Origin of the sequence: Achromobacter sp. Root565 (genome assembly GCF_001427425.1) — a bacterium.
Lineage (GTDB): Bacteria > Pseudomonadota > Gammaproteobacteria > Burkholderiales > Burkholderiaceae_B > Achromobacter > Achromobacter spanius_D.
Map to the genome: position 1 here is coordinate 2428257 of NZ_LMGO01000001.1, position 57251 is coordinate 2485507.

Below are 57251 nucleotides of genomic sequence, written 5' to 3' on the forward strand. Positions count from 1 at the left end.
AGTCTTCGTCGCATCGATGCGCCGCAGCCACCCCGTCTGGATCAACCTGGAATACCTGAGCGCCGAAGCGTGGGTCGAAAGCTGCCACGGGCTGCCGTCGCAGCGGCCCGACGGCCTGGTGAAGCACTTTTTCTTCCCGGGCTTCACGCCAGCCACGGGCGGCCTGCTGCGCGAACCGGCCCTGACCGCGGAGCGCGAGGCGCTGCAGGGCTCGGCAGACATGCAGGACGCCTTCCTGCGCTCGGCCGGCGTGCCGGACGATGCGCTGGCGCTGCGGCGCGCCGGCGCCCGTACCGTGTCCCTGTTTTGCTATCCGTCGGCCCCGGTGGCGGAACTGGCGCAGGCACTGGCGGCCGATGTGCGCCCTACCCTGCTTCTGGTGCCGCAGGGCGTGGCGCCCGGGCTGGAAGCGGCCTACCAGGGCGCCAACGCGCCCCGTATCGTCCGGCTGCCCTTTCTGGCTCAGCCCGACTACGACCGACTGCTGTGGTGCGCGGACCTCAATTTCGTGCGCGGCGAAGATTCCTTCGTGCGCGCCGCCTGGGCCGCCCGCCCACTGGTCTGGCAGATCTACCCGCAAGACGAAAACATCCACCTCGAAAAGCTGGAGGCCTGGCTGGCGCGCTATCCGGCCCCGGAAACGGCTCACGCGCTGATCCGCGCGTGGAATGGGCCGGAGTCTGGCCGCACGGCCCCGGCCGTTGCCGCTGCGCTGGCGCCCGACGCCTGGCTGGCGTGGTCCTATGCCGCGCGCGAATGGAATGCCAGCCAGTCCGCCCTGCCGGGTTTGGCCGAAAATCTGGCGGCGTTTTGCGCAGAGTTGGCCAAGAAACGCTAGAATAGAGAGTTTTCTGAGTCGCCCTGAATCTGTCGGGCCTCAACTATGACGCCTCCCGGGGTGTGCAAAGCCTCACGCGGCTTATGCAAGCACGGCGAGTGCACCCATCACCCCCGGAGTTTTATCGATGAAAACCGCTCAGGAATTGCGAGTCGGCAACGTGGTCATGGTCGGCAAGGATCCCCTCGTGGTCCAGAAGGCCGAATACAACAAGTCGGGCCGTAACGCCGCCGTCGTCAAGCTGAAGTTCAAGAACCTGCTGACCGCCTCGGCCAGCGAATCGGTCTACAAGGCAGACGAAAAGTTCGAAGTTGTTCAGCTGGATCGCAAGGAATGCACCTATTCCTACTTCGGCGACCCGATGTACGTCTTCATGGACGAAGAGTACAACCAGTACGAAATCGAAGCCGAAAGCATGGGCGACGCCCTGAACTACCTGGAAGAAGCGATGCCCGTGGAAGTGGTCTTCTACGACGGCCGCGCCATCTCGGTTGAACTGCCCACCACGCTCGTGCGCGAAATCACCTACACCGAACCCGCCGTCCGTGGCGATACCTCGGGCAAGGTGACCAAGCCGGCCAAGATCAACACCGGTTACGAACTGAACGTGCCGCTGTTCTGCGCCATCGGCGACAAGATCGAAATCGACACCCGCACCAACGAATACCGCAGCCGCGTCAACAACTGATCCGGCCCAGCGCAAAAAAAGCCAGACCTTTCGGTCTGGCTTTTTTTTGGCGCTGAGCAGGTCAGCGCCCTATTGCAGCCGCTCGTCGTCCAGAAAATCCGGCACGGCCATCACGTCTATGCCGTCTTCGGCCAGGGCTTCGCGTTCTTCTACCGTGGCGGTGCCGCGGATGGGGCGGTCGTCGGCGTCGCCCTCGTGGATGCGGCGCGCTTCTTCGGCGAAGCGGGGGCCGACGTTTTCGGTGCTGCGAACCAGCGCGCGCACCTGGCGCATGACGGCGGCCTGCAGGGCCGCCATCTTTTCAGCGTCGGACGCGCCGGCCGGCACGAGCGGCTGGGCCGCGGGCGCGTGCAGGTGGGCGACATTCAGACGGGGCGCGGAAAGGCGCTTGGTGATGGTGGCCGACCCGCAGACCGGACACGTGACGAGGCCACGCGCTTGCTGCGCGTCGTAGTCATCGTGCGACCCGAACCACCCTTCAAAGATGTGGTCGTGGTCGCACTGGAGGTCAAAAACTTTCAGAGCCATGGCGTCTATATGGGGTGCAACGCCCAGAGTACAAGAAGGCGCGCTACTTGGCCCGGGTTTGCGCCGCAGGGCTGCCGACCTGCGCCTGTTGCGCCTGCAGGGCGTCGATCTGGCGCTGCAGATCGCGCAGTTGCTGGCGAACGTCCTTTTGCTGGCCGGCCAGCGCCGTGGCTTCCTCGCGCGATTGCTGCTGACGGGCCGCGACCTGCTCTTCCTGTTGCAGACGCACGGTGCGGTCAGCCTGCAGCGCGCTCAGCTCGGCGCTGCGGCTGGCCAGCAGCTTTTCGGCGTGCGCGTTTTCGGCCTGCATCTTGATGCGCTTGATGTCCACCTCGGCCAGCTCGGCGGATTGGGTGACGAACGCGCGGTACGTGGCTTCGGCCTGCTTGTCGGACTTGGTCTTGACCACGCGCCAGAAATCCTTCTGCTGGAACAGCGCGACGTAGTAAGTCAGATCGTCCGGCTTGAACAGCAGGCTGGCGCCATAGGTGCCGTTATAGGCCGTGCGCAGTTCCGACACCTGGCGGTTCTGGATCAGGCCTTGCAGCTCTGACACCGTGGAGGCCGGACGCGCGGCCGGCTGCGGCGCCGGGGGAGTCACGGGCGTCGATGCCGCCTGCGTGTCCTCGACCTGTTTAACCGTGGGCCGGGGCGGTTCCGGCTGCGCGCTGGCGCAAGCGGCCAGAGCCGACAGGGCCGAGCCCAACAACGCCATGCGGGCGGCGCCACGGATAAATTGGACGTTCATGTTTACCCCAGAAAAATGGTTGCGGAACTATATCAATTTATTTCTGCCGACAGCGGAACTCTCGTCTGATTCGGCTTCGAAACTGTGGCCGCATACGGGCCATTCCCTATTGCGGGTTCATATCGTCTCGGCAAGGCCGTCGGCGGATTCGTTCTGGCCAGCGCCCAGGTGCAGCTTGCGCATTTTTTCCCATAGCACCTTGCGGCTGATGCCCAGCGTGTGCGCGGTGTCCTGCCGGCGCCAGCCATTGGCGTCCAGCGCCGCCAGCACGCGTTCGCGTTCGGCGCGCTCGGCATCGGTGAAGTTGGCAGGATCGAACCGCGCGGCCGCCGTGCCGGATGGCCGCAGCGGCTCGCCCAATTGATCGAAGATGCGCCCGATGCGCGGCTGGTCCCAGCCCTGGAACTGCCGCCGCACGATGGCCACGCGCTCGGCCACGTTGGACAGTTCGCGCACGTTGCCCTCGTAGCGCGTGCGCGCCACCCGGTCCAGCAGCCACGGCGGCGGCTCGTCCTGCACGCCCTGGCTTAGCAGCAAGGCGCGAAAGATCGCCGCCTTCTCGTGCGGACCGCGCTGCTCCAGATTGGGGATGCGCAGCTCGATGACCGCCAGCCGGTAATACAGATCCGCGCGGAATTCGCCCTGCCCCACCAGCATCCGCAGATCCTTGTTGGTGGCGGCGACCAGACGGAAGTCCACCGGCACTTCCGCCGTCGAACCCAGCCGCGTCACCGTGTTCTGCTCCAACACCCGCAGCAGCTTGACCTGCTGGTACAGCGGCAGATCGCCGATCTCGTCCAGGAACAGCGTGCCGCCGTGGGCCTGCTCGAAATAGCCTTTGTGCGCCCCGATCGCACCGGTGAACGCGCCCTTCGCGTGGCCGAAGAAATGGGCTTCGAAGAGCCCTTCGGGGATGGCGCCGCAATTGACCGCCACGAACGGACCCACGCTCCACGCGGCCTCGTCATGCAGCAGACGCGCAATGCGCTCCTTGCCCACGCCGGTTTCTCCATGGATCAGCACGTTGCTGCGGCAGTCTGCGTAAACCTCGGCTTCCGCCAGCAGGTCCTGCATGGCCTCGGACACGGCGATCAGCGGCTGCTCGCGCCGGGGCGCCGCGCGGTCCAGCTGGTTCAGCGTGCCCAGCAGTTCCATCAGCAGCTTGCGCAGGTCCGCGCTGGTGAAGGACAGCGGCAGCGTGTAGGAGTATTCCGGCGGGTAAAAGCGCGGATCGCGTCCGCGCGCTTCTGCAGCCACCCAGATGACGGGCATGCCTTGCGCCGCCAGCCAGTCGTAGCCGCCGAAGCGCTTGTCGCCCATCACGGACACGGACACCAGCGCCACCGCGCGCCGGGACGCATCGCGCGGCGGCGGGAACGCCGTGCCGGCATCAGCCCGCACCAGCGACACGTCCATGCCCGCCAGGCAGCGCTCGGCGCGGCTGGCGATGTCGGAGGCGCCCTCCCAGACGTACACGTCGAACTCTTCGCGCGCGAAATTCTCGCTCATCGCTTGGCCCTCGCGGGAGGGAAGGAAAAGGAAGTCAGGAGCGTTGTCATCAGTACACCAGGCGGGGCTTGCCGCAATCCACGGATATCAGGGCGACGTCGGTCTGGCCCACGCTCAGGCCCAGCACGTCGAGCAATTGCTGCAGCACCACGGACAGCGAACTGAGCAAGGGGTCCAGCAGCACCATGACGACAGATAGCACGCCGCCGACCTGGCCGCTGCCGTTCAGGGCAAGCGTGCCGACGGCGTTCACCCGGCACTGCCGGATCGCATCCGGCACCAGCGCCAGGGAGCAGGTCACGTCGCTGAGCGGGGCCAGCAGCAGCGAGTTCAGGATGCCGCCCACCAATTGCAGCGTCCCGCCGAGCACCCCGGTCAGGCCGCCGGTGGTCAAGCGCGCACCCAGCTGGTCCATCGCTGTCTTGGACCACTGCATGTCGTTGACCACTTTGGAGATCGTCTTGCCCGCGTTGTTCTTGTCGCCTCCCACCAACTGGGTCGCCAGGTCCTTGCGCTGCGTCTCGGTCAATGGCGTGCCGCTGTTGAAGAGGTCGCCCAGGATGCCGCCGATCAGCGCGTCCGTGAGGTTGGCGGCCAGCTTGGACAGGTTCACGCTGGTGGCATTGACGGTGGCCGTGGCGTTGGGCGACGGCGGCTCGGTCAGCGTGACCGGAACGGGCGCCGCCGAGCTGAACACCGGCAGCGTCACGCGCGCCGTCAGCGGCAGGATGCCCAACACGTTCAAGACCTGATGGCGCCCGATTGCCGCGAACGCGCCGGGTCCGCAGCGATTGGTGAGCGACTGGAAGTTTGCCGCGCTGCTGTCGGTGGCTGACGTCATGCCGGGAAAGCGTCCCAGGCAGACACTGGCCGCGGCCGACGTCACATCGATCACCGCCTGGTTCTCCTGCAGCGGCGCCTCGCACAGCTTGCGCAGCGTGCCTGTCGATTGCGCCACGTCGATGATGATGGGCAGGTCCACCTTGGTGTTCAGCGTGTTGGCCAGCAAGGGGCCGACCAGCGGGATGTTGGTGGTGTTGACGCGCAGATAGACGCGGATGCCGGCGCTGATCGCCTGCGTGCCCACGCCGCCCACGCCTACGGAAGGCGGCTCGACGATGCGCACGCGCGCGTCCAGGCCCAGCAGCGGCACGCTCAATCCCAGGTTGATCAGGTTGCTGCCGTTGGCGATGACGAGCGCGGTTTCAAGAATGTTCAGCGCATTCACGTCGGCCTGCAATGCGGCGCTGGCGTCGCCGCCCCCGACGTGCAGATCCAGCACGCCGCCGTCGCCCAGCAGTTTCACGGGCAGATTCAGCGGCATCACGGCAAGGACGGTGTTGATGGCGTTGCGCAGCAGCGCCACGTCGGCGCTGGCCGTGGCCTGCTTGTCGATCACGCTGAGCGTCGCATTCAGCAACTGGCCCAGCGTCAGGGTATTGAGCGCGGCCAGTTGCTCGGGCGTGCCGACGCCGGCGGCGGCCGACAGCGGCAGGCCCAGCGCTTCCAGCAGGCCGGCCGGCGTGATGTTGACGCTGGCCAGCCCCGCGGCATCCAGCACATCCAACTGCGACGGCGAGGCGCCCGCCGAGGCGAGCAGTTGCGACAGCAGGCCACCGCGCTCCAGCCGCAGAAGGCGCGATCCCACCGTGAAGGCGGCCACCGGCGGGGTTCGCGTCGCCACCGCCGCGGCCGACGCCGTGACGCCGCCCACACCGGGGACCAGATTGGCCAGCTGCTTGCGCACCGCGACCCGCACTGCGTTGTACGCCTGCCCGCCCGCCGCGTCGAACACGTGCATGCCGCTGGCGTCGGACCGCGCCGGATCCCACACCTTGCATTCCACCGTCAGGTCGGCGGCCGTGAAGGTGTCCAGAATGTTCGGCAGATTGGCCAGCGCGGACGCGCGGCCCGCGGCGGCGGCACGCGTGCAGTCCGCGCTGGCGCCCAGATTCAGCACCTGCACCGCCGACAGCGCCGCCAGATCCGCCGCCTTCTGCATCTCGCGCTTCATGTAAGCGCCGTAACCCAGCTGCAGCACGCCCAGCAACACGGCCGCCACCAGCACCGCGAACACGGCGGCAACGGTCATGCTGCCGTGTTGCCGCGGCGGCGGGATGGGACGAGGATGGCCGGCTGACATGCGCTTGCGACTCCGTCTTGGCATGCGGCGGGAGCGACCCGCGCGGGAAACCTATTGGACGTTGGGGATTTCCACGTTCCGGTCGAACCACACGGGAATGGGCTGCTTGAAACTCTCCACATAACGATTCCACGCGGCCGTGGAGACCTGGCCCAACACCGGCAAGGCATTGCCCGCCCGGCGGCCGTCAGCCTGCGCGGCGAGCAGCCCCCGGGTCACATCGCCGAAGGCCTCCGGCGTGGCGGGGGCCGACGACGCCGCGGGTGCTGTCGTTGCCGCCGGCGCCGCCGGCAGCGGCGTCTGCACCTGCTGCACCACCGGCCGGTTCGGCATGGCGGCCGGCGCGGCGGACATGCCGCCCGTCAGCGGCGCGTTCGTTTGTGCGTGTCCAGCGGTAGGCGCCATCGCGGCGCAGGCCAGAATCAAAAGTGCGTGCGATATGGGACGGGTCATGACGGATTTCCAGAACATTGGGTTAACGCACGATGGGACCATTGCCCAGCCCTTCCATCAGCGGGCTCATCCTCGGCAACACAACCTGCTCGCCGCTGGAGACCCGGGTGGCTGATGCGGCAGACGCACCCGGCGCCGGCGCCAACTGGCCGCGAATCTCGGCGGCCAGGCGCAGCACCTGTCCGCGCGCTTCCTCGCCCAGTTGCGCGCGCTCCATTACCTGCTGCGCGCGCACCGCATCGCCCTCCACCAACAGCAGCACCGCCAGGTTCGCCAGCACCTTGCCGCTATCCGGCGTCAATTCTGCCGCCTGCCCCAGAGGCACCCGCGCGCCCGCCGGATCGCCCGCGCGCAGCCGCGCATAGCCCAGGTCGCCAAGAATCCGCGCGTCCATGGGCGACTGCCGGGCCGCCCGCCCCAGGTAATCTGCCGCCTGATCGAACTGCCCGCGCGCGCCGGCGATGAGGCCCAGGCCATGCCAGCCCTCGGCCGCCTGATCGGTGGTGGTCAGCGCGCGATAGGCCGCTTCGCTCAACGCGGTCTGTCCGGTCTGGCGCAGGGCTTCGGCGCGCAGGACGGCCACGCGCGGATCATTGCCGAACTTCTGTTGAAAGCCGTCGATGTACGCCAGCGAGGCGAAATACCGGTCCTGACGTTGCGCCTCGACGATCAGGGACAGCATCAGCTCCGGCTCCTTGGGCCGCCGCTTGTTCTCGGCCTCGTCCTCCTGCTGCCGCATCAGCGCCTGTTCCTGCTGCTGTTGCTGGATCAGTTGCCAGGCGGATTCGGCCTTGTTGGTCTGGCATCCGGCAAGGCCCGCGGCGATCACCAGTACCGTGACCGCAAGCCCGCAGCGCGCCGCGCCCGACCGTCTTTCGATTCTGCCGTCCATCACATCCCTCCCATGCGCGACAAGCCGCGCAACACCGCGATAAACCCCGCGCCGCCCGTCACGATCAACAGGGCGGGCAGCAGCGTCACGATCATGACGCCGGTCATCTTGACCGTGGTCTTGCCCACCTTCTCCTTCAACTCCAGGCGCCGCTTGTCCCGCAGGCGTTCGCCAAAGCGGTTCAGCGGCTCTTGCACAGCGCCCCCGTGCTGATCCACCTGCGCGATCAGTCGGCAGATCGCGGACAGGTCGTCGTTGTCAAAGCCCGTGGCCATGCGGGCCAGCGATTGTTCGCGCGTGCGGCCGCGCACATACAGTTCCGACGCCAGCCGCAACTCCGAAGCCAGCACGGGCAGCACCTGGCCGAACTCCTTGATCAACACCTGCAAGCTCTGGTCGATCGACAAACCCACGCCCTGCAAGAGACGCAGCAGATCGATCAGCAAGGGCAGCTCGTCGGCGGCCTGACGGCGGCGGCGCGCCAGGCGGCGCTGCACGATCCACTTGGGCAGCATGTAGCCGATGGCAAACGCCACGAATCCCGCGACAAACGCACGCAGCGGCATCTGCGGCAACTGCTTGTGCCAGTCCAGCAGGACCACGGCCACGGGCAGGCTCAGCGCCAGGCCGAACCGGATCAGGACGAAGCGCGAACGCGCGGTGCCGGGCTGCGCGTAGCCGGCCATGTCGACCAGCTTGCGGTCTTCGGCGGCCAGCAGCGCATCGGCAAGCCGGCCCTCGCTCAGGCGCTTGCCGAACGTGTCCGCCATCCGCGCGGCCGCGGCCAGCCGGCCGCGTCTTTCTTCGCCCGGCGCCACCGATGCTGCCGCACCTTCCCGCGCGGCCAGCGCCTGATCCACCACCTGGCGGCTGCGGTCCTGGCTGCGCAGGCGCCGCGCCATGCCCAGTCCCAGCACCACCAGGCCTGCCGCCACCAGCATCAGCGCCATCGCCAGCACGGTGGACGCGTTCCAGGATTGCAGGGTGTCCATGCGGCGCCTCCCCTCAGATGGCCTTGGCCATGCGATACAGCCAATAGCAGCCGCCGATCTGCAGGCAGACGGCAGTCAGCAGCATCTTGAAGCCCTGCGGGTCTTCCCACAGGCCCATGAACAGGTTGTTGTTGGCCACGATGATGAAGCCCGCCACGCCCACGGGCAGCAGCGCCAGGATCCAGGCGGACAGCCGGACCTCGGCCGAGCTTGCCGTCAGCTCGTTGCGCGCCTGGGCGACATCGCGCATGAAGGCCGCCATGCGTTCCAGCACCTGATCGCTACGGCCGCCAAAGCGCATCGCTAGCGAAACAACCGCCGCCACCATGTACAGCTCCTTCAGGCCATACATGCGGGACACGTGCGCCAGCGCCGCGTCCAGTTCCTTTGAGTTGCTGAGGCTGGCGGCGGTCTCCACCACTTCGCGCAACGGCTCGTCGGTGGCCGCGGCCGCCGTCCGGAACGCCGCGGCGATGCTGTTGCCGATGGTCAGCAGGCGCACGATGTTGTCCAGAAAGGCCGGCAGTTGCGAGATCATGCGGCGCTGGCGCTTGTCTGCCCGCAGCCATAGCAGGAAGTACGCAAACACGGCCAGCAGCAGGAACGTCACCGCGCCCGACAGCGGCCCCAGAAAGGTCCAGGCGAGCGCCCCGCCCGCGACGACAGGCAGTGCGATGCGCAGGTAAAGGCCAACGCTTTGCCGAAGGCCGGCCAGGCGCAAGAGACGGTCCCAGCCGGCATGGCCGCTGCGGAACTCGCGCGCGTTCTCGGCGAACGGCGCGTCGCCCGCCGCCTCCTCGCGGCCGCGCGCCAGTTGGCTGTCCAGAAACGCGGAGCTGGCGGCCCGGCGCGCGCTGCGGTCGGCGTGGCGCCACAGCAGCACCGCCCCCACGGCCAGCACCGCGGCCAGGCTCAACAGCGCCATCACGTCCTGCATCAGCGCCTCCTGCTCCAGAAGCCACCGCCGCCATCGCGGTCGTCCGGCGCGTTGTCGTTGGCGCGCGCCTCGTTGCGCAGCTTGGCCAGCTTGGGCGTGTGGGGATGAATGCCCAGCCAGTTCCAGCGATCCCGTTCCTCGCCGTCCGGCGTCGCAAACGGGTCGTGGCGGTATAGCTCCTGCGTGGAGATGACGTTGTCGCCCATGCCGGTGATCTCGGTCACGGACAGCACGCGGCGCTTGCCGTTGGACAGGCGGCCGATCTGCACGATGAAGTCCAGCGCGCTGGCGATCTGCCGGCGCAGGCTGTCCTCGCTGCCCTGAAAGCCGGCAAAGCCGGCCAGCATCTCGATCCGGTACAGGCATTCGCGCGGCGAGTTCGCATGGATGGTCGCCATCGACCCTTCGTGACCGGTGTTCATGGCCTGCAGCATGTCCATGACCTCGGCGCCGCGCACCTCGCCCACCACCACGCGGTCCGGCCGCATCCGTAGGCTGTTGCGGATGAGTTCGCGGATGGTGACTGCGCCGCTGCCGTCAAAGCCGCCCTGGCGCGATTCCAGCCGCACCACGTGCGGATGGTTGAGCGACAGCTCCGCCGTGTCCTCGACCGTCACCACGCGCTCGTTCTCAGGGATGAAAAACGCCAGCGCGTTCAGCAGCGACGTCTTGCCCGAGCTGGTGCCGCCGGACACCAGGATGTTGCAGCGATTCTTCACGGCCTCGTTCAGCAGGCGGTAGATCGCTTCGTCAAAAGTGCCCAGCGTCAGCAGGTCCGCCGGTTTCAGCGGGTCCTGCCGGAACTTGCGGATCGACACCATGGGACCGTCCACCGCCAGCGGCTCGATCACCACGTTCAGGCGGCCGCCGTCGGGCAGGCGCGCGTCGACCATCGGGCTGGACTCGTCCAGCCTGCGGCCGATGGGCGCCAGGATGCGGCGCACGATGCGCAGCACGTGCTGGTTGTCGGTAAAGCGCAGCGACTCGCGGGCCAGCACGCCGCGGCGCGAGACGAAGACGTTGTCGTAGCCGTTGATCAGGATGTCTTCGACGGCCGGATCGGCCAGCAGATCTTCCAGCGGGCCGAGCCCGGCCAGTTCCTTGGTCAGGGCTTCGGCGATGGCGCGCATTTCGCTTTCGTTGATCGCGACCCGGCGCAGCCGCACGAAGCTGGCGACCTCGATGTCCACGAATTCCTGGATCGCCGAGCGCGCCCAGCGGCCGAATTCCGCGCCCAGTTCCTCGATGCGGGACAGCAGGTGCTCGTAGGCCGCCGTCTTCACTTCCTGGTAGCGGTCCGACGCCGAGAACCCTTTGTCGCCGTCGCCGCCGAACTCTATCGTCGCTGTCATGATCATGTCGGATCCTGTAACCGTGCGTCTGTTAATCCGTCAGCCGATGTGGTCCGTCAGCCGATCACCATGCGGCGGTGCACGCCGGGCAGCCAGGTAGCCAGCCAGCTTGCGTGCCCGCCGGGCGCGGCTTCCTCGGTGCACAGGCGTTCCGCCAGCGTCTGCACCGCGCGCACGTAGACGTCGCGCTCGGCCTCTTCGTGCAGCAGATGGCCGCGGTTGGTGCACACCATCAGCGGCAGCGTGCGGTCCGGCAGCGTGCCGACGAGTTCCAGGCTGAAGCGTTCGGCGATCTGCTTGGCCGTCATGCCGTAGCGCTCGTCATAGCGATTCACGATGAGGCCTAACGTGGAACGGTCCACGTGCAGATGCTCCAGTTCCTGCAGCAGCCCAGCCAGCGAAACCAGCGCGCCCACGCTCTGGTCGGTCACGATCCAGTTCAGTTGCGAGTTGCGCGCCAGGCCCGACACGAACTCGGCATTGGTGAAACCGCCCGCGTCGGCCACAACGACGGAGAAGTGCTGACGCATCCGTTCAAACACCAGCAGCGAATCCGACTGCGACACCTCGCGCATCTGCCCCAGATCGCGCGGCAACGACAGCACGCTCAGGCCGTTGGCGGTGTGCGCCATCGCCGATCCGAGCAGCGTGGAATCGAGGCGGCGCAGATTGCGCGCCGCCTCGGCAAAATCGAAGTCGCCGCCGATGTTCAGGTAGAGCTGGCAATCGCCCACCGGCCAGCCCAGGTCCATGAGGGCCACGCGGCTGGACAACGGCAGCGGCTCGCCCGGCGGTTGAGACGCCTTGGCGGCGCGCTGGTTGTACGTCAGCTTGAGGCGGTCCTGCACCATGCCTGCCAGATGCACGGCCAGCGTGCTGGTGCCCACGCCGGGACGCGCGCCCAGCAGCACGACGCTGCGGCGCGTGCCGTCCATGCGCCCGCCCGACGGCCGGTCGAGCACGCGCAGCACCACCTCCCGGACCTCCTGCGGCGCCACGGACGGATCGACGAAATCAACCGCTCCCGCACGCAGGGCGGCGATCGCCCCCTCGGGCTGGCTTACGTAGCCGACCGCCACGCGCGGCAGGGTCGGCGCGATGCGCGCCAAGAGCCGCGCCAGTTCAGCGGACTTGAACAATTTGCCGGGTTCGTCGTCGCTCAACGAGAAATCCAGGAACACCACCTGCGGCGCAAGCTCCGTCAGTCGCCGCGCCAGTTCCTCGATGCGCGGCGACTCCTGGGTCAGCACGCCCAGGTCGCCCAACGCCATCCCCAACTGCGAGGCAATCGCACTACCCTGAGAACAAAACAGGAACCGCGTGCCGTTCTGCAGGCCCACTCCTTCGCTGGCATGTGTCTTCATATTGGTCACCGTGAGAATCCCGGCATCTGCTGGCCGCTTGCCGGGCCGGTCAGGTAATAACCCCAGGCGTTGAACGCCGAGTCCGTTTGCTCCTGCCGGGCGCCCGGCAGCGGCAAGGCCACGCCGCGCGCGATCGGGCGCACCAGGCGCGGCGTCACGACGATGACCAGCTCGGTGTCTTCCTGGGAATAATCGACGCTGCGAAAAAACGCGCCGATGATCGGCAGGTCGCCCAGCATGGGCACCTTGTTGACCAACGCCTTCGTCTGGCGCGACACCAGGCCGCTGATGACGAAACTTTCGCCATCGCCCAGTTCGACCATCGTGTCGGCGCGACGCGTGCGCAGCGCCGGAATGATGGTGCTGGTGTCTTCGCTGGTGTTGATGGCGATGCCGTTGGTGTAGTCCAGCTCGCTGGCCTCGGGCGCCACCTTCAGCGCGATGCGGTCGCGCGACAGCACGGTGGGCGTCACGGTCAGGCCGATGCCGAAGGGCTTGAAGGTCACGTTGACGGTTCCCAGTCCGCCGGCCTGCGGGATCGGCAGCTCGCCGCCCGCCAGGAAGCTGGCGCTCTGCCCCGTCAGCGCGACAAGCGTGGGCTCGGCCAGCACGCGCGCCATGCCGTTGGTCTGCAAGAGGCGCAGGCGCGCTGCAAAGTTGTTTGAGTCGTAGAACAGCGAAAACCCCGACGCCAGCGCGCCGCCCAGGCTGGCTGGCATGGTGGAGCTGCCGCCGCTCCAGGGGCCATTGCTGGCCGTGAAGCTGATGCCGGCCGCCTTCATCACCGAGCGCGACACCTCGACGACCTTCACTTCCACCTGCACGACGCCGCCGGCGCCAGCGGTGGACAGGTCCACCACGTTTTTGTCACCGCCCACGGCGGCGGCCGCCATCGTGGCCGAGGCAATCTGCCCGAGCGGCGATTCGGCGTGGCCCGAAACGACGGCGTGGCCGTCCGCGATGTCCACGTTGGCGCCGCCGACCAGGCCGCGGCTGGCCAGCGCGCCCTGCACGCCGCTACCGACGCGCACGGTCCAGACCTGCGGCGCGGCGTTGCCGGCGGACCAGACTTGCAGCCGCGTGGTGCCGGGCTTCTTGCCGTACAGCAGCACGGCGCCCGCGCGGTTGCCCGTGGCTGGCAGCACCTTTACATCCGCCACGTCCGGATCGCCGATGGCGATGCGCGAGGGCGCGCCGTGATCGAGCATGACGGTCTGCTGCTCCCTGACCGCCATTGAAATGTCGCGGGCCGGCGCGTTTGCGCCAGTCGCGGGGGCCGCGGTTTGTGCCAGGCTGATTCCTTCGTGTGTCATTGCCGCGGCGGCCAACAGAAGGCAGATCATGGTAGTGCGCTGAAGGTTCTTCATAGTGCCGGATCTGATGGTGGGATTCTTTGGCTGCGGGCTGCGCCTGGTGCGCCCGCAGCCCCGTTCAGTAGCGCACGTGCTCGGCTTTATCTCCTCGAATGATTTCGACTGTGCGGCCGCCGCCGGTCCCTTGCGGCCGGGCTGCGGCGCGGGTTGCGGGGCCGCGCGCGGCGGGCGCCAAGGCGGCGGCCGTGCTGCCATCCAGCTGCACCAGGCTCTCGCCCGCGAAGGCGCGGTTGGGGCCGGCCAGCAGCGATTCGCGCTGCGCGGGCGTCAGATCCGCGCGTACCGGCAACACCGTGCCGCGCGGGGCGAACAGGGCCACATCCGGCATGCTGTCGTCGCCCACCGGCCGCAGCGCCAGTTGCAAGCGGCCCGCGCGGCTGGCCAGCATCAATTCGTTGACGCGATCCACCGGCACCGCCAGCACCGCGGTGCGTGCCGGCTGGCCCGGGCCGCCCTGCTGCAAGGCCGGCTTCTCGTCCGGCCCTTCCACCGTGGCCTGGCCATAGGCCAGCACGCGCACCTGCGACTGCAAAAGGCGCGCCTGGCCCGACGCGACTTCGGGGCTTTTCTCGATCATGAAGAACACGTCCACCATGTCGCCCGGGACGATGCGGTTGCCACCGCCGATGACTTCGTCCACCGCGATGGCGACGGCGCGCTCGCCCGCCTTGAGCTGGCGCGCCAGGCCCTGCGTGAGTAGGCTGGGCACGATCGGATCACCCACGGCAATGTCGACCTTCGTCACCGCGCCATCCAGCGGCGCGGGGTCGGCAAAGCCGCCGGACAACGCGGCCTGCCACTGCACGACCGTCAGCATTTTTGCGCGGTCGATGCGCGAGCCGGCCGCGATCGCCTCGCGAGCCACCACCACCGGATACAGCTTGACCGGCTCGGCAGGCGCCACCGCAAGCGGCGCGGGCGCCACGCTGACCGCCGGGCGGGGCGGCGCCGACGCCAGCCGCCACGCCATGAAGGCAAGCGCCACGCCCGCCACCAGCAACAATCCCGCGACGATCTTGCTCAGACTGCTCATGGCGTCCCCTGCGATATCTGCACGACAGCCTGCGAATGCAGCCTGCTCGGTATCCAGTTGCGGTTCGCGCCCGGCAAGGCCGTGACGAGGCCCCGCACGGTCTCCAGCAACGGCCAGGTCTGGGTGTTGTAGGTCATGGCGACGGTCGCGCAATCGGCCTGCGCTCCGCCTGCCCCGGGCCAGGCGCACGGCGCGCGCGTGGCGCTGCACAGCACCGCCGATCCGGCGGAGAAAGTTCGCATCGCCGCCACGCAGGCGATGGCCGGCACGTCGGCCTGGCCGCTGAACCGCGCATGGACGGCCGCGCGCGCGCCGTCAGCGGCGGCGGCGGCCAATTGCTGCTGCATCCAGAACAGGGCGCCGAATCCGACCACGCCGCAGATGAAGAGCAGCAGCAACGTAAGCGTCAGCGAAAACTCCAGCGCTGCGATGCCGCGCTGGCGCGCGCGCGTCTTGATGCGGTTGAGGTATTGCGGCGCCGCGCGCATCTCAGCTTCCCCCGCCCAGGGCATCGCCCAGATGCACCGTGGCGCGCGCGCTCAATACGCTGGAAGCCGGCATCAGCGCCGTGTTCAACAACGGCACGGACGGGATGAGCGGATGGGCGCCATACGCGTACGACACGTTGACTTCGACCTGATCCTGCGCAAGCGGCAATCCGCTGCACGCGCCGCCCCCCGCGCTGGTCAGCGCGCCCGCACTGCCGCACACCGCCACCTGCACGGGTCCCGCGGACATGGCGCTGATCCACGCCGCCTGCGACAGCGCCGATTCGCGTCCGGCTTCGGCCCGCGCCACAAGCGACGCGGTGCCGGGCTGCCACTGCAGGATCTTGCGCGCGCCGTCCTGCGCGGCAAGCGTCACGGAATGCTGGGCGGCAACCACCAGGGAATACGTCAGGATCCCGTAGAACACCAGGAAGAACACCACGAATACCAGGGCGAATTCCACGGAATAAGAGCCGCGCTGACGGCGGCCAGCCCCAGATATGCCGCGTAGGGAATCTGGCGCGCGCGGTTGCTCAGCGCCCAGACGCTCGACACGACCAGATACAGCAGACTGTGCAGACCCGCCAGCACGCTGGCCAGCACCAGCGTCACCATCAGCGGCGCAAAGCCCAGCAGCAGCCCGAGAACGGCGATCGCCTTGATATCGCCTGCGCCCATCAGACGCCAGCGCCACAGCGGCAGAAATAGCGCCGCCGCCAGAAAACCGGCCAGCGCCGGCAGCCATCCACTCCATCGCGGCGGATAGGCCCAGCCCGGCGCCAGCAAGGCCGCCAGCAGCCAAAGCAATTGGGCCGCGAGTCCCGCGACGATCAGCCGGTTGGGGACGCGGCGGTGACGCAGATCGCCATGGATCAGCGCCAGAATCCAGCATGTAAACAACAGCCACCACAGCATCACCCCTGGATACAAGGCTAGACCTTCTGAAGAACGGACAAGACCTCGGGCGTGCCGCGGCGGGCTCCGCCCCCTTCAATCAAGCGATGCCGGGTTGCAGGTTCGCGCCGCGGTGGCCAGGGCCACCGCGCCACCACGGCGCGGATCCGCTTGCGGCTCAGCCGGCGCCGCCGGCCGGCGGCGTGGTGCCAGTCCCCGCCTTGGCGTTATCCAGCTTGGTGCCAAGGTCCTCGAACATGCCTTTCAAGGAACCGGTAAAGGCGCCCACCGCCACGATGAGGGCCACTGCCACCATTCCCGCGATCAGCCCGTACTCAAGGGCGGTGATCCCGTCTTCGTCATTCCAGAACTGCGCAAGTGTTGCTTTCATATCAAGCTCCATGGGCATCGATTGAAGGGTCCCGCTAACCCGGCCCCGGAGAGGCGTCCGGGGATCTCCCCGAAACCTCGCCAGGCGCCGATTCAATGATCGAGTCAATGCGCTGCGCCATGCGAGCGCGAAAGCGTTGCGAAGCCCGCTGCAAATGCCAGCGCATGAGCAGCAAGGTGATGATGGACAGGGCGAATGCGATATACGGCAGCATGGCGCCCCCGATATACCGGCCGGCGGCGTCATTGGCGGCCGTGCAGATAACGGCTCCGGCGGCCGCACCCGTGTAATGCATGCCGCACACGGCGACGGCCATCAAAATGGCGGCGCCGATGCGCTGACGTTCGTTCTGCGTATTAAATGCGAGCCAGAGCGCGGCAGTGGCCGCTATGACGGCGATCAGCACCGACAACACAACCAACGGCAGATTCCAGAGCAGGACCGCCGGCATGCGCGCGGCGCTCATCCCGACATAATGCATGGAGGCGACGCCAAAGCCCGCGGCGCAACCGCCGATCAGGCACCGAATAAAAGAGAACCGATCCCGGCCGACATACCAGAAGGCCCACCCGGAAAACCCGGCGGCAACCAGAAAGCTCAGTATGGTCAGCCCGGCCTGATAACCGACTTCAAAAGGCAGGTTTTGCGCCAGCATGCCAATGAAATGCATGCTCCAGATCCCGACGCCGCCCATCGCCACCGCGCCGATGACGACATAGCCAAGGCGGATCTCCCCGTCCTGCGTTTCCGCGCGGATGCCCGCCGCCGCCAGCAGGGCGACGTACGAGCCCAAGGCCGCGATCAGGAACGACAGCGCCACCAAGCCGCCGTCGAAGGAGAGCGGGACAACGTCGCCCGGGCTCATGAATGCTCCTCGTGTGGTAGCCGGCAGCGATATTGCGCAGCCGGCGGGTAATACGTAACGCCGGCCGTAACGTCCGACGTAACGTTACGTCGGATGACCGGCTTTCCGTAACAGTCGCAGGCTCGCCGCCATCCCAAAACAGGGATTATCGAGAGCCAGGGAAAAACCCTTAAATACCAGCGTATGCGCTTGATAACAAAGCGAATTTATTGGCTCGGCATTTCCCAAACTGGCGATATGCAACGGTTCTGAAAAATCTTGGCATGGTTTATGCATCAGGAAGCGTACCGGGTTGTTTCAAGACTCGATTCTTCCAGCCAAAGGAGTTCGTCATGCAGAACCGTACCGAGATGCGCCGCCTCCATCACGTCCTGACCGCCACCGTCATGGCCACCGCGCTTGTCGGCGCGCTGACCGCCTGCGGAGGCGGCGGGGGCAGCGGGAAGAAAACTGCAGGACTTCCGGGAACCGATATCCCGACGAACCCGGGCGGCGGGGGGCTTGATCCCGGCGTGAACCCCGGCGGTGGAACGAATCCCGGCGGGGGCACCAACCCGGGCGGCGGCACGAACCCCGGTGGCGGCACCAATCCCGGCGGCGGCGGCACCGACCCCGGCACTAACCCGCCGCGCGTTACCGGCCTGCTGGAAACGACGCTGGGCAATACCGGCGGCGCGGTCGACAACGCCCTGCCCCTGAATCTGGACTCGACCCTTGGCGGCGTTGGCAAGGCGCTGGATCCCACGATCAAGCCGGTCGCGGACACCGTGGTTGGCCTGACGCAGCAAGTGGGCGCCACGACCGGCCTGGGCCAGCCTGTCGACGGCATCGTCAGGCAGGTTGGTGGCGCGGTCAGCGACCTGGGCACGGACGTCAAGGGCTCGGGCCTGCCCGGCGGCCTGGCAGTCGGCGTGGGTGGCCTGGTGGATGGCCTGGGCAAGACGGTGGCCAGCACGGGCGGCCTGCTGCATGCGGACGCCAACAACCCCAATCCCCTGACCACCGTGCTGGGCAATGCCACGGACGCAGTGGGCGCGCTGACCGGCCCGCTGTCCGGCCAGGGCGGCCTGCTGCAACCGATCACGCAAGTGGTGGGCGGCGTGACGGGCGGTGCGCTCAACGGCCCCACCACGCCGCTGCTCGAGCCCGCGCTGGGCAATGTCGGCAAGACCGTCGACAACGTGCTGCCGCTGGGTCTGCAGACGACGCTGGCAGGCGTGGGCGGCGCGCTCGACCCGACCGCCAGCCCGCTGGCCGGCAACGTCGTCGGCCTGACGCAGCAAGTGGGCGACACGACCAAGCTGGGCGCACCGGTCGCCAACCTGTTGACCGGCCTGGGCGGCACCGTCACCAATCTGGGCGGCTCGTTGCCGGGTACCGCGCCGGGCTTGAACGGCGTACTGCAAGGGCTGGGCGGCGCGGTCGCGAGCGCTGGCGGTTTGCTCCATGCGACGCCGGGTAACGCGAATCCCCTGGGTTCGACGTTGGCCAACGCCACGGGCGCCGTTGCCTCGCTGACGGGGGGGCTGGGCGGCGTGACGGGCGGCCTGGGTGGCGTCACGGGCGGCGCCAACGGCGCGGGCGGCCTGCTGGCGCCCGTGACCGGCCTGCTCGGTGGGGTAACCGGCGGATTGACCGCTGGGGCCGGCGCCGCCGCGGGTGCCGGCGCCTCGGCCGGCACGAGCGGCGGGGGTCTGCTGGGCGGGCTGCTGGGCGGCGTGAATGTCGCGGCGGGCGCGGGAGCCGGCGCGGGCGCAGGCGCTTCCACCGGTGCGCCGGCCAGTTCGGGAGGCTCGGGCGGAACGACCGGTGGCGCAGCCAACGGCGGACTGCTCGGCGGTCTGCTGGTGGGGGTGACGGGCGCGACGACGGGCAGCTCGACGGGCGGTGCGCCCAATGGCGGCTTGCTGGGCGGACTGCTCGGCGGCCTGGCCGGCAAGAAGTGATCCCCTAAAAACCGCCAGGAAACCCCATCATGCTGCAACAACACACCTATCAACACCACGAGCCCATGACCGGCATGGTCGAGCCATCAAAGAGCAGCCGGCGGTCCGGCATGCTGGACGAAATCGGCCTGCTGCTCGGCCGGCAGTTCGCCGCCTACAACACGGCCTGCCAATCGGCCTTGGCCGAGAAGCTGGGCACGACTGTGGCGGACTTGAAGGCGCTGGAGCTGGTCATCGCGTTCGATGCCCTGCCGACGGGGCATCTGGCGAGATTGATGGGCATCAGTTCGGGGGGGGCGACCGCGCTCATCAACCGGCTGGAAGCAGCCGGCTACGTGGAACGCGGCCGCCACCCGCTTGACCGCAGGATCATCGTGATCCGGCCGGTCGAGGCGCAGTGCCGGGTGCTCGCGCAGGAGCGGCAGTGGATCGCCGAGACCATCGCGATGACTTCATGCAACTATGACACCGCGGAACTGGAGGCCGTGCACGGGTTTTTGACGCGGTGCGGCCGCGGCGTCAAGCGTGACACGCTGGACTGGTTGGAGACGGGCAGCGCGCATCAGCCCGGGTAGACGGCGGGGTATTGCCTCGTTGACGCTACCACCGGATCCGGCCACGTTGGCCGGATCCGGCTTTGGATCACTCCGCCTCCGGCGGCCCGAAGTGCAGACGCGGCACCGCGGCCAGCAGCCGGCGCGTGACTTCCTGGCGCGGCGCCAGCAAGACCGATTCGGCCTGACCGAGTTCGACGATGCGGCCCTTGTCCATGACCGCGATGCGGTCCGCCAGGTACTCGACCACCCCGAAATTGTGGGTGATAAAGAGATACGCGATGCCCAGATCGGTCTGCAGTTCGCGCAGCAGATCCAGAATCTGCGCCTGCACCGACACGTCCAGCGCCGACGTGGGCTCGTCGCAGATCAGCACCTTGGGCTCGACGGCCAGCGCGCGAGCAATGGCAATGCGCTGGCGTTGTCCGCCCGAGAATTCATGCGGATAGCGCATCAGCGTATTGGCGGGCAGCCCTACCCGCTCGATGAGCTGCGCGGCGTGCTTCTCGCGATCCTGCCGGCTCATGCCGCGCTTGAGCGATGCCAGCCCCTCGTCCAGGATCTCGCCGATGCGCATGCGCGGATCCAGCGACGCGTACGGATCCTGGAACACGATCTGGATGTCCTGGCGCAGCCGCTGCAGCTGGCGGCGGTCGGCGGTCAGCAGATCCTGGCCTTGCAGCATGGCGCGGCCCGAGATGCGCGCGCCGTCGATCAGCCGCAGCAACGCCTTGCCGGTCGTGGTCTTGCCGCAGCCGGACTCGCCCAGCAGCGCCAGCGTTTCGCCCGCGCGCAGCGTGAAGGTCACGCCGTCCACGGCTTTGACCCAGGACACGATGCGGCGCAGCGGCCCCTTGCGTACCGGGTAATGGACTTTCAGGTCCTGCACGTCCAGCACCACGCCCGCCGTGCGGTCCGGCCCGGCCTGCTGGCGCTGCTGCGCGGCCACGGCGCGGCCCTGTTCGGTCAGCGGCACGCCGCGCTTGTCGAAGGTGGGAATGGCCTCGAAGAGCTGCTTGGCATATGGATGGCGCGGCGCCCGGAAGAATTCCTCGGCGCTGGCGCTTTCGACGATCTCGCCGCTGCGCATCAGCGCGACGTGATGCGCCACGTTCTTGACCACGGCCAGGTCATGCGTGATCAAAAGGACGGCCATGCCCATTTCCTGCTGGATGCTGGCCAGAAGGTCCAGCACCTGCGCCTGCACCGTTACGTCCAGCGCGGTGGTCGGCTCATCGGCGATCAGCAGCACGGGTTCGGCCGCCAGCGCGATGGCGATCATGACGCGCTGCTTCTGGCCGCCGGAAAACTGGAACGGGTAGTCGTCGATGCGGCACTCGGGCTCCGGAATGCCGACCCGGCGCAGCCACTCGATGGCCCGCGCGCGCGCCGCCGCCCCGCGCAGCGGCGTGTGCGCGGTCAACGTCTCGGTGATCTGGTCGCCTACCCGCATGACCGGGTTCAGGCTGGTGGACGGTTCCTGGAAGATGATGCCGATGCGCCCGCCGCGCACGCCGCGCATGGCGCTTTCGGGCAGGCGGTTCAGGTCCTCGCCGTCCAGGTCGATCTGCCCGCCCACGATGCGCCCGGCGTCCGGAAGCAGCCGCAGCAGCGCCAGCGCGGTCATGCTCTTGCCGCAGCCCGATTCGCCCACCAGCGCGAAGGTCTCGCGCTTGGAAATGGCCAGCTGCAGCCGCTTGACCGCATGCGTCATGCCGCTTTCGCCCGCGACGTCGACGTCCAGGCCGTTCACGGTCAGCAAGGGAGTGTCGTACGTCATGGCGCCTCTCCGGTCTTGGAGGCGCGGCCGTCCGCCGCCAGCATGGCTTCCGGACGGCGGCCAAGAAAGCCCAGGCGCGCCAGGCGGCTGGGCTTGTAGCGGCGCGTGCGCGGATCGAAGGCATCGCGCACGGCGTCCGCAAACAGGTTGGCGGCCAGCACCAGCGCCAGCATGAAGAGGAAAGCGGTCATCAGGTTCCACCAGATCATGGGATCGCGCGACATTTCCAGCCGCGCGCCGTCGATCATCGAGCCGAAGGAATTCATGCTGGGATCCACGCCGATGCCCAGGTAGGACAGCACTGCCTCGTAAAGCACCAGGCCCGAGAACTCCAGCACCACGGTGATCAGCACCAGATGGGCCACGTTGGGCAGCAGGTGGCGCGTCATGATGCGCCAGTGCGACACGCCAAAGGCGCGCGCGGCCTGCACGTATTCCAGTTCGCGCAATTTCAGGGTTTCGGCGCGCAGCAGACGGCACAGCCCTGCCCAGCCGGTCAGGCCCAGGATCATGCACAAGAGGAACAGCCGCAGGTCGGCGCGTGCCGCCGAGGTGTTGAAGAGGTCGGAATGGTTGTCGATGTACACCTGCATCATCAGGGCGCAGGCAGCAACCAGCAGCACGCCGGGGATCGAGGTGATGGTGGTGTACAGGTACTGGATGGCATCGTCGACCTTGCCCTTGAAATACCCCGCCGCGATGCCAAAAATGATGGCCGGCGGCAGCATCGCCAGCGTGGTGAGACTGCCAATGACGAGCGCCGTGCGGATGCTTTTCAGCGCCTGCCACAACACGTCATTGCCGATGCGGTCGGTGCCCAGCGCGTGATAGCCGCTGGACAGGCCGGCCAGCGCCCCCACCGCAAGGCACAACAGGGCGAAGGTGATCGTCATGGCGCGCCAGGGAATGTCGGCGCGGCCGGCCAGCAGTTCCTCGGCCGCGTGCGACGCCGAACCGGTGGCGCGCGTCAGGCAGGCAAATAGCAGGACCGCGCCCGCCAGCGCGACGGCCAGCCCCGCGGCCAGCCCCCACCCCAGCCGCATCGCAATGTCGCCCGCACGCTCTTTCTCGGGATCGGTCAGGTGCAGCGCCGCCCCGCGCAGCCGCGGAAAATCGCGTACCGGCTTATCGTCGAGCAGCATGGTCTCTTTGGTGAACTGATGCGCGGCCAGCGGCTCGGAATAGGTTTTTTCGGGGCGCGTGAGCACGGTGCCAGCCAATAGCCCATCCAGCGCGGACCGCACCGCGGGCGCGTAGACCGGCGGGGCGTCGGCGGCGGCGCCCGGCGCAGGCGGCAGCAGCGGACGATAGTGCACAGAATCCAGCAGGCCGACCACCGAAAACGCGACCAGGATGACGGCCGAACACATGGCGGGCGTGTCGCGCGCGACACGCGCCCAGGTGGCGCGCAGGTTGGGACTGCGGCGCACGTGCCAGACATAGGCCAGCGCGCCCGCCACCATCAGCCACAGCGCGATATCGGTCCAGAGAAAGACGAACTTGGGCATGGCGGCTACTCGAAACGCACGCGGGGATCGGCCAGCGTGTAGGAAATGTCGGCCAGGATCAGCCCCACGATATAAAGCGCCGCGCCCAGAAACACCATGGCGCGCACGATGGAGAAGTCCTGCGCATTGATGGCGTCGATGGTGTAGCTGCCCAGCCCCGGAATGCCGAAGAACGATTCGGCGATAAGGCTTCCCATGAACAGCAGCGGCAGCGCGGCGACCGTGCTGGTCAGGATGGGCAGCATGGCGTTTCGCAGCACGTGACGGAACAGCACGACACGTTCGGCCAGGCCCTTGGAGCGCGCGGTGCGCACGTAGTCCTTGCCGATCTCTTCAAGAAACAGCGTGCGGTAAAAGCGCGCCTCCGGGCCCAGCCGCGACACGATCGCCACCAGCACCGGCAATGCCAGGAACTTGATCACGTCCAGTCCGCCCGAGTAGCCCGAGAACGGCACCAGCCGCAGCAGCTTCGCAAACAGCCACTGGCCCGCAATGATGTAGAACAGGCTGGATATCGACAGCAGCATCACGCACAGCACGACGCCCCAGAAGTCCAGCCGCGTGGCCCGGAAATAGACCAGCGTCAGCGAGAACACGATGCTGGCGAACAGCCCCAGGAAAAACGTGGGCACCGCCAGCGCCAGGCTGGGCCCCATGCGCGTCTTGATCTCGCGGCCGATATCGCGGCCGCCATCCGACGCGCCAAAATCCATCACCAGCAGCGGCACCGAACGCCGGTAGAACACCGTGTCCGTGAGCTGTGCCGTGCCTTGGGCCTCGGCATTGAAAAAGAGCGGCTTGTCGTAGCCGCGTTCGGCCTTCCATTTCTCGACGGCGTCCTGGCTGACACGCTGGCCGCCGATGGCCAGCCGCGCCATGTCGTCGGGCGTATTCACCGCAAAGAAAAGGATGAAGGTAAAGAGATTGACGCCGATCAGAATCAGCACGCCATACAACAGCCGGCGAATGACATAGCCGATCATGATTGATGCTCCTTGCGTTCGGGCGGCACAAACGCCGTCTGGCGTTCACGCCGCTTGAGCGCCACGTACGAAGGCCAGATCGCGAGCGCCAGCAGCAGGATGAAGACGCCGACGGGCCACCAGATGGGCGAGTTCCATTCGTCGATCTTCTGCTGCCGCAGCGCCGGGTCGACCTTCATGTACTGCAGCGTGTTGCGCACCATCTGCGTGGGCTTGGCGTTGCCGACCCACTGCTGGTAGGCGCCGCCCGACATCGGGAAGTAGCCGAACATCCACGGCGCGTCGCGCTGGACGACGGCGATCATGTCGGCGATCAGCGCGGCCTTCTCGGGACCGTCGTCCAGGAATTTCATCTGCTCGAACAGCTTGTCGAACTCGGGGCTGGCATAGTTGGCCGCGTTCTCGCCGCCGCCCTTGGCCTTGGCGTTGGGGCCGTACAGCAGGAACAGGAAGTTCTCGGCGTCGGGGTAGTCGGCGTTCCAGCCCCACAGGAAGATCTGCGCGGCGCCACGCAGCATCTTGTCCTGGAAGCGGTTGTAGTCGGTGGCCCGCACGTCGAGCTGCACGCCGATCTTGGCAAGCTGGCGTCGCATCCAGTCGGATTGCGGGTTGGACCCGCCGCCGGACATCGAATCGAAGTAGAGCACGAGCGGCGCGCCAGTCTGCGCGTTGCGGCCGTCCGGGTAGCCGGCCTCGGCGAGCAGCCGCTTGGCCACGTCGATGGACTTGCGCACGGGCTTGCCATCGACCAGGTCATAGACCACGGGATTGATGCCTTCGGGCGGATCGCGGTAGCCCAGCACGCCGGGCGGAACCGGGCCATACGCCACCGATGCCTGGCTGTTCTCGAACACCGCCACGTACTCTTCCCAGTCGAAGGCGATGCTGATGGCCTGGCGCAGCTTGCGGTTGCGTTCCTGCTGCTCGGGCGTGTCGCCCTTGCCCACCACCGGATCCAGCCAGTTGAAGCCCATGTACCAATTGGCGGTCTCGACCGTGGTCGGCAGCTTGATGCCGTGTTCCTGGTACTTGCGCGCCTTGTCCTGGCTGTCGCCGGCCGCCACCAGCATGGCCACGCCGTATTCGCCGCGCTCGATCTGCGGCACGTCGTAATAGCCCTGCATGAACTTGCCGGTCAGCGGAATGGCTTCCTTTTCGACGCTGAATTCGGCCCGGTCGATGAACGGCGTGGGCTTGCCGCAGTCGGCCAAAAGGCCGGCCGCCTTGTCGCCGGGTTCGCCTTCGCAGGGGTAGGGTTCGCCGTGGTAATTGGGATTGCGGCCCAGCACGTGGCGGCGGTTCTGCAGCGATTCGACCAGCATATACGGCCCGGTGCCCACCGGCCAGGTGTTCAACGAGAGGTCGTGCGCGGCCATGCCGGGCTGGTTATAGAAACGGTCCGCTTCCCACGGGATGGGCGCGGTAAAGGTCATGGCCAGCCAGTACTTGAACTGGGGATACTTGCCGTCGACGCGGATCCGCAGCGTGTGGGCATCCAGCGCCTCGACACCCTTGAAACCGTCGTCTTCGCGCAGATCCAGCCAGGGCGACGCGCCGGCGCCCCCAGGCACGTCGCGCCGCAGGTCCTGATCGCGCTTGCGCAGCCGGTCGCCGTAGTCTTTGAGGCCCTGCACGTGTTCGGCCATCAGCGAATAGATGGGCGACACCACCCGCGGGCTGGCCAGGCGCCGGAACGCATAGACGTAGTCGTCGGCGGTGAGCTCGCGGGTGCCGGTCAGCGGGAAATCGGGAATGTAGAACTTGTCGTCGAGTTCGCCGGGCGCCAGCGGATAGTACGCATAGTTGCCGTCCTGCTTGCGCGCAAAGGCCGGATGCGGCGCAAAGCGGATGCCCGGCCGGATCTTGATGTCGTAAACGCTTTGCGCGATCTGCTCGCCGGGCGCGTCCGCGGGCAGCGGGTTGCCGTCCTTGTCCAGGTACACCGGCGGATCGATCGACGCCGCCGCGCGCGGGATCAGTTCGTAGGGCCGCTTCAGGTAGTGATACCCGTAAAGCGGCTCATAGATGTTGTAGGTATATGGCGTCTCGTCGCCGGAATAAGAGCTGGCCGGGTCCAGGTATTTTGGGGATCGTTTGACGAAAGCGGAATACAGCGTGTTCTGGCTTTCGGCGCCGGATGGATACGGGCTGTTGATGGGGCTTTCTTGCGAGCAGCCCGCCAACGCCAGCGACAGCAGCATGGCCGACGCCCAGAGCCGCTTCAATACACCCATGGAAACCTTCCCTTCGTTTCGTAGCGACAGAGGATAGCAAATGGGGGGCTGGGGAAATACCCCGGCATGCCCTTAGAGGCGCAGCGGGCGAATCGGGCGGGAGCGGGTCGGGATGGCGGCGCTCAGCCGCACTGGCGTTGCCGCCAGCAGTCGTAGCGCCATTTCCAGGGCTGCATGGCATCCGGACGCGCCCACAACCCGCGGCCGGCTGCCTTGGCCTGGCGCTGCAGGTCCGGCATGGCCTTGTCGCGCAGGTAATCGCCCTTGCGGGCCGTATAGGCCCAGGCGTAGCCCGCCTCGACCTGCACGCGGTTGGCGGAGCGCCCATCGTCCAGGATCAGCGCGCAGACATCGCGGCCATACTGATCCTGCTCGTAGCACTGCGCGGTGAGCGTCTTGCCGGCCACCAGACCCGCCAGGTGCTTGCGCGCGGCCTCGGCGTCAGGCTGGCCGGGCTGATCCGTGCCATGGCCTTCTTCCGGCGCGTCGATGCTGTCCATCCGAATGCGCCGCTGCCCGTCCGGCGCCCGAAGCGTCACGGTGTCGCCGTCCGCCACATTCACGATCGTGCCCGTCAGGGTGTAGCTCCCCGGCGGCACACCACCCGCGGGCGCCACGGCCGACGGTTTGCCACCCGCCGGCGCCGAGAGCTTGCCGCTTGCCGTCGGCCCCGGGCGCTGCGGCGCCGAATCCTGCGGCTGCAGCCAGTTCACGATGGCACCCGCCGCCGCCAGAACCAGGGCAACGACAAGGGCGGTCAGCTTGCTGCCGCCACGAAAGGGAGATTTGCCACGCACCGGCGGGACTCCAGAGGGAAAACGAAAGCGAGTTTGCCACAAGGAAGCTCGCCGCATTCGCCTGGATGTTGGAGTCTGACACTGGCGTGGAGGTGTCTGACACCCTGGGCACACCGCTGCAAACCCAAGGTCGTCTCACCAGGGTGTCAGACACCGGGGCAAGAACACCAYCTCTCATTTGGAGGTGTCTGACACCCTAGGCACACCGCTACAAACCCAAGGTCGTCTCACCAGGGTGTCAGACACCGGGGCAAGAACACCACCTCTCATTTGGAGGTGTCTGACACCCTAGGCACACCGCTGCAAACCCAAGGTCATCTCACCAGGGTGTCAGACACCGGGGCAAGAACACCACCTCATTTGGAGGTGTCTGACACCCTAGGCACACCGCTACAAACCCAAGGTCATCTCCCCGGGTGTCAGACACCGGGGCAAGAACACCATCTCCCCAGCACGTCAAACCCCAGTCCCCCCCCTTACAACCAGCCCGACTTCCGGAACCGCCAATACAGCACCGAACAAACCGACGCGATGACGCCCAGCGTGATCGGATAGCCCCATGGGGACTTGAGTTCCGGCATGAACTCGAAGTTCATGCCGTAGATGCCGGCAATGGCGGTGGGGACGGCAAGAATGGCGGCCCAGGACGCGAGTTTGCGGGTGGTGTCGTTCTGCGCCGCCTGCCCGATCATCAGGCTGGCTTCAAAGGCGAACGCCAGCGACTCGCGCAGCGAGTTGAAAAGCTCATCCACGCGCAACACGCGATCCGCCACTTCACCGAAGTAAGGCCGCGCATGTTCGTCGACCGCGGACATCTCGACGCGCGCCAGCCTGCGGCAGATCTCGGCCAGCGGCGACACCACGGTATGGATGCGCAGCAGGTCGCGGCGCTGCCGGTACAGCCTGCGGATGTCCGAGTCCTTGGCGCCGCGGATCAGCAGCTTCTGTTCGGCGCCTTCGACGACGCTTTCGATCTTGACGGCCGCCGCCACATAGCGATCCACCAGCCAGTCCAGCAGCTCGGACGCCACATAATCGCTGCCGCGCTTGAGGAGGTCGGGCGAGGCTTCCAGACGCTCTCGCAGCGGGCTGTGCCCGGCGGTGGCGCCGCGCCGCACCGTGACCAGAAAACCATCGCCGATCAGGAACTGCGTCTCGCCGAAGATCGGACGCTCGGCTTCGACCTCCACCGTCGCGGCGACGATGAGAATCATGTTGCCGTAGTCGATGATCTTCGGCCGCCGGTGCGTTTCCAGCATCTCTTCCTGATTCTTGTCGCAGGCGCCCAATTCCCGCGCCACCTTGGCAAGCGTGTCCGGATTGGGATTGCGCAGCCCGATCCACAACATGCTCTGGCCCTGCCGTTGGGCGACGTACTGGCCGGCCTCTTCGATGGGGACCTCGCGGTCCCGCCGTCCGTTCACGTAGGCGATCGATGCCACGACCTCGCCTTTGGGCGCATCGGCGGCTTGCACTTCAGTAGACATAGACATCCTCGGACAAATCGATCCCTGCCGCACAGCTTGTGTTTATCGGCCGATGATAGCCCAGCCCGCGGGTGGACCGACCGCTCAGAAGAGGTTGCGTACCCGCTTGGCCACATCAATGCGCGGCGCCTGCGGCTCGCGCGGCTCGCCCCGTCCGGCCGGCAGGTCGGGGAGCTTGGGCAGATGGTCGAAGAGCGGCAGCATGGCGTTGGTGATGAACCGGGTGCGCGAGCCGTAGACGTGGCGGTCACCCATGCCCGTCTGCTGGTGCACGTAGAAGCGCTGCGGCACAACGAGCTGCAGCCGTTCCTTCGCGCGCGTCATGGCCACGTACAACAGCCGGCGCTCTTCCTCGATCTCTTCGGCCGTGCCGGTGCTCATGTCGGACGGAATGCAGCCGTCCACCACATTCAGCACATAGACCGCCTTCCACTCCTGCCCCTTTGCCGAATGGATCGTGGACAGGATCATGTAGTCCTCGTCCCGCAGCGGCGCGCCGGATTCGTCACTGGTGGCGTCGGGCGGGTCCAGCGTCAGCTCGGTCAGGAAGCGCTCGCGCGACGGATAGCCCGAAGCGATGCGCACGAGCTGGTCCAGGTCGGTCTTGCGCACGCGCGCATCGTCGTACAGGCGTTCGAGCTGGCCGCTGTACCAGCGCAGCGCCAGGTCCACATCGGCCGGCCACTTCAGCGTGGGGTCGCACAAAGCGGCGTACGTGTCGGCAAAGGCGCCCCACTCTTCCTGAGCTGCCGCGCCCGGCTTGAATTCGCGCAGTGTGCGCAGCGGCTCGGCGGACGCGGACATGGCGTCCATCAGCTTGCCCGCCGTGGCCGGACCGATGCCCGGCATCAACTGCGCGACGCGGAAACCCGCCATGCGGCCACGCGGGTTCTCGGCCCAGCGCAGGATCGACAGCAGGTCCTTGACGTGCGCCGCTTCCAGGAAACGCAATCCGCCGAATTTGACGAAGGGAATGTTGCGGCGGGTCAGTTCCAGTTCCAGCGCGGCGCTGTGGCTGGCGGTGCGAAACAGCGCCGCCTGCGACTTGAGCGTCGCGCCGCCCTCGCGCTGCGCCAGCACCTGGTCGGCCACCCAACGCGCCTGGCCGGCTTCGTCGCTGACCGTGACCAGTTCGGGCAACTGCGAGGACTTGCGGTCCGTCCACAGATCCTTGGCATAGCGTTCGGTCGCCTGCGCGATCACGGCGTTGGAGGCGGTCAGGATGGGTTGCGAGGACCGATAGTTGCGGTCCAGCGTGATGACGCGCGCGGGCGCGGGAAACAGGTTGGGAAAGTCCAGGATGTTGCGCACCGTGGCCGCGCGAAACGAGTAGATGGACTGCGCGTCGTCACCCACCACGGTGAGCCCCCGGCCGTCGGGTTTCATGGCCAGCAGAATGGCCGACTGCAGCCGGTTCGTGTCCTGGTATTCGTCCACCAGCACGTGATCGAAGCGCGCGCCCACGTCCGCCGAGATCTCCGCATCCGACATCATTTCGGACCAGTACAGCAGCAGATCGTCGTAGTCGAGCACCTGCTGGTCCTGCTTGGCCGCGACATATGCACGGAACAGGTTCTTGAGCTCGTCCTCCCATTGGGCACACCACGGAAAGGACGTCTTGAGCACGTCGCCCACCGGCGTCTGACTGTTCACCACGCGCGAATAGATCGCCAGGCACGTTCCCTTGAGCGGAAAGCGCGACTTGGTGGAGGACAGGCCCAGCTCGTGGCGCACCATGCCCATCAGGTCCTCGGCGTCACCGCGGTCATGGATGGTGAATGCTTCGGACAGGCCAATGCGCAGCGCGCAATCGCGCAAGAGGCGCGCGCCAATCGCATGGAACGTGCCCGCCCAAGGCAGCGACGGCGCCTGCTGCGACGACCGCAGGTTCATCACCCGTTGCAGCACCGACCCCACGCGCCGCTCCATTTCCAGCGCGGCGCGGCGCGAAAACGTGAGCAGCAGCATGCGCTGCGGGTCCGCCCCGTTCAGGATCAGGTGCGCCACGCGATGCGCGAGCGTATTGGTCTTGCCCGACCCCGCGCCCGCGATCACCAGCAGCGGGCCGTCGTTGCCGGGCGCGCCGGCCACGCCGAACTCGGCGGCTTCGCGCTGCGCGGGATTCAGGTCGGCCAGCGGATCGGGCCGCTCGGCCGGACGGGCGCCGGTCAGGTGGTTGTCGGGCGTGCAGGGAATTTGATCTTGGTCTGGCATGTCGCGGAGCCGCAGCGCTGCGGCCGCAAAAAAGGAAGGAGCCAGGGCTGGCTCCGGATGAACACTGTATATTTATACAGAATTTTTGACCTTTCGTCTGAACGCCCCGGCGCCATGTCCGATTTCCCACGCATCCTGACCGGCACCGCCTCCTGGACCGACCCCACCCTGCTGGCCTGCGGCCGCTTCTATCCGCCCGATGCGCGCAGCGCTGAATCCCGGCTGCGGTTCTATGCGTCGCGCTTTTCGCTGGCCGAGGTCGACGCCAGCTTCTACGCGATGCCCACGCCGGACAACGCCTACCTGTGGTCCACCCGCACGCCGGACGATTTCGTCTTCAACATCAAGGCGTTCCGGCTGTTCACTGGCCACCAGACGCCACTCACTGCCCTGCCCGGCGACATCCGGCGCGAACTGGCGGATTGGCCGGAGCCCATCATCTACCACGACCGCATGCCGGCCGACCTGCGCGACGAACTCTGGCGGCGCTACCAGCTTGCCGTCGAGCCGCTGCGGATGCCGGGCAAGCTGGGCGCGGTGCATTTCCAGTTTCCGCCGTGGGTACGGCGCGACGCCCGCGGCATGGCGCGCGTGGCGGATTGCGCGCGGCGGATGGAGGAGCATCTGGTATCGGTGGAATTCCGCCATCGCAGCTGGTTCGAAACCCCGGCGGCCACCGCGGACACGCTGGCCTTCGAAAGGGATCTGGGCGTGGTGCACACGGTTGTCGACGCGCCTCAGGGTTTTGAGAACACCGTGCCCGCGGTCTGGGAAAGCACCCACCCCGACCTGACCCTGCTGCGCCTGCACGGGCGCAATGCGGCCAAGTGGAATGCGTCCGGCCCGGCGTCGTCGGGACGGTTTCAGTACGAGTACTCGGAAGCGGAACTGGCCGAACTGGTCGCCCGCTTCACGCGGCTGGCGTCACAATCGGCGCAGGCGCACGCGGTGTTCAACACCAACTTCGAAGACCAGGGTATGCGCAACGCGGCGGCCTTCGCGTCGGCGCTGCAATTGCCGGGCATTTGAATGGGTGCCTGACGGCCGGCACGTTCGGTTGGGCCGGTGTCAGACACCCGGGAAGATGATCCGCAGTGCGCAGCGGCGTCTCAACGGGTGTCAGACACCTAGGTAGTGGGCAACATACAAAGTGTCTGACACCCACAGAGAAACGCTTCAACCAACGCCGTGCCACATGGGTGTCTGACACCGGCCGAGACACCCAGGTAGTGGCCAACATACAAGGTGTCTGACACCCACAGAGAAACGCTTCAATCCAACGCCGTGCCACATGGGTGTCTGACACCGGCCGATAAAGCGCCAACCTTTGCTCTCGGGTGTCAAACACCCGCCTTCGCCGCAGTCCGCGCCGCCGGCCGCGCCACTTCCGCCAGACTCTCCAGCAGCACTTCAAACTTGCGCGCGATGTCGTGCTCCGGCACACAGGCATAACCCAGCAGCAACCCGGGCCGGCGCCCTTCCTCGTTGACGTAGTAGCGCGACAGCGCGCGCGTCAGCACGCCCTTGCTGCGCGCCACCTCGACGACGCGCAGGTCGTCCATGTCCTCCGGCAAGGTCAGCACCAGATGCAAACCTGCCATGCTGGCATCGCGATGCAGCCAGTCCGGACCCAGCCGGCGCTCGATCAGGTTGACCAGCATGGCGCGGCGGCGGCCGTACAGCATGCGCATGCGGCGGATGTGCGCCGCATAATGGCCCTCGGAAATGAACGTGGCCAGCGCCGCGTGGGTCATCAGGTGCCCCTCGCGGTACAGCTCCGCGTGCGCCGCCTGAAATGCCGCCGTCAGTGGTTTGGGCAGCACCAGATAGCCCACGCGCAGACCCGGATACAGCGTCTTGCTGAAGGTCCCCATGTAGATCACGGGCGCGTCGGACTCCAGGCCCAGCAGCGACGCGATCGGGCGCCCGGAGAAGCGGAACTCGCTGTCGTAGTCGTCTTCGATGATCCAGCTGCCGCACTGCCGCGCCACCGCCAGCAACTGCCGCCGGCGCGCCAGCGACATCACGGGCCCCAGCGGGTACTGATGCGACGGCGTGACGAAGATGAATCGCGGCGGCGTGTCCACCGTGTCCGGCACCCGCATGCCTTCTTCGTCCACCGGCAGATGCACCGTTCGCAGACCGTTGGCCTGCAAGATGGTGCGCGCGCCCCAGTAGCCCGGGTCCTCGACCCATGCCGTTTCGCCCGCCTCGCCCAGGATGCGCGTGGTCAGGTCAATGGCCTGGTGCGAGCCCTCGGTAATGATGATCTGCTCCGGGTCGCAGTCGATGGACCGCGTCAGCGCGAGATGCTGCGCCAGCGCCTCGCGCAGCGCCGGCAGGCCGCCGCCATAGGAATAGGTCAGCAGGTCCGGTGCGGGATTGCGCCACAGCGCGCTGAAGATGCGGCCGAACTTCTTGTGCGGGAACTCGGTCAGGTCGGGCACCCCCGGCATGAACGCGCCCCATTGGTACGGCGAGGCCGACACGCCATCCACGATGGCCGCGCCGCGCGGCGACAGGGCCGGACGCGAGGACGCCTGCTGCGCCTGGCGCGCGCGGCGGCCGCTGGCCAGATACGAATCCGGCACCGAGGCATTGACGAAGGTGCCGTTGCCCTGCCGGCTGCGGGTGTAGCCCTCGGCCAGCAGCTGGCTGTAGACGTGGACGACGGTGTTGCGGGCAATGCCCAGCTCCGCCGCCAGGTCGCGCGTGGCGGGCAGGCGCGAGTCCGCGGCAATGGATCCATCCAGGATCGCTTCGCGGATGCCGCGGTAGAGCCGCTTGTTCATGGGCTCGCTGGCGCCGTCGGCCAGGCGCAGCAGCAGCAAGTCACCGACGATGGACCGCAATTGGTTCTACCTAATTTATTAAAGTGGTTCCCACAAGTGGGGCCATCGTAGCATTAAATAACTGCTTTACCGCCCATCACTCTCATCGAGACCGAGATGAAGAATCAGGATCTGAATACCCGCCGTTCCCTGGCCACGCCGCGCGGCGTCGGCGTCATGTGCGACTTCTACGCCGTGCGCGCGGAAAACGCCACGCTGTGGGATGCCGAAGGCAAGGAATACATCGACTTCGCGGGCGGCATCGCCGTCCTGAACACGGGCCACCTGCACCCGAAGGTCAAGGCCGCGGTCGCCGCGCAGCTCGACAACTTCACGCACACGGCCTATCAGATCGTGCCGTACGAAGGCTACATCTCGCTGGCCGAGCGCATCAACCGCCTCGCACCCATCGACGGCCTGAAGAAGACCGCCTTCTTTACGACCGGCGTCGAAGCCGTCGAGAACGCCGTGAAGATCGCGCGCTCGTCCACCGGCCGCTCGGGCGTCATCGCCTTCTCGGGTTCGTTCCATGGCCGCACGATGCTGGGCATGGCGCTGACCGGCAAGGTCGCTCCCTACAAGCTGTCGTTCGGTCCCATGCCGGGCGACATCTATCACGTGCCGTTCCCCAACGCCACGCAGTCCATCAGCGTGGCCGATTCGCTCAAGGCGCTGGACTTGCTGTTCAAGGTCGACATCGATCCGAAGCGCGTCGCGGCCATCATCATTGAACCCGTGCAGGGCGAAGGCGGCTTCAACATCACGCCGCCCGAACTGATGACCGCGCTGCGCAAGGTCTGCGACGAGCACGGCATCCTGCTGATCGCCGACGAAGTCCAGACGGGCTTTGGCCGCACCGGCAAGCTGTTCGCGATGGAACATCACGGCGTGCAGGCCGACATCATCACCATGGCCAAGAGCCTGGGCGGCGGCTTCCCGATCTCGGGCATCGTCGGCCGCGCCGACGTCATGGACGGTCCCGCCGCGGGCGGCCTGGGCGGCACGTACGCCGGCAACCCGCTGGCCGTGGCCGCGGCGCACGCCGTGCTGGACGTCATCGCTGAAGAAAAGCTGTGCGAACGCGCCGCCCAACTGGGCGAAAAGTTGCGCGCGCATCTGGAAGGCCTGCGCGCCAAGGTTCCGGGCATCGCCGACGTGCGCGGCCTGGGCTCGATGGTCGCGCTGGAACTGAACGACGCGGCCGGCAAGCCCGACGCCGAAGCCGTCAAGCGCGTGCAGCAGCGCGCGCTCGACGCCGGCCTGATTTTGCTAAGCTGCGGTGTATACGGAAACGTCCTGCGCTTCCTGTATCCCTTGACCATTCCCGACGCCCAGTTCGCACGCGCGCTGGACATCCTGTCCGAGGCGCTTGCCGCTTGAGGCAAAGGCCCTGAATAACCGGTTATTCGGCTGGCAGGAACAACGATTGCGGGCGTAGCAGGCAGGCGGCTTGATGAACAGGCCGCACGCCTGCCACGCCCGCAATCGCTTGGCCCGCCGCACCATCAAGGAGACTTCCAACATGACAGCACTGTCCCATCCCCTCGCCCGTCCCGACCTGCTGCGCGACGCCTGCTACATCGACGGCAAGTGGGTCGGCGCCGGCGAAGGCGCATCGATCCCCGTCGACAATCCGTCCACTGGCAAGACCATCGTGTCGGTGCCCAAGCTGGGCCGCAAGGAAACCGAGCAGGCCATCGCCAGCGCCCAGGCCGCGCTGCCCGCGTGGGCCGCCAAGACTGGCAAGGAACGCGCCGCGATCCTGCTGAAGTGGGCGCAGCTGATGATGCAGCACCAGAAAGACCTGGCGGCCATCATGACGTCCGAACAAGGCAAGCCGGTCACCGAAGCCGCGGGCGAAATCGCCTACGCCGCGTCGTTCCTGGAATGGTTTGCCGAAGAGGCCAAGCGCATCGACGGCGACATCCTGCAAAGCCCCAAGGCCGGCCAGCGCCTGATGGCGCTCAAGCAGCCCATCGGCGTGACCGCCGCGATCACGCCGTGGAACTTCCCGGCCGCGATGATCACCCGCAAGGTCGGCCCGGCCCTGGCCGCCGGCTGCACCATGGTCGTCAAGCCCGCTCAGCAGACGCCGCTGACCGCGCTGGCGCTGGCCGTGCTGGCCGAAGAAGCCGGCGTGCCGGCAGGCGTGTTCCACGTCATCACGGGCAGCTCGCGCGACATCGGCGCGGCGCTGTGCGAAAGCGACGTAGTGCGCAAGCTGAGCTTCACGGGCTCGACCGAAGTCGGCCGTACGCTGATGGAGCAGTGCGCGCCCACCATCAAGAAGCTGTCGCTCGAACTAGGCGGCAACGCGCCCTTCATCGTGTTCGACGACGCCGACCTGGACCGCGCGGTCGACGGCATTCTGGCCTCGAAGTACCGCAACGCCGGCCAGACCTGCGTGTGCGCCAATCGCATCTATGTACAAGCCGGCGTGTACGAGGAAGTCGCCAAGCGCCTGGTCGCCAAGGTCAACGCCATGAAGGTCGGCGACGGCTTTGAAGACGGTGTGACGCAAGGTCCGCTGATCGACAAGAACGCCATCGAAAAGGTGCAGGAGCACATCGCCGACGCCACGGCCCACGGCGCCAAGGTGATCGCAGGCGGCAAGCCCCACGCGAAGGGCGGCACGTTCTTCGAACCGACCGTCGTGCGCGACGTGACGCAATCGATGCGCTTTGCCAGCGAGGAAACCTTTGGTCCCGTCGCGCCGCTGTTCCGCTTTGAATCGGAAGACGAAGTCATTGGCATGGCGAACGACACCATTTTCGGTCTGGCCGCCTACTTCTTCACGCGCGACTACGCCCGCATCTGGCGCGTGTCCGAAGCGTTGGAATACGGCATCGTGGGCATCAACACCGGCCTCATCTCCAACGAAGTCGGCCCCTTCGGCGGCGTCAAGCAATCCGGCCTGGGCCGCGAAGGCTCCAAGTACGGCATCGAAGAGTACCTGGAGATCAAGTACCTCTGCGTCGACCTCGGCGCATGAAGTCCGGCACGCGCGGCGCAACGCCGCGCGCGTTTGCGGCAAACGCGCTGCACGGCGGGCCCGCCGCCACGCAGCGCGTCGCCCGCCAACGGGTTACTTCGTGAACTGCATGTTCATGCCGAAGAACACCTGCCACTCCGGCTGGCCCGGCCCCCGGCTCGCCACCGACACCTGTGGTTCCAGGAAAAAATTGAGCACCGTATGGCCGCGCCGGACCACCTGGCCGATGCCGAGCCCGATGGGAATGCTGTAGGCGTCGTTCTGGAAGTTGTAGGACCAGATCGGCGTCGAGCGCAGATACGTGCCGCCGCCAAGCTGATAGAACGCGAACGGCTGAAACGCCCCGATGTTCACGCGTGAGCGGTTGCTGCTGCCCGCGAAGCTGGCTTCCCACGTCAGCAGATAGCCATATTGGAACTTGCGCGAACTGGCGTCGAACAGCACGTTCACCAATCCCGCGGACCACTTCTCGCTGCCCAACTCCTTCTTGCTGGCCGTTGGCGCGGTGATCTGCGGACCGATGCCGAAACTCACATCGGGATTACCCACGTCGATGAGATAGGCGGCGAACATGTTGAGATCGCCAGTGCCGGTCTTCTGGCTGCCGGTCGGCGTGGTGGGAAAGCTGTTGATCGGCAGCGATCCCCGGAAGATCCAGTCCGTCTTGCCCAACGAAAACGGTTGCGCATACCGCACCCAGAACTGATTCGCGCTGTCTTGAAAGCCGGACAGATCGCCGATGTAGTAGTTCTGAAGGTTGAATGCGGTCATATTGGCCAACGGGTTGTTGGCCTGGGCAGCGTCTTCCGCAGCCGCGGCACGTGCGATCGCGGTCAGCACGAGGCCAACTGCGGCATGTTTTTTCAGCATGGCGTCACCTCTGCAACGTGATAGGGAAACGTGGGCGAGACGAAACCGGTGCGCCGGCGGGGCGTTGTAAAAAACGCAGTCCCATCGGGCAAAAACTCACGTAGATACGGCGAACGAGGCAAGGCTAGAAAAAACCGCCACGCGGCGCCAGATGCGGCTGTCAGGGTATGGCTGGCGCAGCCGCCCTGCCTTGCGCGGCGCAGGCCATCCGGTGGACACACGGCCGATGCGCGCGCACCGATCGATCGGATACCATCCGGGCATGTTAGATTTGCGCGTTCCGTGGACGAGTCCGTATGAGCAGAACTTTCACCCTTGAGGACACCCGCAAGCTGGCGGCCATCCTGGCGGAAACCGCGCAGACCGAGGTCATGCCGCGTTTTCGCAACCTGCCCGAAGGCGCAGTGCGGGGCAAAAGCTCGCCGCGCGATCTGGTCACCGATGCCGACGAAGCCGCCGAACGCCTGATCGCCGCACGCCTGTCCAAGCTGCATCCCGGCGCCGTGCTGATCGGCGAGGAAGCCTCCGCGCGCAATCCCGCCCTGTTGAACATGCTGGTCGACGCCGACCTCGCCTTCCTGATCGATCCCATCGACGGCACGCGCAACTACGTGGCGGGCCTGCCGCTGTTCGGCATGATGATCGCGGCCTGCCATCGCGGCGACGTGATCGCAGGCGTGATCTACGACCCGGTCAGCCGCGACAGCGCGCTGGCCGTGCGCGGCGAAGGCGCCTTGCTGGAATTCGAGAACGGCAAGCGAGTGCCGCTTGCCGTCGCCAGTCCCGCGCCCCCGCAAGACATGGACGGCCTGATCTCCACCGGCGCCCTGCCCGAGCCGCTGCGCACCACCGTCAACGGCAACCTGTCCCGGCTGGGCAGCACGGCCTCGCTGCGCTGCGCAGCGCACGAATACCGCATGCTCGCGGCCGGCCATTGCCATGTAGCGCTGTACAACCAGCTCACCGCGTGGGACCACGCCGCGGGCTGGCTGCTGCACCGGGAAGCGGGCGGCTATGCGGCGCATTTCGATGGTTCGCCCTACAAGCCCACGCACCGCACGGGTGGCCTGCTTTATGCGCCCGACGCCGGAAGCTGGCACGCGGCGCGCAAGGCGCTGTTGGGGGACGCAATGGAAGGCACGGAGACTTGACAACGCCGTCGGGATCACCCCAAAAAACTGGGGTTATCCCTAGGAGTTATCCCCAGTTCCTGTGGACAACCCTATGGAAAGGTCTGTAACCGGCCGAAAAAACCGTTGCCGGGCAAGCACTTGCTTAGACCGGTCAAAAACCGGCCGCCGCCGCTTCTTTCTAAAGCGCTTCCAGCGCCAGTGCGCAGGGTTGTTCCACTTTCAGGGTCAACAGGCTGTCGGCGCGGGTGCGTCCCAGGTTGATGGCGGCGATCGGCAGGCCCATGCGCGAGGCAGCCGTCACGAATCGGTAGCCGGAATACACCATCAGGGATGAGCCCGCCACCAGGACGGCGTCGGCGCTCTCCAGGCCGGCGTTGGCGCGCTCCACGCGCTCGCGCGGAACGGTCTCGCCGAAGAACACCACGTCGGGCTTGACGATGCCGCCGCAGCGCGGACACGGCGGCACCGCAAACCGCGAGAAATCGTGGCCGTCCAAATCGGCGTCGCCGTCGGGCGCGTCGCTGGCTTCAAGCTGCATCCAGTCCAGATTCAACGCGTGCAATTTTTCCTGCCAGTCGTGGCGGCCGCCGCGCCAATCGCAGTTCATGCAGCGCACGGCATCCAGCCGTCCGTGCAGGTCCACGACATCGCGGCTGCCCGCGGCCTCGTGCAAGCCGTCCACATTCTGCGTTACCAGCACGGCGACGTGACCCCGGTCCTGCAGGCGAGCCAGCGCAAGATGCGACGCATTGGGTTTGACGTGGCCAAAGCGGCGCCAGCCCACCATGCTGCGCGCCCAATAACGCGCCCGCGAAAGCTCAGCACCCATGAACGTTTGCAGCGTCATGGGCGGCTGGCGTTTCCATTCGCCTTCGGTATCGCGGTAGTCGGGGATGCCGGAATCGGTGCTGACCCCGGCCCCGGTCAGGACGAAGAGCCGCGGATGGCGGTCGATGAAGCCGCGCAGCGCGGCCAGCTCCGGAAGTGCTGTATCCAATCCTCGCTCCTCAGTCCCGCCGCCGTGCGCCCATCATGCCGCGCGGCCCGCAGCGTTCAACCGCCCAGCCCGCAATCGGGCATGTCGCTGACCAGGCTGGCCTGCGTCACGTTGCTGCCCGGCGCCACGCTGCGCGTGAGCCAGACGTTGCCGCCGATGGTCGAGCCCTTGCCGATGGTGACGCGGCCCAGGATCGTGGCGCCCGCGTAGATCACGACGTCGTCCTCGATCAGGGGATGGCGCGCCAGGCCTTTCTTGAGTTCGCCATTTTCGCCGGGCGGGAAACGCTTGGCGCCCAGCGTGACCATCTGGTAGAGCCGCACGCGGTCGCCGATGATGGCGGTTTCGCCGATCACCACACCCGTGCCGTGGTCGATGAAGAAGCTGCGGCCGATGGTCGCGCCCGGGTGGATGTCGATGCCGGTGTCGGCATGGGCGATCTCGGCCACGATGCGCGCCAGCATCGGCACACCCAGGCGGTACAGGACGTTGGCAAGGCGGTGATGGATCATGGCCGCGACGCCCGGATAGCACAGCAGGACCTCGTCCACGTTGTGCGCGGCCGGATCGCCCTGGTAGGCGGCCATCACGTCCAGATCGAGCGCGGCGCGCACGGCCGGCAGCTCGGCGCCAAAGCGGCGCACGATCTCGGTGGCGCGTTGCTGGGTGTCCGCGTGCTGGGCCGCATCATGCCGGCCCTCGTATTGCAGCTCCAGACAGACCTGGTGCAAAAGCGCATCGAGCGCGGCGCCGATGGTGTGGCCGACGTAAAAGTCCTCGACCTCTTCGCGCAGGTCGATGGGACCCAGGCGCATCGGGAACAAGGCGCCGCAGAGGTCCTTGACGATCTGGCGCAGGCTTTCCTGCGAAGGGAACTCACGCAGGCCGGCGTCGTCGCGCAGCCGGCCGCGCGGTCCGCGCCAGGCGACGCGCGCATCGCGCAGGCCGGACACGATGCCGTCCAGATTCCAGTGCGCCGTGGGGAAATAGCTGGGGCCGCTCATTGCCGGGCTCCGGACGGGGAGCCGGCAGTTCCGGCAGACGGATGGATAACGAACATGGTTTTGCCTCGCTGACGGTGCGAAGCCCCCGGCGCCATGCCCCGGGGAATGCTGCTTCGCAATAATTCCGTCAACTGTAACCGCTCTGGCGTATCCGCCGGAAGTCCTCCGACACGGCGTTGGGGTTATGCCGCGGCCGATACCGAGACGGAGACCGAGACCAACCCCGGCTCCGCCTCATACCCTTGCGGGTTGCCCTGCTGCCAGCGCCAGCCATCCGCGCACATGGATTCCACGTCGTGCGTGCTGCGCCAGCCCAGCAGCGATGCCGCCAACGCAGGATCGGCCCACATGCGCTCGACGTCGCCCGCGCGACGCGGCAGGATGCGCAGCGGGATCGTGCAGCCGTTGACCCGTTCAAACGCGCGCACGAGTTCCATGACGCTGGTGCCCTGTCCCGTGCCCAGGTTGACCGCCACGAAGCCGGGATGGCTGTCCGCGTAGGTCAGCGCCTGCACATGGCCGCGCGCCAGATCCATGACGTGCAGATAGTCGCGCACGCCGGTGCCATCCGGCGTGTCGTAGTCGTCGCCGAAGATGCGCAGGAACGGTTGGCGTCCCACCGCCACTTGCGTGATGAACGGAAAAAGATTGTTGGGCAGGTCGCGCGGGCTTTCGCCGATCATCCCGCTGGGATGCGCGCCGATCGGGTTGAAGTAGCGCAGCGTGACGGCGCTGAACGCCGGATCCGCCACGCACACGTCCCGCAGCATGTCCTCGACCATCAGCTTCGTGCGGCCATACGGATTGGCCGGCGCCAGCGGATGGGCCTCGGTGAATGGCAGGTATTGCGGCTCGCCATAGACCGTGGCCGACGAGCTGAAGACCAGCCGCGACACGCCCGTCTCGCGCATGGCGCGCAAGAGGACCAGTGAACCCTGCACGTTGTTGTCGTAGTACTTGAGCGGGTCCGCCACCGATTCGCCCACCGCCTTGCAGCCGGCCAGATGCAGCACGGACTGAACCGGCGTGCCTCGCGCGGCCGCATCTGCCAGCACGGCGGCCACCAGGCCGCGCGAGCGGATGTCGCCTTCGATCAGCGGGATGGGCGTGCCGCAAAGCTGTTCAACCCGGCGCACGGCCTCGCGGCTGCCGTTGCTGAGGTTGTCCAGCACGATCGGCCGCAAGCCGGCGGCGATCATCGCCACCAGCGTATGCGTACCGATGTAGCCGGCGCCGCCCGTCACCAACACTTGCGTGTCCGGCATGTCCACGCTCCGTCAGAGATGGGCCGTCATGCCGGGCACCCACGCATGGCGCGGACGCGGGGCTTGCGCATGGCTGCGGTAGCGGTCGATCCAGTACGACGTGGAGGCGTCATGCCCCCAATCGACCACGCCCGCCGACACCGGCACCGCCAGCTCGCGCTCGATGCCGCTGGCAAGCCGCTTGCCCAGTTCAACGCCGTACTGGTCGAAGGGATTGATGCCCCAGACCACGCTCTGCACGAACACCTTGTGCTCATACAGGGCAAGCAGCGCGCCCAGACCGCGCGGATCAAGCTGGCGCAAGACGATCAGCGTCGACGGCCGGCCGCCCGGATGCACCATGTGCTGCGCCAGCGTCAGCGCGCGCTCCTGGTTGTCGATGTGCGCCACGTCCAGCAGCGCCTGCTCCAGGCTCTTGCCGCGCAGCAGCGCCTGGCGCTGCGCCAGGCAGTTGGCCAGCAGCATGCGATGCGCATCGGGGCTGTCCGTGTGCCCTTGCAGGCTGGCGATGAAGTCCACCGGCGCGCCTTCCTCGCTTTGATGCAGCCACTGGAAGAAGGTGTGCTGGCCGTCGGTGCCCGGCATGCCCCAGATGATGGGCGCCGTCGGCACGCCGACCGCGGTGCCGTCGCCGGCGACCCGCTTGCCCAGCGATTCCATCTCAAGCTGCTGCAGATAGGTCACAAGATGCAGCAGGCGTCCGCTATAAGCCGCCACGTTCAGCGAGTTGAATCCCAGCACGCTGCAATTGACCAAGCCGGCCAGCGCCAGCTGCACCGGCGCATTGGACGCAAACGGCGTCTGCAGGAAATGCTGGTCCATGGCCTCGGCGCCCGCCCGCATGCCGATCAGCACGTCCACGCCCACCGTCAGCGCGATCGACAGGCCGGCCACCGACCAGACGGAATAGCGTCCGCCCACCCAGTCGCACATCTTGAAGACCTGGCTGGACGGCACGCCCAGCGCGCGCGCGGCCGGCGCATTGGCGGTGACGGCCGCCAGATGGTCGGACACGTCGGCCACGCCCCCCTGCTTGAGCCAGGCGATGGCGGCGCGGGCGTTGTGCAGCGTCTCTGCGGTAGTGAAGGATTTGGAGGAGATGACGACCAGCGTGCGGCGCGGGTCCAGCCCGGCCACGGCGTCATGGAAGGCGTGGCCGCAAATGTTGGACACGAAACGGATCTGCCGCCGTTGCAACGGTCCGCCGAAGGCCTGCACCGCCAGGCGCGGGCCCCAGTCGCTGCCGCCGATACCGATGTGCAGAACGGTGGAGAAGTCTGCCGTCTGGTCCACGCGCCGCACGAAGTCGGTCATGCGCGAATACTCGCAAACGGAATCCGCGTCCTGCCCTTCCGGCTGCTCGCGGGTACGCCCCGCGCGCAGCGCGGTATGCCATGCCGCCCTGTTTTCAGTCCAGTTGACCGGTTCCCCGGCAAACAGCGCACGGCGCGCCTCGTCCAGTCCGCGCGCCTGCAAGAGCGCCTGTCCCGCGCCGTCCAGCGACGCCGACTGGCGTTGCATGGTCAAGTCCACGCACAATCCGGCCGCTTCGATCACTTTGAGCGCACTGGCGTCCAGTTCAGCGTTTTGCGCAGCCTGCGCGAAAGCCACCCACTCGGGGCTGTTTGCCAGTCCGGAGTCTGCCCTTAACGCCTCAATCGACTGTTGAGCCTTTCCCATCGCGTGATGCTCCTTAGAACGGTAAACGAATGTGAGGTGCAATGCGCCTGAACGCGTTGCGGAAGTCCTCCTCGATACGAGCCAGCGCGGCCACGTTGTCTCCTTCGAACCGGAGTACCACCGTCGGTGTGGTGTTGGACGGCCGCGCGAGGCCAAAGCCATCTGCGTAGTCCACACGGATCCCGTCGAGCTCGTTGATCGACACTGCGCCCGGGAACTCCCCTTGATCGCGCAACGCCTGAACCAGCTCAACGCCTTCCGTGGTCTCCAGTTTCAATTCGGGGGTGGCGCAGGACTGCGGCAAGCTTTCCAGCAAAGCCGAGGGGTCCGGCGCCGACGAGAGGATTTCCAGCAGGCGGGCGGCGGCGTAGATGCCGTCGTCAAAGCCATACCAGCGCTCCTTGAAAAAAATGTGGCCGCTCATCTCTCCAGCAAGTAGCGCTCCCGACTCGCGCATCTTGGCTTTGATTAGGGAATGCCCGGTCTTCCACATGGTCGCCTTGCCGCCCGCCTCGGTGATGGCGCGCGCCACGTGGCGGCTGCATTTGACGTCGTAGATGATCTCGGCGCCCGGGTTGCGCGCCAGCACATCGCGGGCGAACAGAATCAGCTGGCGGTCCGGCCAGATGATCTGTCCCGATTTTGTGACCACGCCCAGCCGGTCGCCGTCGCCGTCGAACGCCAGGCCGACCTCGCAGTCCGAATAGCGCAGGCAATAGATCAGGTCCTGCAGGTTGTGCGGATCGGCCGGATCGGGGTGATGCCCCGGAAATGACCCGTCCACCTCGCAAAACAGCTCCGTCACCTCGCAGCCGAGCGCCCGGAAAAGCGCCGGCGCCACCGCGCCCGCCACCCCGCTGCCGCAGTCGATGGCGATCTTCATGGGCCGCGCCATGCGGACGTCGCCCACCAGGCGCGCCGCGTAGCACGGCGTGATCTGCATCTGAGTGCGGCCGCCGGGCGTCGGCGCGGAGTCGATCGGCTGGCGCATCGCGTCGCGCAGCGCCGTCAGGCCGTCGCCGTACAGCGAGTTGCCTTCCATCACGATCTTGAAGCCGTTGTGCGTGGGCGGATTGTGGCTGCCCGTCACAGCGATGCCGGTCCCCGTGTCCATCAACCGGGCCGTGAAATACACCATGGGCGTAGTCGCCATGCCGATGTCGATCACGTGCATGCCGGCGGAGCGCAGCCCGGCCTGCAGCGCCGCGGACAGCTCGACGCTGCTCAGCCTGCCGTCCCGCCCCACCACGATCGACCGCACCCCCTGTGCGTGCGCCTTGGCGCCCACCGCCATCCCCAGGCTGTGGGCAAACCGTGCATCCAATTCATCCGGTACCGTTCCCCGTATGTCATAGGCCTTGAAGACCGCGTCCAGAATTTGCGGCGTGTCCCAGCCAAAAGTTCCGTGCATGCCAGTTTCTCCGTGTGGCGTTCACTTGGGACCGTTCTGTTTGAAATCACCGTAGTACGCCGCACGGGAGTAGCGATAACCACCGTACTTGGACCGGAAGCCGAAGCGTTCCGGCAGAAGCTTGAGACCGTTGAAGACCACGCCATCGACCGGCGCACCCGCCTGGATCAGGCGCTTGGCGGTTTCGCGGATCTCGCCCACCGTGTTCATGCCGGACCGCACCACCACCATGACCGCCGCCGCATGCGTGCCGACCACGGCCGCATCCGGCGACGACAGCACGGGCGCCGTGTCCAGGATCACCATGTCGTACTGCGTGGCCAGTTCGCGCAGCGTCTCGCCGAACACGGGCGACGCCAGCAGTTCCGACGGGTCGAAGGTGACGGCGCCCGTGGCGATGAAGTCCACGCCTTCGGACACGCTGTGCTTCCTGACGCGGCTGAGCGGGATCGTGCCGGTCAGCACTTCGAACAGGCCGTCTTCCTTCGGCACGCCGAAATAGCGGTTGAGCTGGCCCTTGCGGAAGTCGGCATCGATCAGCAGCACGCGCTTGCCCACGCCGCCCTGGATGAAGGCGAAGTTTGCCGACAGGAAGGACTTGCCCACGCCCGCCACCGGACCGGTGAACATGACCATGTTGTTGGCGGACTGGCGCAGCGACGCCTGCAGCACGTTGCGGAAGGACCGCAGGCTTTCGATGGGTGGCGAGTTGCCCTGGCTCTGGGCCAGCAGCGCAGGCACGGTGGCGTTCTTGCGCCGGCTGCGGCGCCACAGCTTGTCCTGCACGTCGCTGTACGGAATGGCGGCCAACACCGGCAGGCCGGTATGGCGCTCGACGTCTTCCGGCTCGGACAGGCCGCCAAACAGGGCGTTGCGCACGAACGCGCACAGCATGGCGAAGATCAGGCCGATCGCGGTGGCCACGCCGATGATGATCGCGCCCTTCGGACGCACGGGCTTGTCGGGCTGCACGGCCGCATCCAGGATGCGCACGTTGCCCACCTTGCCAGCGCGGATCAGCTTGAGCTGCTGCGTGTTGTTCAAGAGCGCCGTGTAGAGCTCGGTGTTGACGCGCACGTCGCGCACCAGGCGCACCACGTCCTGCTCCAGATCCGGAAGCTGCCTGATGTTGTTGCCCAGGCGGTTGACGTCGCCCGTCAGCGATGCGATCTGGCGGTCGATGCCAACGATGCTGGGGTGCGTCGGCGCAAAGCGCGTGATCAGCTCCTGGCGCTTCTGGCGCAGTTCCATCACGCGGGTCTGCGCATCGACCGACTGCGCGAGGATCAGCTTGGCTTCTTCGCTCAGGTCGATCGTGCCGCGCTTGTTGCGCAACTGGTTGTACTTGGTTTCAGCGGCGTCCAGCTCGGACTTCAGCTGCGGCAGCTGCTGCTCCAGGAACACCAGCGACTTCTCGGCCTGCGCAGATTTGCGGTTCACGTTCTGCTGCACGTACTCCTGGCCGATCTGGTTCAGCACCGCGGTGGTCAGCGCCGGATCGTTGCCTTCCAGCGTGACGCCGATCACGCCCGAGGCGCGGCCGCGTTCAAAGATGCCCATGCGCGACTGCACGTTTTCAATGGCCGCCAGACGCGAGCTGCGCGACACCGTGAACTCGGTGCCGGGACGGCCCGACAGCGCGTCGACGTGCACATCCATGGCGCCGCCGCCCGGCAACAGGAAGCGTTCGGGCTTGCCCACCGTGCCCGTGAAGGTTGCCCCCGTCAGCTTGTCGCTGAGCGTGTAGCGCCCCTCGCCCAGCGTGGTCAGCCGGAACGGCTTGCCCAGCCACTCGTTGGGCACGTCCAGTTGCGAGATCGCAATGGTCTCGCCGCCCCACGCATAGCCCCCGCGCGGCAAGCTGGTCGGATACGGCAGGCTTTCGTAGCGCTGCGCCAGCCATTCGCCCACGACGGGGAAATAGCGCGGCTTGGCGTGGATGTACAGCAGGAACTTGTCGACGGCCGGGCCGACGACCATGCGCGAGCGCAGCACTTCCATTTCGCCCGACGCTTCCGCCTTGGTGTCGAACATCGATGAGACATCGCCCAGCAGGCTGCGGGCCTGGCCGTTCGGAAGCTCCTCCTCGACCTGGACGATGATGTCAGCCGAATAGACCGACGGCGTCACCATCACATAGGCCAGCGCGCCGAGAAACGCGAACATGGTGATCGCAATGATCATCCAGCGGTTGGAAAAAATGGCGTCCACGTGAGACGACAACGGTGTTTCCTGCTGACGGGCCGGGACTGACGGCTCGAACGATTCGATGGGCAACGACATGCAGCTCTCCAGGAGAGGGCGCCGCTGCGGATGCGGCGCCCCCAAAGGCGGGGTTTTGAGGCGGACTAATCGATGGACCTGACGGTCTGTACGGTTTGCGCGCTCGGGAAGAGGTTGCTGATGAAGCGGTTCCACCGCACCAGACCGGCCGAATCCACGAACACGACATCCTTGGGTTGCAATTCAAACTTGGCGCCTACCGCCAGCGCCTGCGGCGATGCGGCGTTCAGGTGATACACCAAGGGCTTTGCCTCCTCCGTGGCGCGCACGACGAAAATCTGCGAGGTATCGGCGGTGGTCTGGTTGGGCCCGCCTGCGAGGCCCAATGCCTCGGTCAGCGACAAGCGTCCATCACGCATGACGGAAGCGCCGGGGATGAACACTTCACCCATTACGAACACCTTGCTATCGTCGCGCGGCGTGACTCTCACGATGTCCCCTGCCTTGAGCATGACTTGATTCAGGTCCTGGCCGCGCTCGATCAGCGCGGGAAGGTTCACGCGAGTACGTTTTCCATCGCGGATCACATAGACCGAGCTGCGGTCTCCGGTCGGTAAGATGCCTCCGGCCCTGTTGAGCGCTTCCAACAGGGTCATGGGCACATCGTTGATCGCAACCGTGCCCGGCGTCGTCACCTCGCCATCGACGAAGATGCGCTTGCTGCGGAATCCCAGAACGCGTACGGTGATCTGCGGGTCCTGTATGTACTTGCCCGAACTATTGACTATGAGATTGCGCGCCTGCAGTTCAGTCAACCCCGCCACTTTCAGCAGTCCCGTATACGGAAACTGGATATATCCAGTGGATGAGACCGTATAGCCCGGAATGCCCGAGGCGGTATCCCCAATAGCTAATTCCGTTGCCCCAGATCCGATGGCGTAGGTTTGCGTCGGAAGGACGAGCTCGGGGTGATCCCACACGACGATGGAGAGGATGTCTCCCGGCCCGATGAGGTAGGGGCCCGGCTTGCCGACGAGGTGGCCAATGCCTTCGTTGTCGAGCAGCGCTTCACGCGCGCGCTGTTCTTCAAGAACGAGGGACGGCGTGATCTGTTTGATGACGGCCTTCGAGTTCGGGTCCAGCGGATCCGCGAGTTGGTTGGCGCTGAACGTCATACCGGGAGATAAGGCGCAAGCGCCCAGCGAGGACACGAGCGCGATAGCGGCTATGGCTCGGCTCAACGTTCCGAAAAATGTAGTCATGGCGAATCCACTGTGAATGACTTCGTTGCCTGGAAAGGAGCCCGATGCGTAACGGGTTGCGACATTCCACACTCTTTTCCTAGGCCCGCACATTCGACGGATGCCCTAAGCCTTCTCCTACATCGTTTGGAGGTTTCGGGTGAGTTGCGCACTCAATAAGATTTTGTCGGTAGCCACATGCTTTGCGGCACTGCACAGTTTTTGCTTGCCGCAAGGCGCTCCCACCCGAACAGGAGTGCGCGATGGACCCGTCCCAAACGGACACGTCGGCAAGGTTCAGCGGGGCAAGTTATCTGTATCGCTTGCTCGACGCCGCGATCGTCATCACCTGCGGCCTGACTGCCACCGGCTTGAAATTCTCGGAAGATGCTTTCACGGATCCTCCGCAGATTCATTTGTTCCTGATCTATCTGTGCGGCCTGGGCGTGATCGCCGTCTTCCCGGCCTTCCGCCTGTATGTGTCGTGGCGGGGACGCCTGCTCACCGATCTGGTGGTGCGCAGCCTGGCTGCGTGGGCCACCGTGTTCGCGTTGGGCATCTTCGTCAGTTTTCTCATGCACCAGACCGGCGCGATATCCCGCTTATGGGCTGCAACCTGGTTCGGCATGGCGGCGCTGGCGCTGGCCGGCGTGCGCATCGCGGTCTATGCGGTGCTGGGCGCGGCGCGCGATCGCGGCATGGACAAGAAGCGGGTGCTGCTCGTGGGCTTTGGCGCACTGGGTCACGACATGTGGCGCCGCGTGGAAAAGTACCGCGAGGCCGGCTATCAGATATTGGGGATCTACGCCGAACCGCATGAGATCCTGCCGCCGCAGGTCCGCCGTCTGCACGATCTGGACAACCTGACCGACTTCGTGCGCGAAAACAAGGTCCGGGAGATCTGGATCGTGCTGCCGATGGAAGCCGGCCAGGAGCTGCGCGAGGTGCTCTATCACCTGCGCAACGACCTGGTGGACATCCGCTGGATTCCCGATGTGATGTCGATCCAGCTTCTGGGCCATCGCATCGGCGAATTCCTGGGACTGCCCGCAATCCAGTTGAACAGCCTGCCCGCGGCCGGCGTGCGCGGCTGGGCAAAGGAAGCCTTCGACCGCAGCTTCGCGTTGTGCGCGCTGATCGGATTGGCGCCCGTGATGCTGACCGTCGCCGCGCTGATCAAGCTGACGTCGCGCGGCCCCGTTTTCTTCACGCAGCCCCGGCTGGGCGTGGACGGCAAGGTGTTCCATGTCTACAAGTTCCGCACCATGACCGTGCACCAGGAACAGGGCGTGGTCACGCAGGCCACACGTAACGACAACCGTGTCACGCGCATTGGGGGTTTCTTGCGGCGCACCAGCCTGGACGAGCTGCCGCAATTCCTGAACGTGCTGATGGGCGACATGTCGGTGGTGGGCCCGCGCCCGCACGCGCTGGAGCACAACGAGATGTACAAGGACCTGGTGCAGCGCTACATGATGCGCCACCGCGTCAAGCCCGGCATCACCGGCTGGGCGCAGGTCAATGGTTTTCGCGGCCAGACCGACACGCTGCGCAAGATGAGCGACCGCGTCGAACACGACATCTACTACATCCAGCATTGGACGTTCAGGATGGACCTGCTGATCATTGCGCGCACCGCGGTATCGGGTTGGACGGGCCGCAATGTCTACTGAACCGTTGGGATGGCCCGTGCGCGAAGCGCCGGCACCGCGTCGCGGCATGCTCGCCCGATCGGACTTCCGCCAGGCGGTGGAGATGCTGCCCCTGGTGTCGATCGACCTCTTGCTGCGCGACGGCGCCGGCAACTACCTGACCGGCCTGCGCGCCAATCCCCCCGCCCAGGGCGCTTGGTTCGTGCCCGGCGGCCGGATCCGCAAGAACGAGTCCCTGCGCCACGCGCTGCACCGCATCGTCCACGACGAGCTGGGCCTGTCGCTGCCCGATCTGGAGTGGACGCCGCGCGGCGTGTACGAGCACTTCTATGGCACCAATTTCGCGGGTGAGGCGGGACGCTCCACCCACTACGTCGTCCTCGCGTATGAGGCCGAGCTTTCTCTGGATACCGCAAGCCTTCCCCTGGCCCAGCACAGCGGCTACCGCTGGCTGCCGCGGGAAGTGATCGCCGCCGATCCCGGCGTGCATCCGTACACCCAGGCCTACTTCAAGGAGTGAGAGCCATGACCACCCCCCGTCCCCCGTACCGGGCAGTGATTCTTTGCGGCGGTTCAGGCTCGCGCCTGTGGCCGCTGTCGCGCGAACTGCTGCCGAAGCAGTTCATCCGTTTGACCGATGACCGCAGCCTCCTGCAGAACACCCTGCGCCGGCTGAACTCGGCGGGCGCCCAGGAGCGGCCCATCCTCGTCTGCAACGAGGCGCATCGCTACATCGCGGCGGAACAGGCCGAGGAGCTGGGCATCAAGGACGTCGAGGTCATCCTGGAACCGTTTGCGCGCAACACGGCGCCGGCCATCGCCGCCGCCACGCTGCGGGCAATGCAGGATGGCGAAGATCCCATCATGCTCATCATGCCGTCGGACCACGTGCTGGAGGACGGCGAACTGCTCAGCACCGCATTCGCCCAGGCGTACGACGCGGCCCGCCAGGGCGCGCTGGTGACGTTCGGCATCAAGCCGACCGCGCCGCTCAGCGGCTACGGCTACATCCAGGCGGATGAGCCGGGCGCCATGGCGCCCGCGCGCCGCGTGCGCCGGTTCGTGGAAAAGCCGTCGCCCGAGGTCGCCCAACGCTTCATCGACGACGGCGGCTACTACTGGAACAGTGGCATGTTCGCCTTCCAGGCGTCGGTCTTCCTGGCCGAACTGGGTCGGCTGGCGCCCAAGATCCTCGCGCAGGCGCAGTCGGCCGTGGCGACGGGGCACGGCGACAACGGGCTCTTCCATCTGGACGGCCCGGCGTTCGAGGCATGCCCCAGCGATTCGATGGACTACGCCATCATGGAGCGCACCGACAGCGCGGTGGTCATCCCGCTGGCCGCCTCATGGAGCGACGTCGGCGCGTGGGACGCCGTCTGGGGCATCGCCCAGAAGTCCGTGGAAGGCAACTCCACGACGGGCGACGTCATGGTGGAGGACTCGCGCAACTGCCTCATCCATTCGACCAGCCGGCTGGTCGCCTCGGTGGGCCTGGACGACATCGTCGTCATCGAGACGGCCGACGCCGTCCTGGTGGCGCACAAATCGCGCTCGCAGGACGTCAAGCGCCTGGTCGAGGTCTTCAAGTCGCAGCACCGCAGCGAACTGAACCACCACCGCGAGGTCCAGCGGCCGTGGGGGTCGTACGACTCCGTCGGCCAGGGGCCGCGTTACCAGGTCAAGCGCATTACCGTGAAACCGGGCGCGCGGTTGTCCTCACAGATGCACCACCACCGCGCCGAGCACTGGATCGTGGTGTCGGGCACGGCGCGGATCTACAACGGCGACAAGCAGTACCTGTTGACCGAGAACCAGTCGACCTACATCCCGCTGGGCGAGATCCACAGCCTGGAAAACCCCGGGAAGATTCCGCTGGAGATCATCGAGGTGCAATCCGGCGCCTATCTCGGCGAAGACGACATCGTCCGTTTCCAGGACATCTACGGCCGTGTTTAGGGAGCCCCCACGCCGCACACGCTCCGCGCGCTTGCTGCCCCCCAAGGGGGCCGTCTTCGCCTTGGGGCGGCCCGGCGGCGAAGACAAGCCCCCACGCCGCACACGCTCCGCGCGCTTGCTGCCCCCCAAGGGGGCCGTCTTCGCCTTGGGGCGGCCCGGCGGCGAAGATCCCTCTCCGGATCGGGTTCCTTTCTGGCGCCCGGGCATGGCAAGAATCTGCCTGCCCGCGGCGGCGCTCTTTTTTGCCGTGCTGGTCACGGTGGGCAACATGCCAGGGCTGGCGGCGGACATGTCCGATGCCTTTGGCGACAAGCGGCTGCACCTGGCCGCCTACGCCCTCCTGACCGCGCTGATCTACCTGTCGGTGAACCGGCGCCCCGCGCTGGTTGCCATGCTGGCGGCTACCGCCCTCGGTGCGGTGGATGAATCAATCCAGTCCTTTTTCCCCTACCGACAGGCGGATCTCTTAGACCTTTTGGCCGATATCTCAGCGGCTGGTGCAACAGTAATCTCTTTGCACATTGGTAACGCAGCCATCGGCTCCTTTCGTGCAGTCACTAAGTCTTAAGGACACAACCATGCCAAAACGGGCACTGATTACCGGCGTAACTGGCCAAGACGGGGCCTATCTGGCGGAGCTTCTGCTGGCCAAGGGCTATGAGGTCCACGGCATCAAGCGGCGCGCTTCGCTGTTCAATACCGCGCGGATCGACCATCTGTACCAGGATCCGCACGACCAGCCCCGCAATTTCGTGCTGCACCACGGCGACATGACGGACTCGTGCAGCCTCATCCGCATCGTCCAGTCGGTGCAGCCCGACGAGATCTACAACCTGGCCGCGCAAAGCCACGTGGGCGTCTCGTTCGAGGAGCCGGAATACACCGCCAACGCCGACGGCCTGGGCACGCTGCGCCTCTTGGAAGCCATCCGCATCTTGAAACTGGAAAACAAGACGCGCTTCTATCAGGCGTCGACGTCCGAGCTGTACGGCCTGGTGCAGGAAACGCCGCAGAAGGAAACGACCCCCTTCTACCCGCGCAGCCCCTACGCTGCCGCCAAGCTCTACGCCTACTGGATCAGCGTGAACTACCGCGAAGCCTACGGCATGTACGCCTGCAACGGCATCCTGTTCAACCACGAATCGCCCAAGCGCGGCGAAACGTTCGTGACGCGCAAGATCACCCGCGGCCTGGCGCGCATCGTGCTGGGTCTGCAGGAATGCCTGTACCTGGGCAACCTGTCCGCCCTGCGCGACTGGGGACACGCCCGCGACTACGTCGAAATGCAGTGGCTGATGCTGCAGCAGGACACGCCCGAGGACTACGTCATCGCGACCGGCATGCAATACAGCGTGCGCGAGTTCATCAACACGGCGGCGCGCGAGCTGGGCATCCTGCTGGCATGGGAAGGCGAAGGCCTTGAAGAGACGGCCACCGTGCTGTTCTCGCCGGTGCACGACGTCAAGGCCGGCCAGGTCATCGTCCGCGTCGATCCGCGCTACTTCCGTCCGACCGAAGTGGAAACCCTGCTGGGCGACCCCACCAAGGCCCGCGAGAAGCTCGGCTGGTCGCCCCGCACCACGTTCGCGCAGCTCGTCAAGGAAATGGTCGAAAGCGACCTGAAGGACGCGCGGCGCGATGCGCTGGTCGAACAGAACGGCTACGAAATCTACGCCTACAAGGAGTAGCCGACATGACGAACCTGGACCAACGCGTGTTCGTCGCCGGCCACCGCGGGATGGTGGGCGCGGCGATCACCCGCGAACTGCACAGGCGCGGCTACGAGCACGTGCTGACCCGCAGCCGCGCGGAACTGGACCTGGAAAACCAGAACCAGGTGCACCGCTTCTTTTCGACCACGCCGGTCGATGTGGTGTACCTGGCCGCCGCCAAGGTGGGCGGCATCCTGGCCAACCAGACGCATCCGGTGGACTTTCTGTACAAGAACCTGATGATCCAGTGCAACGTGATCCGCGCGGCGTATGCGGCGGGGGTGCGCAAGCTGCTGTTCCTGGGTTCGTCATGCATCTACCCCCGCGAGGCCCCGCAGCCCATCCGCGAGGACGCGCTGCTGACCGGTCCGCTGGAAGCCACCAACGAACCCTACGCCATCGCCAAGATCGCCGGCCTGAAGCTGTGCGAAGCCTATCAGCGGGAACACGGCGCGCGTTTCATCTGCGCCATGCCCACCAACCTGTACGGCCCGCACGACAACTACGACCTGCACAGCAGCCACGTGCTGCCGGCCCTGATCCGCAAGTTCCACGAAGGCCGCGAGGCCAACGCTGAAAGCGTGACGATCTGGGGCACCGGGTCGCCGCTGCGCGAATTCCTGTACGTGGACGACCTGGCGCAGGCCAGCGTCATGCTGATGGAGCATCCGGACGCCGAAGGCATCTACAACATCGGCGCCGGCCAGGACATCTCGATTGCGGACCTGGCGCGGCTGGTGGCGCGCGTGATCGGCTACGAGGGCAAGATCGTCTACGACACGTCCAAGCCCGACGGCACGCCGCGCAAGCTGATGGACTCGTCGCGCGTGCAGGCGCTGGGCTGGCGGCCGGAGATCTCTCTGACGCACGGCATCACGCTGGCCTATGGCCATTTCCTGCGCGAGCGCACGCAACAGGCGCTGCCGGTGGCCTGACGGCCGCGCCAGCATGACAGACAGGGTTACCGATGCTTGGATTCGTGAAGAAACACATCGCCGGCAATGCCTCCTTCTGGGGGCTGGTGGAGTACGGCATCGGTCCCGTCGCGGCGCTGGTGGCGCTGCCGATCCTCTTTCGCCAGCTCGGCACGGTCGGCTTCGGCCAGTATTCGATGATCATCGCGCTGGCCGGATTCGGCAACGCGGCCAACCTGGGCGCGGCCGTAACCGCGACCAAGCTGGTCTCCGAGAGCGCGCACGCACCGGGCGGCGCTTACCGCGCGGCGGGCGTCAGCATGTCGCTGATCGGCTGTGCGCTGGCCGTCGTGACCCTGGCGGCGGTGCTGTTGTGGGGCGTGGTGGGGTTGGGCTGGCCAGAAGCCACGTTTGGCGGCGTGGCGGTAACGATGCTGGCCATGCCGGCGCTCGCCATCTACCTCACGCAGCAGTATGACCAGCTCTTTTCCGGCTGCCTGAAAGGCCGGGAGGACTTTCGCGCCACCGCGCTGTGCGAGGTCTTCAGCCGCACCGGCACGATGGCGCTGGCCTGCGCGGCCGCCTGGTACACCGCTTCGCCCACGTGGACGGGGCTGGCGCAGGCGCTGGGCCTCTTGATCGCGGGCAGCGTGAAGATGCGCGTTTTCTCGCGCGCCTATGACCGTTACATCGTGCGGCCCGTGCGCGATCGCGGCGCCATGATGGCCGCCTTCCGGTTCTCGCGCTGGTCGTGGCTGAACAGCCTGAGCGCGCTGGCCTTCGGCTCGGTCGACCGGGTGCTGGTCGGCAGCCTCATGGGGCCGGCGGCGCTGGCGATCTACACCGTGGGCGTGCAAGTGGGCCAGATCATCCACACGGCGTCCGTCGCCATCTTCCAGAAAGCGATGCCGCGCGTGACGCGCCTGTCGGTGTCGCCGCCCTACCCGGGGGCCGCCGAACGCGAGATCCGCCGCATGATGCTGTGGAACCTGGCGCTGTCGGCCGGCGCCACGCTGGCGGTTCTGGCGGTCAGCCGCCCGCTGCTGAACGTCCTGCTGGGCGACAACGTCGCCAGCGGCCATCTGGGCACATTCCAGTTGCTGATCGTCGCGTCGGGCCTGCTGTCCCTGAACGCCGCGGCGCACTTCTCCCTCCTGGGGCTCGGCAATTCCCGGGCCGTCGCGATCCTGAACGGACTGGGCGGACTGGCAATGCTGGGCGTCATGGCGGGACTGGTTCACGTGGCGGGGGAACACGCCGCAGCCTGGGGCCGCATGGCCTACGCGGCGATCACGCTGGCCGGCGTGGCCCTCGCCATCCGTCAATCCCGCCCCGAGTTTCCGGGCGCCATGCCTGCGGCCACCCGATAACCAACATGCTGAGGTCCTACATGCGCAAGCGCCATAACGAGTATTCACGCCAGCTCATCGACTTCGTCCGCGAGCTCCGTCCGCCGGCGCCCATCGCCAGCGGCCTGCTGCCCAAGGTGACGATCGTGACTCCCTCGTTCAACCAGGCCAAGTTCCTGGAGCGCACCATCCTGTCCGTGCTCAACCAGGGGTATCCGCGGCTGGAGTACATCATCATCGACGGCGGCTCCACCGATGGCAGCGTGGACATCATCAAAAAGTACGAGCGCTATCTGTCGTACTGGGAAAGCACGCCGGACCGGGGCCAGTCGCACGCGATCAACAAGGGCTTCGAACGCGCCACGGGCGACTACGTCGGCTGGCAGAACTCGGACGACCTGTATTTCCCGGGCGCGCTGCGCAAGCTGGGCACGGCGGCGGCACGCGGACGCGCGCCGATCGTCAGCGGCAACCTGTTCGTGGCCGATGCCGACAACCGCATCTTCCGCAAGATCCACTACACGCCCGTCAACCGCGGCACGCTGACGGTGGTGAAGGCCTCGATCCCGAACCAATCCGCGATCTTCCGCCGCGACCTGCTGCGCAAGTACGGCCTGCTGCAGGAAAGCATGCGCTATTGCATGGATCTGGAGCTGTGGAGCCGGCTGCTGCGCGAGGGCAAGAACCTGATCGTGCCCGATGCGCTGGGCGTGTACACCGCCCACGACGAGACCAAGACGGCGCTGATGCAGGACGTGCTGCTGGAAGAGCGCGAACAGATCGTCAGCCGCATCCGGCGCACCGAACCGGGCCTCGGCAAGCTGTTCGAACTGTCATGCCGCGCCTCGAAGGTGGCCGCGCACGCCCGGCAAGGCGATCTGACCTACCTGCTGGAAAAACTGACCACCAAGATCTTCGGACGCGACGACTGGGCCGCGCACTAGGCCGGCCCTCACTGATACGGAACTGCAATGACCACGCGCCGCCGACTTTCCACCCTGCACCTCCTGGGCCTGTTCGTCTTCACCGC

Annotated in this window: 50 protein-coding genes (2 of these 50 cut by a window edge); 17 read left to right on the forward strand and 33 right to left on the reverse strand. The window is 66.7% G+C overall.

The window, feature by feature from the left end; all coding sequences use genetic code 11:
• On the forward strand, positions 1-838 hold the 3' portion of the coding sequence (gene earP, locus ASD71_RS10855) for an elongation factor P maturation arginine rhamnosyltransferase EarP (protein ID WP_056563204.1). Its footprint begins 275 nt before the window's first position; only the last 838 of its 1113 coding nucleotides appear in the window; the start codon falls outside the window, past its left edge; its stop codon occupies positions 836-838.
• Positions 839-965: 127 nt separating this feature from the next.
• Positions 966-1526, forward strand: coding sequence for an elongation factor P (gene efp / locus ASD71_RS10860; protein ID WP_006225610.1), 561 nt, complete (start codon positions 966-968; stop codon positions 1524-1526).
• A gap of 69 nt (positions 1527-1595) precedes the next feature.
• On the opposite strand, the gene ASD71_RS10865 is transcribed toward efp, so the two are convergent.
• The 17 genes from ASD71_RS10865 to ASD71_RS10945 all read right to left on the reverse strand — a co-directional run bounded on the left by ASD71_RS10865 (position 1596) and on the right by ASD71_RS10945 (position 17488).
• The gene (locus tag ASD71_RS10865; protein WP_056563207.1) at positions 1596-2054 is read right to left on the reverse strand and encodes a DUF1178 family protein; all 459 of its coding nucleotides are present in this window, start codon (positions 2052-2054) and stop codon (positions 1596-1598) included.
• A gap of 43 nt (positions 2055-2097) precedes the next feature.
• Positions 2098-2802, reverse strand: a complete 705-nt coding sequence (locus ASD71_RS10870; RefSeq protein WP_056563210.1) for a DUF2968 domain-containing protein — start codon at positions 2800-2802, stop codon at positions 2098-2100.
• A gap of 117 nt (positions 2803-2919) precedes the next feature.
• Entirely contained in the window at positions 2920-4311 is a 1392-nt protein-coding gene (locus ASD71_RS10875; RefSeq protein WP_056563213.1) for a sigma 54-interacting transcriptional regulator, read from the reverse strand.
• A 49-nt stretch (positions 4312-4360) separates the two neighbouring features.
• Entirely contained in the window at positions 4361-6403 is a 2043-nt protein-coding gene (locus tag ASD71_RS10880; RefSeq protein ID WP_056563216.1) for a TadG family pilus assembly protein, read from the reverse strand.
• Positions 6404-6505: 102 nt separating this feature from the next.
• On the reverse strand, positions 6506-6907 hold the full coding sequence (locus ASD71_RS10885) for a DUF3613 domain-containing protein (RefSeq protein WP_056563220.1): 402 nt from the start codon (positions 6905-6907) through the stop codon (positions 6506-6508).
• Between the two features lie 22 nt (positions 6908-6929).
• Positions 6930-7799 carry a tetratricopeptide repeat protein gene (locus ASD71_RS10890; RefSeq protein ID WP_056563222.1) on the reverse strand — a complete coding sequence of 290 codons (870 nt, stop codon included), beginning with the start codon at positions 7797-7799 and terminating at the stop codon, positions 6930-6932.
• On the reverse strand, positions 7799-8791 hold the full coding sequence (locus ASD71_RS10895) for a type II secretion system F family protein (RefSeq protein ID WP_056563225.1): 993 nt from the start codon (positions 8789-8791) through the stop codon (positions 7799-7801). Before ASD71_RS10895 ends, ASD71_RS10890 begins: the two co-directional genes overlap by 1 nt.
• 13 nt (positions 8792-8804) lie before the next feature.
• Entirely contained in the window at positions 8805-9728 is a 924-nt protein-coding gene (locus ASD71_RS10900) for a type II secretion system F family protein (RefSeq protein ID WP_056563227.1), read from the reverse strand.
• Positions 9728-11086 (reverse strand): CpaF family protein, encoded by a 1359-nt coding sequence (locus ASD71_RS10905; RefSeq protein ID WP_056563230.1) that lies wholly within the window; start codon positions 11084-11086, stop codon positions 9728-9730. The genes ASD71_RS10900 and ASD71_RS10905 overlap by 1 nt, the downstream gene beginning before the upstream one ends.
• Positions 11087-11136: 50 nt before the next feature.
• Positions 11137-12453, reverse strand: a complete 1317-nt coding sequence (locus tag ASD71_RS10910) for a MinD/ParA family protein (protein WP_056563233.1) — start codon at positions 12451-12453, stop codon at positions 11137-11139.
• The gene (locus ASD71_RS10915) at positions 12450-13811 is read right to left on the reverse strand and encodes a type II and III secretion system protein family protein (RefSeq protein ID WP_156395120.1); all 1362 of its coding nucleotides are present in this window, start codon (positions 13809-13811) and stop codon (positions 12450-12452) included. The genes ASD71_RS10910 and ASD71_RS10915 overlap by 4 nt, the downstream gene beginning before the upstream one ends.
• A 64-nt stretch (positions 13812-13875) precedes the next feature.
• Complete coding sequence (cpaB, locus tag ASD71_RS10920; RefSeq protein ID WP_056563236.1) at positions 13876-14850, reverse strand: Flp pilus assembly protein CpaB; 975 nt, start codon at positions 14848-14850, stop codon at positions 13876-13878.
• The gene (locus ASD71_RS10925) at positions 14847-15338 is read right to left on the reverse strand and encodes a TadE/TadG family type IV pilus assembly protein (protein WP_056563239.1); all 492 of its coding nucleotides are present in this window, start codon (positions 15336-15338) and stop codon (positions 14847-14849) included. The genes cpaB and ASD71_RS10925 overlap by 4 nt, the downstream gene beginning before the upstream one ends.
• Before the next feature lies 1 nt (position 15339).
• On the reverse strand, positions 15340-15801 hold the full coding sequence (locus ASD71_RS10930; protein WP_082578856.1) for a TadE/TadG family type IV pilus assembly protein: 462 nt from the start codon (positions 15799-15801) through the stop codon (positions 15340-15342).
• Positions 15747-16253, reverse strand: a complete 507-nt coding sequence (locus ASD71_RS10935; RefSeq protein WP_056563244.1) for a prepilin peptidase — start codon at positions 16251-16253, stop codon at positions 15747-15749. Before ASD71_RS10935 ends, ASD71_RS10930 begins: the two co-directional genes overlap by 55 nt.
• Positions 16254-16410: 157 nt before the next feature.
• Complete coding sequence (locus ASD71_RS10940; protein ID WP_056563247.1) at positions 16411-16623, reverse strand: Flp family type IVb pilin; 213 nt, start codon at positions 16621-16623, stop codon at positions 16411-16413.
• A gap of 34 nt (positions 16624-16657) precedes the next feature.
• The gene (locus ASD71_RS10945) at positions 16658-17488 is read right to left on the reverse strand and encodes an MHYT domain-containing protein (RefSeq protein WP_056563249.1); all 831 of its coding nucleotides are present in this window, start codon (positions 17486-17488) and stop codon (positions 16658-16660) included.
• A gap of 332 nt (positions 17489-17820) precedes the next feature.
• On the opposite strand from ASD71_RS10945, the gene ASD71_RS10950 reads away from it, so the two are divergent.
• Positions 17821-19434 carry a collagen-like triple helix repeat-containing protein gene (locus tag ASD71_RS10950; RefSeq protein ID WP_056563252.1) on the forward strand — a complete coding sequence of 538 codons (1614 nt, stop codon included), beginning with the start codon at positions 17821-17823 and terminating at the stop codon, positions 19432-19434.
• 29 nt (positions 19435-19463) lie between these two features.
• Entirely contained in the window at positions 19464-20009 is a 546-nt protein-coding gene (locus ASD71_RS10955; protein WP_056563255.1) for a MarR family winged helix-turn-helix transcriptional regulator, read from the forward strand.
• A 67-nt stretch (positions 20010-20076) separates the two neighbouring features.
• Here ASD71_RS10955 and ASD71_RS10960 read toward each other — a convergent pair whose 3' ends face one another.
• From ASD71_RS10960 to ASD71_RS10990, 7 genes are all read right to left on the reverse strand, one after another.
• Complete coding sequence (locus tag ASD71_RS10960; RefSeq protein WP_056563257.1) at positions 20077-21768, reverse strand: ABC transporter ATP-binding protein; 1692 nt, start codon at positions 21766-21768, stop codon at positions 20077-20079.
• Entirely contained in the window at positions 21765-23276 is a 1512-nt protein-coding gene (locus ASD71_RS10965; RefSeq protein ID WP_056563260.1) for an ABC transporter permease, read from the reverse strand. Before ASD71_RS10965 ends, ASD71_RS10960 begins: the two co-directional genes overlap by 4 nt.
• A gap of 5 nt (positions 23277-23281) precedes the next feature.
• Positions 23282-24259, reverse strand: coding sequence for an ABC transporter permease (locus ASD71_RS10970; protein ID WP_056563262.1), 978 nt, complete (start codon positions 24257-24259; stop codon positions 23282-23284).
• Entirely contained in the window at positions 24256-26493 is a 2238-nt protein-coding gene (locus ASD71_RS10975) for an ABC transporter substrate-binding protein (protein ID WP_056563265.1), read from the reverse strand. The genes ASD71_RS10970 and ASD71_RS10975 overlap by 4 nt, the downstream gene beginning before the upstream one ends.
• Positions 26494-26615: 122 nt before the next feature.
• A complete protein-coding gene (locus ASD71_RS10980; protein WP_056563269.1) occupies positions 26616-27290 on the reverse strand; it encodes a thermonuclease family protein in 675 nt (224 codons plus the stop codon).
• Positions 27291-27766: 476 nt separating this feature from the next.
• Positions 27767-28777, reverse strand: coding sequence for a magnesium and cobalt transport protein CorA (locus ASD71_RS10985; protein WP_056563271.1), 1011 nt, complete (start codon positions 28775-28777; stop codon positions 27767-27769).
• 84 nt (positions 28778-28861) lie between these two features.
• Positions 28862-30991, reverse strand: a complete 2130-nt coding sequence (locus ASD71_RS10990) for an ATP-dependent helicase (RefSeq protein ID WP_235512095.1) — start codon at positions 30989-30991, stop codon at positions 28862-28864.
• 114 nt (positions 30992-31105) lie between these two features.
• Between ASD71_RS10990 and ASD71_RS10995 the strand changes: the two genes are divergently transcribed.
• Positions 31106-32020, forward strand: a complete 915-nt coding sequence (locus ASD71_RS10995) for a DUF72 domain-containing protein (RefSeq protein ID WP_056563274.1) — start codon at positions 31106-31108, stop codon at positions 32018-32020.
• Positions 32021-32331: 311 nt separating this feature from the next.
• Here ASD71_RS10995 and ASD71_RS11000 read toward each other — a convergent pair whose 3' ends face one another.
• Entirely contained in the window at positions 32332-33843 is a 1512-nt protein-coding gene (locus tag ASD71_RS11000; RefSeq protein WP_369818950.1) for a PLP-dependent aminotransferase family protein, read from the reverse strand.
• A 96-nt stretch (positions 33844-33939) separates the two neighbouring features.
• Between ASD71_RS11000 and ASD71_RS11005 the strand changes: the two genes are divergently transcribed.
• Together ASD71_RS11005 and ASD71_RS11010 are read left to right on the forward strand one after the other, a co-directional pair.
• Positions 33940-35202: a 4-aminobutyrate--2-oxoglutarate transaminase gene (locus ASD71_RS11005; RefSeq protein WP_056563276.1), complete on the forward strand. Its 1263-nt coding sequence runs from the start codon at positions 33940-33942 to the stop codon at positions 35200-35202.
• Between the two features lie 142 nt (positions 35203-35344).
• The gene (locus tag ASD71_RS11010) at positions 35345-36814 is read left to right on the forward strand and encodes an NAD-dependent succinate-semialdehyde dehydrogenase (protein ID WP_056566761.1); all 1470 of its coding nucleotides are present in this window, start codon (positions 35345-35347) and stop codon (positions 36812-36814) included.
• A 93-nt stretch (positions 36815-36907) separates the two neighbouring features.
• Here ASD71_RS11010 and ASD71_RS11015 read toward each other — a convergent pair whose 3' ends face one another.
• The gene (locus ASD71_RS11015; protein ID WP_056563278.1) at positions 36908-37684 is read right to left on the reverse strand and encodes a hypothetical protein; all 777 of its coding nucleotides are present in this window, start codon (positions 37682-37684) and stop codon (positions 36908-36910) included.
• Positions 37685-37980: 296 nt separating this feature from the next.
• Between ASD71_RS11015 and ASD71_RS11020 the strand changes: the two genes are divergently transcribed.
• Positions 37981-38835, forward strand: coding sequence for an inositol monophosphatase family protein (locus tag ASD71_RS11020; RefSeq protein ID WP_056563280.1), 855 nt, complete (start codon positions 37981-37983; stop codon positions 38833-38835).
• A 160-nt stretch (positions 38836-38995) separates the two neighbouring features.
• On the opposite strand, the gene ASD71_RS11025 is transcribed toward ASD71_RS11020, so the two are convergent.
• The 7 genes from ASD71_RS11025 to ASD71_RS11055 all read right to left on the reverse strand — a co-directional run bounded on the left by ASD71_RS11025 (position 38996) and on the right by ASD71_RS11055 (position 48659).
• Positions 38996-39814 (reverse strand): NAD-dependent protein deacetylase, encoded by an 819-nt coding sequence (locus ASD71_RS11025; protein ID WP_056563283.1) that lies wholly within the window; start codon positions 39812-39814, stop codon positions 38996-38998.
• A 56-nt stretch (positions 39815-39870) separates the two neighbouring features.
• Positions 39871-40818, reverse strand: a complete 948-nt coding sequence (epsC, locus tag ASD71_RS11030; protein ID WP_056563286.1) for a serine O-acetyltransferase EpsC — start codon at positions 40816-40818, stop codon at positions 39871-39873.
• A 182-nt stretch (positions 40819-41000) separates the two neighbouring features.
• Positions 41001-42083, reverse strand: a complete 1083-nt coding sequence (gene galE / locus ASD71_RS11035) for a UDP-glucose 4-epimerase GalE (protein WP_056563289.1) — start codon at positions 42081-42083, stop codon at positions 41001-41003.
• A gap of 12 nt (positions 42084-42095) precedes the next feature.
• Positions 42096-43763, reverse strand: coding sequence for a glucose-6-phosphate isomerase (gene pgi / locus ASD71_RS11040; RefSeq protein WP_056563292.1), 1668 nt, complete (start codon positions 43761-43763; stop codon positions 42096-42098).
• Positions 43764-43776: 13 nt separating this feature from the next.
• Positions 43777-45174 carry a phosphomannomutase/phosphoglucomutase gene (locus tag ASD71_RS11045; RefSeq protein ID WP_056563294.1) on the reverse strand — a complete coding sequence of 466 codons (1398 nt, stop codon included), beginning with the start codon at positions 45172-45174 and terminating at the stop codon, positions 43777-43779.
• A 21-nt stretch (positions 45175-45195) separates the two neighbouring features.
• Positions 45196-47457 carry a GNVR domain-containing protein gene (locus tag ASD71_RS11050; protein ID WP_056563297.1) on the reverse strand — a complete coding sequence of 754 codons (2262 nt, stop codon included), beginning with the start codon at positions 47455-47457 and terminating at the stop codon, positions 45196-45198.
• Positions 47458-47522: 65 nt separating this feature from the next.
• The gene (locus ASD71_RS11055) at positions 47523-48659 is read right to left on the reverse strand and encodes a polysaccharide biosynthesis/export family protein (protein ID WP_056563300.1); all 1137 of its coding nucleotides are present in this window, start codon (positions 48657-48659) and stop codon (positions 47523-47525) included.
• A gap of 242 nt (positions 48660-48901) precedes the next feature.
• Between ASD71_RS11055 and ASD71_RS11060 the strand changes: the two genes are divergently transcribed.
• The 9 genes from ASD71_RS11060 to ASD71_RS11100 all read left to right on the forward strand — a co-directional run.
• The gene (locus ASD71_RS11060; protein ID WP_056563302.1) at positions 48902-50311 is read left to right on the forward strand and encodes an undecaprenyl-phosphate glucose phosphotransferase; all 1410 of its coding nucleotides are present in this window, start codon (positions 48902-48904) and stop codon (positions 50309-50311) included.
• Positions 50312-50357: 46 nt separating this feature from the next.
• The gene (locus ASD71_RS11065) at positions 50358-50810 is read left to right on the forward strand and encodes a GDP-mannose mannosyl hydrolase (protein WP_056566764.1); all 453 of its coding nucleotides are present in this window, start codon (positions 50358-50360) and stop codon (positions 50808-50810) included.
• Positions 50811-50815: 5 nt separating this feature from the next.
• A complete protein-coding gene (locus tag ASD71_RS11070; protein ID WP_056563304.1) occupies positions 50816-52246 on the forward strand; it encodes a mannose-1-phosphate guanylyltransferase/mannose-6-phosphate isomerase in 1431 nt (476 codons plus the stop codon).
• A 205-nt stretch (positions 52247-52451) separates the two neighbouring features.
• On the forward strand, positions 52452-52814 hold the full coding sequence (locus tag ASD71_RS11075) for a VanZ family protein (RefSeq protein WP_056563307.1): 363 nt from the start codon (positions 52452-52454) through the stop codon (positions 52812-52814).
• A 10-nt stretch (positions 52815-52824) separates the two neighbouring features.
• Complete coding sequence (gene gmd, locus ASD71_RS11080; protein ID WP_056563310.1) at positions 52825-53934, forward strand: GDP-mannose 4,6-dehydratase; 1110 nt, start codon at positions 52825-52827, stop codon at positions 53932-53934.
• A gap of 5 nt (positions 53935-53939) precedes the next feature.
• Positions 53940-54893 carry a GDP-L-fucose synthase gene (locus tag ASD71_RS11085; protein WP_056563313.1) on the forward strand — a complete coding sequence of 318 codons (954 nt, stop codon included), beginning with the start codon at positions 53940-53942 and terminating at the stop codon, positions 54891-54893.
• Between the two features lie 44 nt (positions 54894-54937).
• Positions 54938-56242 carry a lipopolysaccharide biosynthesis protein gene (locus tag ASD71_RS11090; protein WP_234015672.1) on the forward strand — a complete coding sequence of 435 codons (1305 nt, stop codon included), beginning with the start codon at positions 54938-54940 and terminating at the stop codon, positions 56240-56242.
• Positions 56243-56247: 5 nt separating this feature from the next.
• Positions 56248-57165: a glycosyltransferase family 2 protein gene (locus ASD71_RS11095; RefSeq protein ID WP_235512096.1), complete on the forward strand. Its 918-nt coding sequence runs from the start codon at positions 56248-56250 to the stop codon at positions 57163-57165.
• A gap of 27 nt (positions 57166-57192) precedes the next feature.
• Positions 57193-57251 carry the 5' portion of an O-antigen ligase gene (locus ASD71_RS11100; protein ID WP_056563321.1) on the forward strand. Its footprint extends 1237 nt past the window's final position, so only the first 59 of its 1296 coding nucleotides appear in the window; its start codon is at positions 57193-57195; its stop codon lies beyond the right edge, outside the window.

What these genes read in the sequence shown, in the direction of transcription:
- efp (WP_006225610.1), top strand. Translation starts at nt 966, where the DNA reads ATGAAAACCGCTCAGGAATTGCGAGTCGGCAACGTGGTCATGGTCGGC.
- ASD71_RS10865 (WP_056563207.1), bottom strand. Translation starts at nt 2,054, where the DNA reads ATGGCTCTGAAAGTTTTTGACCTCCAGTGCGACCACGACCACATCTTT.
- ASD71_RS10870 (WP_056563210.1), bottom strand. Translation starts at nt 2,802, where the DNA reads ATGAACGTCCAATTTATCCGTGGCGCCGCCCGCATGGCGTTGTTGGGC.
- ASD71_RS10875 (WP_056563213.1), bottom strand. Translation starts at nt 4,311, where the DNA reads ATGAGCGAGAATTTCGCGCGCGAAGAGTTCGACGTGTACGTCTGGGAG.
- ASD71_RS10880 (WP_056563216.1), bottom strand. Translation starts at nt 6,403, where the DNA reads ATGACCGTTGCCGCCGTGTTCGCGGTGCTGGTGGCGGCCGTGTTGCTG.
- ASD71_RS10885 (WP_056563220.1), bottom strand. Translation starts at nt 6,907, where the DNA reads ATGACCCGTCCCATATCGCACGCACTTTTGATTCTGGCCTGCGCCGCG.
- ASD71_RS10890 (WP_056563222.1), bottom strand. Translation starts at nt 7,799, where the DNA reads ATGGACGGCAGAATCGAAAGACGGTCGGGCGCGGCGCGCTGCGGGCTT.
- ASD71_RS10895 (WP_056563225.1), bottom strand. Translation starts at nt 8,791, where the DNA reads ATGGACACCCTGCAATCCTGGAACGCGTCCACCGTGCTGGCGATGGCG.
- ASD71_RS10900 (WP_056563227.1), bottom strand. Translation starts at nt 9,728, where the DNA reads ATGCAGGACGTGATGGCGCTGTTGAGCCTGGCCGCGGTGCTGGCCGTG.
- ASD71_RS10905 (WP_056563230.1), bottom strand. Translation starts at nt 11,086, where the DNA reads ATGATCATGACAGCGACGATAGAGTTCGGCGGCGACGGCGACAAAGGG.
- ASD71_RS10915 (WP_156395120.1), bottom strand. Translation starts at nt 13,811, where the DNA reads ATGAAGAACCTTCAGCGCACTACCATGATCTGCCTTCTGTTGGCCGCC.
- cpaB (WP_056563236.1), bottom strand. Translation starts at nt 14,850, where the DNA reads ATGAGCAGTCTGAGCAAGATCGTCGCGGGATTGTTGCTGGTGGCGGGC.
- ASD71_RS10925 (WP_056563239.1), bottom strand. Translation starts at nt 15,338, where the DNA reads ATGCGCGCGGCGCCGCAATACCTCAACCGCATCAAGACGCGCGCGCGC.
- ASD71_RS10935 (WP_056563244.1), bottom strand. Translation starts at nt 16,253, where the DNA reads ATGCTGTGGTGGCTGTTGTTTACATGCTGGATTCTGGCGCTGATCCAT.
- ASD71_RS10940 (WP_056563247.1), bottom strand. Translation starts at nt 16,623, where the DNA reads ATGAAAGCAACACTTGCGCAGTTCTGGAATGACGAAGACGGGATCACC.
- ASD71_RS10945 (WP_056563249.1), bottom strand. Translation starts at nt 17,488, where the DNA reads ATGAGCCCGGGCGACGTTGTCCCGCTCTCCTTCGACGGCGGCTTGGTG.
- ASD71_RS10950 (WP_056563252.1), top strand. Translation starts at nt 17,821, where the DNA reads ATGCAGAACCGTACCGAGATGCGCCGCCTCCATCACGTCCTGACCGCC.
- ASD71_RS10955 (WP_056563255.1), top strand. Translation starts at nt 19,464, where the DNA reads ATGCTGCAACAACACACCTATCAACACCACGAGCCCATGACCGGCATG.
- ASD71_RS10960 (WP_056563257.1), bottom strand. Translation starts at nt 21,768, where the DNA reads ATGACGTACGACACTCCCTTGCTGACCGTGAACGGCCTGGACGTCGAC.
- ASD71_RS10965 (WP_056563260.1), bottom strand. Translation starts at nt 23,276, where the DNA reads ATGCCCAAGTTCGTCTTTCTCTGGACCGATATCGCGCTGTGGCTGATG.
- ASD71_RS10970 (WP_056563262.1), bottom strand. Translation starts at nt 24,259, where the DNA reads ATGATCGGCTATGTCATTCGCCGGCTGTTGTATGGCGTGCTGATTCTG.
- ASD71_RS10975 (WP_056563265.1), bottom strand. Translation starts at nt 26,493, where the DNA reads ATGGGTGTATTGAAGCGGCTCTGGGCGTCGGCCATGCTGCTGTCGCTG.
- ASD71_RS10985 (WP_056563271.1), bottom strand. Translation starts at nt 28,777, where the DNA reads ATGTCTACTGAAGTGCAAGCCGCCGATGCGCCCAAAGGCGAGGTCGTG.
- ASD71_RS10990 (WP_235512095.1), bottom strand. Translation starts at nt 30,991, where the DNA reads ATGCCAGACCAAGATCAAATTCCCTGCACGCCCGACAACCACCTGACC.
- ASD71_RS10995 (WP_056563274.1), top strand. Translation starts at nt 31,106, where the DNA reads ATGTCCGATTTCCCACGCATCCTGACCGGCACCGCCTCCTGGACCGAC.
- ASD71_RS11005 (WP_056563276.1), top strand. Translation starts at nt 33,940, where the DNA reads ATGAAGAATCAGGATCTGAATACCCGCCGTTCCCTGGCCACGCCGCGC.
- ASD71_RS11010 (WP_056566761.1), top strand. Translation starts at nt 35,345, where the DNA reads ATGACAGCACTGTCCCATCCCCTCGCCCGTCCCGACCTGCTGCGCGAC.
- ASD71_RS11015 (WP_056563278.1), bottom strand. Translation starts at nt 37,684, where the DNA reads ATGCTGAAAAAACATGCCGCAGTTGGCCTCGTGCTGACCGCGATCGCA.
- ASD71_RS11020 (WP_056563280.1), top strand. Translation starts at nt 37,981, where the DNA reads ATGAGCAGAACTTTCACCCTTGAGGACACCCGCAAGCTGGCGGCCATC.
- epsC (WP_056563286.1), bottom strand. Translation starts at nt 40,818, where the DNA reads ATGAGCGGCCCCAGCTATTTCCCCACGGCGCACTGGAATCTGGACGGC.
- galE (WP_056563289.1), bottom strand. Translation starts at nt 42,083, where the DNA reads ATGCCGGACACGCAAGTGTTGGTGACGGGCGGCGCCGGCTACATCGGT.
- pgi (WP_056563292.1), bottom strand. Translation starts at nt 43,763, where the DNA reads ATGGGAAAGGCTCAACAGTCGATTGAGGCGTTAAGGGCAGACTCCGGA.
- ASD71_RS11045 (WP_056563294.1), bottom strand. Translation starts at nt 45,174, where the DNA reads ATGCACGGAACTTTTGGCTGGGACACGCCGCAAATTCTGGACGCGGTC.
- ASD71_RS11050 (WP_056563297.1), bottom strand. Translation starts at nt 47,457, where the DNA reads ATGTCGTTGCCCATCGAATCGTTCGAGCCGTCAGTCCCGGCCCGTCAG.
- ASD71_RS11055 (WP_056563300.1), bottom strand. Translation starts at nt 48,659, where the DNA reads ATGACTACATTTTTCGGAACGTTGAGCCGAGCCATAGCCGCTATCGCG.
- ASD71_RS11060 (WP_056563302.1), top strand. Translation starts at nt 48,902, where the DNA reads ATGGACCCGTCCCAAACGGACACGTCGGCAAGGTTCAGCGGGGCAAGT.
- ASD71_RS11065 (WP_056566764.1), top strand. Translation starts at nt 50,358, where the DNA reads ATGCTCGCCCGATCGGACTTCCGCCAGGCGGTGGAGATGCTGCCCCTG.
- ASD71_RS11070 (WP_056563304.1), top strand. Translation starts at nt 50,816, where the DNA reads ATGACCACCCCCCGTCCCCCGTACCGGGCAGTGATTCTTTGCGGCGGT.
- ASD71_RS11075 (WP_056563307.1), top strand. Translation starts at nt 52,452, where the DNA reads ATGGCAAGAATCTGCCTGCCCGCGGCGGCGCTCTTTTTTGCCGTGCTG.
- gmd (WP_056563310.1), top strand. Translation starts at nt 52,825, where the DNA reads ATGCCAAAACGGGCACTGATTACCGGCGTAACTGGCCAAGACGGGGCC.
- ASD71_RS11085 (WP_056563313.1), top strand. Translation starts at nt 53,940, where the DNA reads ATGACGAACCTGGACCAACGCGTGTTCGTCGCCGGCCACCGCGGGATG.
- ASD71_RS11095 (WP_235512096.1), top strand. Translation starts at nt 56,248, where the DNA reads ATGCTGAGGTCCTACATGCGCAAGCGCCATAACGAGTATTCACGCCAG.